The sequence below is a fragment of the Limnospira sp. PMC 289.06 genome (assembly GCF_032350395.1).
GTDB lineage: Bacteria > Cyanobacteriota > Cyanobacteriia > Cyanobacteriales > Microcoleaceae > Limnospira > Limnospira platensis.
Window position 1 is genome coordinate 1 of the sequence record NZ_JARPLC010000032.1, and the last position, 43865, is coordinate 43865.

At 41.1% G+C, this 43865-nt stretch carries 31 protein-coding genes; 14 read left to right on the forward strand and 17 right to left on the reverse strand.

The features are described from left to right. Positions 1-221 precede the first annotated feature (221 nt). Positions 222-2699: a serine/threonine-protein kinase gene (locus tag P5674_RS09340; RefSeq protein ID WP_006618523.1), complete on the reverse strand. Its 2478-nt coding sequence runs from the start codon at positions 2697-2699 to the stop codon at positions 222-224. A gap of 171 nt (positions 2700-2870) precedes the next feature. On the opposite strand from P5674_RS09340, the gene P5674_RS09345 reads away from it, so the two are divergent. The 3 genes from P5674_RS09345 (at position 2871) to P5674_RS09355 (ending at position 5436) form a co-directional block, all read left to right on the forward strand. Beyond that, a complete protein-coding gene (locus P5674_RS09345) occupies positions 2871-3305 on the forward strand; it encodes a hypothetical protein (protein WP_006618524.1) in 435 nt (144 codons plus the stop codon). A 179-nt stretch (positions 3306-3484) separates the two neighbouring features. Then, complete coding sequence (locus tag P5674_RS09350; protein ID WP_353912492.1) at positions 3485-5065, forward strand: hypothetical protein; 1581 nt, start codon at positions 3485-3487, stop codon at positions 5063-5065. Positions 5066-5085: 20 nt separating this feature from the next. Next, complete coding sequence (locus tag P5674_RS09355; protein ID WP_006618526.1) at positions 5086-5436, forward strand: DMT family transporter; 351 nt, start codon at positions 5086-5088, stop codon at positions 5434-5436. 77 nt (positions 5437-5513) lie between these two features. Here the strand turns inward: P5674_RS09355 and serS are convergent, their stop codons facing one another. Then, on the reverse strand, positions 5514-6809 hold the full coding sequence (gene serS / locus P5674_RS09360; protein WP_006618527.1) for a serine--tRNA ligase: 1296 nt from the start codon (positions 6807-6809) through the stop codon (positions 5514-5516). A gap of 388 nt (positions 6810-7197) precedes the next feature. Here serS and P5674_RS09365 point away from each other — a divergent pair, with 388 nt between their 5' ends. From P5674_RS09365 to P5674_RS09395, 7 genes are all read left to right on the forward strand, one after another. Next, positions 7198-8511: an ABC transporter substrate-binding protein gene (locus tag P5674_RS09365; RefSeq protein ID WP_315669954.1), complete on the forward strand. Its 1314-nt coding sequence runs from the start codon at positions 7198-7200 to the stop codon at positions 8509-8511. Positions 8512-8521: 10 nt separating this feature from the next. After that, a complete protein-coding gene (locus P5674_RS09370) occupies positions 8522-9439 on the forward strand; it encodes a carbohydrate ABC transporter permease (protein ID WP_006619463.1) in 918 nt (305 codons plus the stop codon). Between the two features lie 3 nt (positions 9440-9442). Then, positions 9443-10315 (forward strand): carbohydrate ABC transporter permease, encoded by an 873-nt coding sequence (locus tag P5674_RS09375; protein WP_006619464.1) that lies wholly within the window; start codon positions 9443-9445, stop codon positions 10313-10315. A 36-nt stretch (positions 10316-10351) separates the two neighbouring features. Continuing rightward, complete coding sequence (locus P5674_RS09380) at positions 10352-11416, forward strand: ABC transporter ATP-binding protein (RefSeq protein WP_006619465.1); 1065 nt, start codon at positions 10352-10354, stop codon at positions 11414-11416. Positions 11417-11522: 106 nt separating this feature from the next. Next, on the forward strand, positions 11523-11726 hold the full coding sequence (locus P5674_RS09385; protein WP_006619466.1) for a DUF751 family protein: 204 nt from the start codon (positions 11523-11525) through the stop codon (positions 11724-11726). A 90-nt stretch (positions 11727-11816) separates the two neighbouring features. Continuing rightward, positions 11817-15608 (forward strand): response regulator, encoded by a 3792-nt coding sequence (locus P5674_RS09390; RefSeq protein ID WP_006619467.1) that lies wholly within the window; start codon positions 11817-11819, stop codon positions 15606-15608. Between the two features lie 23 nt (positions 15609-15631). Continuing rightward, positions 15632-16816, forward strand: coding sequence for a hybrid sensor histidine kinase/response regulator (locus P5674_RS09395; RefSeq protein WP_006619468.1), 1185 nt, complete (start codon positions 15632-15634; stop codon positions 16814-16816). Positions 16817-16862: 46 nt separating this feature from the next. Here the strand turns inward: P5674_RS09395 and P5674_RS09400 are convergent, their stop codons facing one another. Beyond that, positions 16863-18623 carry a serine/threonine protein kinase gene (locus P5674_RS09400; protein ID WP_006619469.1) on the reverse strand — a complete coding sequence of 587 codons (1761 nt, stop codon included), beginning with the start codon at positions 18621-18623 and terminating at the stop codon, positions 16863-16865. Between the two features lie 75 nt (positions 18624-18698). After that, entirely contained in the window at positions 18699-22013 is a 3315-nt protein-coding gene (locus tag P5674_RS09405) for a tetratricopeptide repeat protein (RefSeq protein WP_006619470.1), read from the reverse strand. 270 nt (positions 22014-22283) lie between these two features. Here P5674_RS09405 and rpiA point away from each other — a divergent pair, with 270 nt between their 5' ends. Both rpiA and P5674_RS09415 read left to right on the forward strand, forming a co-directional pair. Beyond that, the gene (gene rpiA / locus P5674_RS09410) at positions 22284-22997 is read left to right on the forward strand and encodes a ribose-5-phosphate isomerase RpiA (RefSeq protein WP_006619471.1); all 714 of its coding nucleotides are present in this window, start codon (positions 22284-22286) and stop codon (positions 22995-22997) included. A 75-nt stretch (positions 22998-23072) separates the two neighbouring features. After that, a complete protein-coding gene (locus P5674_RS09415) occupies positions 23073-24254 on the forward strand; it encodes an aldo/keto reductase (RefSeq protein ID WP_006619472.1) in 1182 nt (393 codons plus the stop codon). Between the two features lie 30 nt (positions 24255-24284). On the opposite strand, the gene P5674_RS09420 is transcribed toward P5674_RS09415, so the two are convergent. Genes P5674_RS09420 through P5674_RS09470 form a run of 11 tightly spaced genes read right to left on the reverse strand, consistent with a single transcriptional unit; the run spans position 24285 to position 37596 of the window. Further along, the gene (locus tag P5674_RS09420; protein ID WP_006619473.1) at positions 24285-25706 is read right to left on the reverse strand and encodes a hypothetical protein; all 1422 of its coding nucleotides are present in this window, start codon (positions 25704-25706) and stop codon (positions 24285-24287) included. Between the two features lie 15 nt (positions 25707-25721). Beyond that, on the reverse strand, positions 25722-26888 hold the full coding sequence (locus P5674_RS09425) for a glycosyltransferase (RefSeq protein ID WP_006619474.1): 1167 nt from the start codon (positions 26886-26888) through the stop codon (positions 25722-25724). A 58-nt stretch (positions 26889-26946) separates the two neighbouring features. Beyond that, on the reverse strand, positions 26947-28101 hold the full coding sequence (locus tag P5674_RS09430) for a glycosyltransferase (protein WP_006619475.1): 1155 nt from the start codon (positions 28099-28101) through the stop codon (positions 26947-26949). A 2-nt stretch (positions 28102-28103) separates the two neighbouring features. Continuing rightward, entirely contained in the window at positions 28104-29075 is a 972-nt protein-coding gene (locus P5674_RS09435; RefSeq protein WP_006619476.1) for a glycosyltransferase family 2 protein, read from the reverse strand. A gap of 35 nt (positions 29076-29110) precedes the next feature. Beyond that, the gene (locus P5674_RS09440) at positions 29111-30346 is read right to left on the reverse strand and encodes a glycosyltransferase (RefSeq protein WP_006619477.1); all 1236 of its coding nucleotides are present in this window, start codon (positions 30344-30346) and stop codon (positions 29111-29113) included. Positions 30347-30361: 15 nt separating this feature from the next. After that, positions 30362-31498, reverse strand: coding sequence for a glycosyltransferase family 4 protein (locus P5674_RS09445; RefSeq protein WP_006619478.1), 1137 nt, complete (start codon positions 31496-31498; stop codon positions 30362-30364). Between the two features lie 13 nt (positions 31499-31511). Further along, positions 31512-32474: a lysylphosphatidylglycerol synthase transmembrane domain-containing protein gene (locus P5674_RS09450; RefSeq protein WP_006619479.1), complete on the reverse strand. Its 963-nt coding sequence runs from the start codon at positions 32472-32474 to the stop codon at positions 31512-31514. A 24-nt stretch (positions 32475-32498) separates the two neighbouring features. Continuing rightward, positions 32499-33455 (reverse strand): glycosyltransferase family 2 protein, encoded by a 957-nt coding sequence (locus P5674_RS09455; protein ID WP_006619480.1) that lies wholly within the window; start codon positions 33453-33455, stop codon positions 32499-32501. An 11-nt stretch (positions 33456-33466) separates the two neighbouring features. Continuing rightward, entirely contained in the window at positions 33467-35410 is a 1944-nt protein-coding gene (locus P5674_RS09460; protein ID WP_315669955.1) for a glycosyltransferase family 39 protein, read from the reverse strand. A 36-nt stretch (positions 35411-35446) separates the two neighbouring features. Further along, positions 35447-36682 (reverse strand): glycosyltransferase family 4 protein, encoded by a 1236-nt coding sequence (locus tag P5674_RS09465; protein WP_286171636.1) that lies wholly within the window; start codon positions 36680-36682, stop codon positions 35447-35449. Between the two features lie 20 nt (positions 36683-36702). After that, on the reverse strand, positions 36703-37596 hold the full coding sequence (locus P5674_RS09470; protein ID WP_035737543.1) for a class I SAM-dependent methyltransferase: 894 nt from the start codon (positions 37594-37596) through the stop codon (positions 36703-36705). Positions 37597-37936: 340 nt separating this feature from the next. On the opposite strand from P5674_RS09470, the gene P5674_RS09475 reads away from it, so the two are divergent. Beyond that, complete coding sequence (locus P5674_RS09475; RefSeq protein ID WP_014275430.1) at positions 37937-39052, forward strand: glycosyltransferase; 1116 nt, start codon at positions 37937-37939, stop codon at positions 39050-39052. 31 nt (positions 39053-39083) lie between these two features. Here P5674_RS09475 and P5674_RS09480 read toward each other — a convergent pair whose 3' ends face one another. Together P5674_RS09480 and P5674_RS09485 are read right to left on the reverse strand one after the other, a co-directional pair. Further along, positions 39084-40316: a glycosyltransferase family 4 protein gene (locus P5674_RS09480; RefSeq protein WP_006619635.1), complete on the reverse strand. Its 1233-nt coding sequence runs from the start codon at positions 40314-40316 to the stop codon at positions 39084-39086. Between the two features lie 17 nt (positions 40317-40333). Continuing rightward, positions 40334-42136, reverse strand: coding sequence for an ABC transporter ATP-binding protein (locus tag P5674_RS09485; protein WP_014275429.1), 1803 nt, complete (start codon positions 42134-42136; stop codon positions 40334-40336). A gap of 416 nt (positions 42137-42552) precedes the next feature. Between P5674_RS09485 and P5674_RS09490 the strand changes: the two genes are divergently transcribed. After that, the coding region (locus P5674_RS09490) for a DUF4347 domain-containing protein (RefSeq protein WP_315669956.1) at positions 42553-43865 on the forward strand (1313 nt) is incomplete at its 3' end.

Consider the following 43865-nt stretch of genomic DNA (forward strand, 5'->3'; position numbering starts at 1 on the left):
GCGGTTATTTCGGGTATTGCAACCCTATTTCATGCCTGAACGTCTCGCACTTTTTTATAGACTTATACCAAAAAGTCTGGCAGCCTAAAATTTCTTCAATGCTTGGGTTTCGGGCAACAACTTCAGATGGTGCTGGGTACTGGATACCCCTAGGGGTAATGGTCTGTGGTTGCCATCCCCTACAGCTAAAATCCTGATGGTGAACCCCCCATAACGCCAGATTATCGCTGCCAGACTACAACCATTCCATCCTGGGTGCCTCCGATTAAGGTGGCGGAATTAATACCAAAAACTAGAGAATTAACTACAGCTTGAGGGTTAGTTAAAGTATTAAGTAATTCCCCAGTTTCTAAGTCCCATATTTTGACGGTTCTATCGCGACTACTACTAGCAATTTGTGTGCCATCAGGACTGACAGCTACGGCAATAACTGCGCCTCTATGACCTGTTAGGGTTCTCGCTTCTTCTGCTGTTATTAGGTTCCAGATTTTGATATTGTTATCTGTACCACCACTGACAATTTGCAGACCATCAGGGGTAATCGCAAGCGATCGCACTTCTCCGGTATGTCCTGGAAATCTATGGCGTAACTGATCTATCTGCCAATCAATAATGTGAATATTGCCATCCCCTGAACCAGTAACCAACCAACGGCCATTGGGGGTAAATGCTACGGAATAAACAATGGTTGAATGCTGATTATTGTTATATAAAATTAACCCAGTTCTCCGATTCCAAACTCGCACATTACCATCAGCACTTCCGGTGGCGATCGCTCTATTATCAGGGCTAATTTGTAGAGCTTCAATGGGAGATGCTCCCACTAATGGAGGATACCATTCAATGGTTTCCAGATTCCATTCTATCACCTGAGATAGTTGAGTCCCGGCTGCTAATGATAAGCCATCATTACTAAAATCTACGGAGAGAATAGCTGATGAATTGCCTACAAAATTTTGCAGCACTTCCCCGGTTTCTATATGCCAAAGTCTGGTGGTGTTATCTCGGCTACCACTAGCAATTATCCTACCATCAGGACTGACGGCAACGGACTGGACGGCGGCTGTATGAATGGGGAATGTGTTAACTTTTGCTTGTTTCCAGCTAATCACATCTTGACATTGGCTGAGTAACTCCTGGGCGACAGCATACTGAGGTGAAGACTCTGGAAAGGTTTGGGCAGCGGTAATACAATCTTGATAGTTATTGGCGGCTAATAATGACTGAATATAGTTAATTTTTTCGGTATCAAGTTGTTCTTTAATATCGGCTTGTGCTCGGGATTGTATCCAGTTATTATATTGATATAATCCCCAACCTAAACCGATAATAGCTATGATAATTCCACTAATGACCAATCCCCAACGCCAGGACAGAAGACGATCGTGATCGGGATTTAATTGGCTTAAAATCTGATTTAACCAAGATTCCGGTAAAATTTGAGCCTCTATCAAAGCTACATGATCATCAGAAAGACCTAATAACTGCTGAAGTCGCCTTAATTCTTCTCTGGTTTCTCTGGTTAACGGGTATTGTAAAATATTGGCTTCAATGATAGCCATATCCTGATCAGAAATTCCCAACATTTTTTGCAGTCGGTCTAATTCTGCTCTGGTTTTCTTGGCTAATGGATATTGCTGTATAATGGCTTCGGTCAGGGCTTGTTGATAGCGATCGCCTTTCTGGTGATCTCGACGGTAAGGATTAAGAATCTCGTCTTCCATGGCTTTGGCTTGGGGTTCGGAGATTTGTAAACTCACTCGTAGCTCTTCTAAAATTTGGCGACCTACTACTGATATTTCCCCTTCATAATTGCAGATGCGCTTAACTTCTTCTCGGTATCTTTCGAGTTTATTCGCATCAGTTTGAGAAGGATTACTGAGATTATTAATATCTGCCAAAACTGCCTCGCTTGACTGATATCTTTCTCGGTAGTCTGGTTTAACCATGCGATCGATAATCTCGGCAAACTCAGGACTAACAATGGCTAAATCTCGCCAGAATAATTCCCCAGCATTGGTCGGATAATTTTCTCGAATTTTTCGTAATTCATAAGCTGCCATTCCAGTTAATGCTTGAATAGCAATCATTCCCAGGGCATAAATATCGCTATTCAAGCGAGGATTACACTCGAATTGCTCGATGGGCATATATTCTAAAGTGCCAATTCTCGCCGTAGGAGGATTATTATTTTGGTTAAAACCAATTTCTTTAACCGCCCCAAAATCTAATAACATAATTTTTTGATCTGCATCCCGCCTCAGCAGATTACTAGGTTTAATATCCCGGTGAATTACTCCTTGATCATGAACAAAATTAAGAATTTCTAGAACTTCTGAGACGATGGCAATTACCGAATTTTCTGATAAAGGTTGACCGGGTAAAATTTCCTGGGCTAGGGACTGTCCATTTATATAGGATTCGACCAGATAAAATTCCTGGTTTTGTTCAAAATAAGCCAGCAGTTGGGGGATTTGGTCGTGGTGGGATAACTTTTCTAGAACCTCGGCTTCCTGTTGAAAGCGACGGTAAGTATTCTTAAATAATTGGGGATCTTCTACCAAAAATCGTAGATGCTTGACAAAGCATATAGGTTCCCCAGGGCGACGGGTATCTTTGGCTAGATAGGTACTCCCAAATTCCCCCGACCTGATTATCTCTAGGATCTGATACCGTCCATCTAAAAGTTGGTCAATCATCTGATGTCCTACCAGTGCTAAATTGCATATCATACCGCAAATTTGATCATTTGAGGTTGATGCAGTATAAAATAGATTGACAGATAGTGGTCAAGAAATGGATCTGATGATTAGGGGTTCTGTCCCTAATGGCGATCGCTTGTTGGGTAAGTTTTGCAGAAAAAAATAACCATGAATATTCACCGATTTTGGCTAATTATGCTAGGAATTTTGGTAGGGGTATCCCCTGGGTCTTTAACCGTGATGCCAACACCTATGGCGCGCGCTCAAACTACCCGCCGAGAATTACAACTTAGTCAAACTGGTAGTGGAATTTATTCGGTTAATAGTCGCTTTCAAGAATCTATTACCGCCGCCTCTATTAATGTTGATAGCAGTGGTAATGCTGAACTAACCTTTTGGGATAGTAGGGAAAATCCAGTCAAGTTAACGGGTAATATAGCCCGCGAAACGGCTTCTGGTTTGGAGATGAAAATTACTGGGGCGACAATTCCCGGAGTTATGGGAACTGCCAATATTCGCTATAATTCCCACAATGAGATTAGTTCTATTTTTGTGGCTGGAACTATCGAAGGACAGCGATTTTCTATTAATTTTAGTCAGTAGAATTGGCTGGAACTATTAATATCTTAATAGCTGGCTATCGGGGTAATTTACCGTCAAATTTTATGGGTATACTGACCATTAATTTGATTTTAAAATAAAGTTCTAATTGGTTTTAAACAAAGATGATAAAATCCCAAAAGCAGACGGATTCCTGGTTAAAATGGCACGCAATCACTTTAATTTCTGGCTGGATTTTAACAGCGATCGCCTATGGAAACATCATCAACTCTTTTTTCTTATCCGATGATTTTAACTGGATTTATCAAATTAAAACCAAAGGTGCATTTGGTGTCTGGACAACCCCACCAGATGTATTTTTTCGTCCCCTAATTTCCCTAACTCTATTTGCTGATTATCAACTCTGGGAACTGAACCCCCTTGGTTATCACCTCACCAACTTATTTTTCCATGGCTTAAATGCTTTTCTGGTTTATGCAATGTCTCGGCTGTTGTTTAGGGGTGCAGATATAGCCGGAAAATTAATTAATATTTTCTCCCTAGTCTCCGGCTTTATTTTCATTATTCTTCATAGTCATGTTGAAGCTGTTACCTGGATATCAGCCAGATCCGATCTCGTCGCTACTTGCTTTGGCTTGGCGGCATTTTGTGGTTATCTTAAATATAAAGAAACCGACAATAACCGATTATTTTTTATATCATATATCCTATTTTTTCTGGGTTTACTATCCAAAGAATCAGTCATTATTTACCCAGGATTAGTATTTTTATATGAATTATATAATTACCTGAATAAAAACTATTACATTAATTTATTAGAAATACTATATTTACCGCTAATGTATGCCTCAGTTTTGCCAATTTATTTGGGGCTAAGATACTTGGGAATTAGACAATTTTTAGGAGGCTACGGAAGCGGGGTTCACACCAACTTTAATCTTGACATTATCCAGCGAGGTTTGGCTTCTAGCCTCAGAATTATCATTCCCCCACTTCCTAATATTCCAGAAGAAAACTGGGTGATATTTTTTGCCATATTTATGACCATTATTTGTACTTTTGTGGTCGTCTGTTTGTGCCAACAAGGGGTTTATATATTAATTGCAAAATTAGCACTTCTTTTGTTAGGATTATTTGGAACTTCTTTATTGCCTGTGATTAATATTCGCATTTCCTTGTCCCATACAGAAGGAGAAAGACTCCTATATTTACCATCAGCATTTTTGGTGATTTTATTGGTATTAGTTATTGGTGTTTCTCTGGCTAGATTTCGTGTACTTTTAGCAATTCAATTTCTGATGATATCAATCATTTTATCTTATTATTTGTATAGTTTTAATCAAAACTGGAATTTAGCGGGACAGATAGCTAAACAGATAATTGAAAGCATTGATCAGGAAATCCAAGGACGCAGAATGTTTTTAATTAATATACCAGACAACTTAAATGGAGTCTATATTTATCGCAATGGCTTATATGCTGCTGGCCAACTTTTTGCAGAGTCAGAAATTGAATTACTCAACAATGCCACATTTAATAATTTGATTAATCCCTCTAATTCTTTAAATGTAGACCGCATTGGCGATCGAGAATACTGGGTTAAACTATTATCACCAGGTACTTATTTTATGAATGTGCATATTCCCTTTGACCAAAGATTAGAAACCCAAAACTTTATAATTTCTGATGTGGATTTTCAGACTATGCAATCTTTTCGCATTCAAATCAAAGACAGGATTCAACCTGGGGAAGTAGGTTATTACTCTGGCGGCAGAGTCATTAACACTAAATGGCTAGAATAAATTAAGTTAAATGGTATCCTATGAATTTTTATTTAAGTGGTTGGGGATTTTTGATTTTGGCAGCAATTAATAACTGTGTCGGTAGTTTGCTGTTAAAAAAATCGCGACTGGTAGCTACCGATCCAAGTTTGTTAACTCTGTTGCTTTCTCCTTGGTTTATTGGTGGCATTATGGTCTATGGGGTTAATGTGATTTTATTTGCTAAAGCCTTAGATCAACTTCCGGTTTCTACTGCTTATCCAATTTTTGCCGGAATTAGCTTTACTTTAATTGCGATCGCCGGAAATTTACTATTTGGTGAAAGATTTGATTTTAATCAGTGGATCGGACTTTCCCTAATTTTTACTGGTATCATTATTATGTCCCGCTGAAAATCGTTGATTTTTACCTTGGGGTTAAGCCTAAGCAAAACCCCACTGTTTTTTTAAGTTAACATACCAGCCACATTTTACAAAACCTCTCGCCCCAAATAAGGCTGCAAAACCTCGGGAACCTTAACGCTTCCGTCCGGCTGCTGATAGTTTTCTAAAACGGCCGCCATAGTTCGTCCAACCGCCAAACCAGAACCATTTAAAGCATGAACAAACTCAGTTTTCTTTTTCTTTTTCTTAGGGTCGCCTTTCGCTTCCCGGAAGCGAATATTGGCACGTCTGGCTTGGAAATCTTTAACATTAGAACAACTCGAAATTTCTCGGTAAGTTCCTGCTGAAGGTAGCCATACTTCCAAATCATAACATTTAGCCGCCGCAAATCCCAAATCTCCGGTACACAATTCTATAACGCGATAGGGTAATTTTAAAGCCTGTAAAATTCCTTCAGCATCTGCTACCAGTTTTTCATGTTCTAACTCCGAAGTATCTGGGTGTACTAATTTCACCAATTCCACTTTATTAAACTGATGCAGTCTAATTAGACCTCTGGTATCCTTTCCATAGCTTCCCGCCTCCCGCCGAAAACATGGAGTAAATGAACAGTGATAAATAGGGAGTTGTTCACCTTCTAAAATTTCATCACGATATAGGTTAACTACCGGTACTTCTGAAGTAGGAATTAACCATAAATCATCATCAGCACATTTAAAACTCTCTTCCGCAAATTTAGGTAATTGACCTGTAGCAGTTAAAGATATACTATTAACTAGCAGGGGTGGTATCACTTCTAAATAGCCGTTAGCTGTGTGAGTATCCAGCATAAATTGAACTAATGCGCGCTCTAATGCCGCCCCAGCACCCACTAAGCTAACAAAACGACTTTGGGCAATCTTTACCCCTCGTTCAAAGTTGAGAATTCCTAGCTTTTCTCCGATTTCCCAATGGGGTAAAATATCCGTATTTGGGAGTTTATATTCATCTCCCCAGCGGCGTACTTCCACATTTTCGGCTTCGCTTTTTCCCTCTGGGGTGGTGTCACTAGGAAGGTTTGGTAACGGAAGTAATAGGCTAGTAATTTGTGATTCTAGGTCTTTTTCTTGGGGTTCTAAGTCACTTAACTGGGACTTTATTTGCTGTCCTTCTTCCCTCAATGCTTGAATTTCTGGCCCTTTGGGGTCGGTTCCCGATTTGATTTTTTCTCCTACAAGTTTACCGATCTCGTTGCTGCGGGTTTCTAGTTGAATGCGTTGCTGTTCAAGTTCCCTCCGTTTTTCATCTAATTCTAAGATGGCTTCTAGGTCATAGTTTCCCCGACGGTTGAGGCGTTGTTGAATCTCTTGTGGATTTTCCCGAATCAGTTTAATGTCTAACACTGGTCTTTCCTAAATTATCAAGGTCTGATCAATTAACCTTCCGAAGATTTTACTAGGGTCGCGTCTATAAGTCAATGTAATTGTTATGCTAGGGGGTTGGTCAGCGATCGCTCCACGATAATTAATGGATAAAAATAGTTTTTAATTGGTTGATACTATCCTACTGAAAAGATGAATACAATCAATACTGTGTCAGATTATACGGAAATTTGAAGATCAGCACCTGAAAAATATATATTAAGTAATCTAAAGTTGCCTTGCCATAATTCCCCCAAATTTGTATAATCATAAGCAAAATATAGCCCTGACCTGATTTGATACTAGGGTTGATCAGGTCTCTCTTAGGACATAGGTATTGTTTCCGGTTGTCAATTGGGAAAATTTAATAATGTTACAGGAACACAGAGTTAATGTCAAAACTAAGACCCGCTTATTTAATCTAAGAGCTTCCAGATTTTGGCGAAATTTAGGATTAGCGATCGCCAGTTTATTAGCGGTATTGTGCGTTATTGTTCCCGTTTTTAGCCAACAACCCGTAACCGTGAGGGTGTTAGTCCAAGCCTTGGAAGCAGCCCAATGGCAACCCCTGGTTAAAGACTTTAATGAAAACCACGAAAATATCCGCTTAGAAGTCATCAGCGGACCCAATAACACCAATTTAGTTGAAGACCTCTACACCTCCGCTTTTTTACTCGGAGATTCTCCCTACGATCTCGCTTATATGGATATCGTTTGGGTGCAAAAGTTCGCAGCCGCTGGGTGGTTATATGATTTATCTAATCGGGTGACTCCAGGACAGTTACAGGCTTATTTAGAAGGAGATATTGAAGGGGGACGCTATCAAGATAAACTTTATCGAATGCCCTTCCGTACAGACGGAGGAATGCTCTATTATCGGACTGATTTATTAGCCGAAATTGGCGCAGAACCTCCCGACACCTTCGAGGAATTAATAGACATATCCCAAAGGCTACAAGAACAAGATTTAGCCCAATGGGGTTATTTGTGGCAAGGTAGACAATACGAAGGTTTATCGGCTATGTTTACCGAAATTTTAGAAGGTTCTGGAGGATTTTGGATCGACCCAGAGACCAAAGAAGTAGGATTAGATAAACCGGAAGCGATCGCCGCTGTGCAATTTCTCCGAGATACCATTACCAAAAACATTTCTCCCCCCGGAGTGACCACCTACGCCGAAGAAGAAACTCGCCGCCTATTTGAAAGTGGTAATACTGCCTTTTTAAGAAACTGGCCTTATGTTTATTCCCTCGCCTCCAACTCAGACATAGCCGGAAATTTTGCCATTAAACCAATGGTACACGCCCCAGGTAAAAATAGTGGTGCTTGTTTAGGAGGTTGGGGATTTGGCATTTCCTCTACTTCTCCTCATAAAGATGAAGCCTGGACGGTGATCAACTTCTTTAATCAACCCGAAGTTCAGCGCAAATACTTTTTAGAAACTGGTTATGTACCCTCCAGAATCTCCCTATTTAATGACCCAAAATTAGTCGAGAAGTTTAGCTATCTTCCCAACTTATTACAAGTAGTACAGAACCCAGTTTTAAGGCCTCCGATCGCTCAATATGCCCAGGCTTCTGATATTTTGCAAAGGTATCTAAGCGCCGCCCTAACCGGAAGCAGAACCCCAGAAAAAGCCATGGAAGCCGCCGCCAATGAAACCCGCGCCCTGTTGAATCGATAACTGATTAATCATGAATGAAAGAATTAACAATCAGATGGAACGCCAAGAGAAACTCACCGGATGGATCTTAATAGCACCAGCTTTGCTAATTCTTGGCTTTGTGTTTATTTATCCCATAGGTCGGGCATTTTGGTTGAGTTTATTTACCAATAATTTAGGCACTCAATTAGAACCAATTTTTTCAGGATTAGCCAACTATCAGCGCCTAATTGGAGATGGTCGCTTTTGGCAAACCATGTGGAATACTAGCGTTTTTACCATCATCTCTATTTTCTTAGAATTGGTGATTGGTATGGGCATCGCCTTAGTATTAAATCAAGCATTTTTTGGGCGAGGTTTTGTCCGCACATCTTCCCTAATTCCTTGGGCGTTACCCACAGCCGTCATGGGGTTAGCCTGGGCGTGGATTTTTAACGATCAGTATGGGGTAGTTAATGATATTCTTACCCGCTTAGGATTCATTGATAGCCAGATTACTTGGCTAGGCGATCCCACCCGCGCTATGTCAGCTATGATTATCGCTGATGTGTGGAAAACCACCCCTTTTATTGCCATTATTCTCCTAGCTGGTTTGCAGTCTATTTCTAGTGATTTATATGAAGCCCATGCCATTGATGGCGCTAACCAGTGGCAGAGTTTTTGGCAAATTACTATCCCCCTAGTGATGCCCCAAATTATCATTGCTTTACTGTTTCGGTTTGCCCAAGCATTTGGTATTTTTGACTTGGTGCAAGTCATGACTGGCGGGGGACCCGGTGGGGCTACAGAAACCGTGTCTATTTATATCTATGCTACGGTGCGCCGATATCTGGATTTTGGCTATGGTGCATCCTTAGTTGTAGTCACCTTTTTACTGCTGATTTTAGCTGTGGCGATCGCTGCCTTTTTCCTATCAAGAACTCGCGTAAATGTTATGGGAGGTAAATAATCAATGACCGTTGCTAATCAATCCTCAGAAACTGATAAAACAAGCCCAATAAACTGGGGTCGAATTTTACTGTGGATAGGTGTTATTCTCACCATCATATTTTGTCTAGCGCCCGTATTATGGCAGTTGCTAACTTCTTTAAAAACCAATGAATCTATTTCCACCATTCCCAATGTTTATTTTCCCAGTTTGGATCAACTCACCTTTCAACACTATCAAAGTTTAGGCTGGCACTTTCTGCGCTATGTGTTTAATAGTGCTTTAGTTTCCCTAACTTCAACCCTTCTATGTTTAGGAGTTGGAGCCCCCGCCGCCTACACCCTAACTAGATTAAAAATACCGGGAGAAAATGTCATCCTCGGCTTTGTCCTAATTATCAGTTTGTTTCCCTATGTTCTCCTATTTTTAGGGTTGCTGGAAATTGTCAAATTTATGGGATTAGGTAACAACTACATCGCCCTAATTATCCCCTACACTGCCATTAATTTACCCCTGACAATTTTGGTCTTGAGAAGTTTTTTCCAACAACTACCCAAAGACCTAGAAGACTCCGCCAAAATTGACGGATATGGAACCGTTGGGATGCTGTTACAGATAGTTGTACCCATGACCATACCTGCTTTAGTAACCACCGGAATTCTCACCTTTATTTTCGCCTGGAATGAGTTTATTTTCGCCCTCACCTTTATCACCCGCGAAGAAATGTATACCATTCCGGTAGCCGTTGCACAAATTGGAGGTGCATCTATTTTTGAAATCCCCTATGGTCCTATTGCTGCTGCTACCGTAACCGGAACTATTCCCCTAGTTATTTTAGTGTTAATGTTCCAACGTCGTATTGTTCAAGGAATCACAGCCGGCGCTGTCAAAGGCTAAAATCACCTCAATAAATGTTCTGTAATTATCGAAATCATGGCTAAATTAGAACTAAAAAACCTGCGTAAACACTTCGATCATAATGTCATCCCAGTTAAAGATGTAAGTGTCAATGTCAATGATGGGGAGTTTCTCACTCTTCTGGGTCCCTCTGGTTGTGGGAAATCAACCCTATTAAGGATGATTGCTGGGTTAGATCAACCTACCCAGGGTCAGGTGATTTTAGGGGGAGAAGATTTAACCAATATTCCCCCTGGTAAACGCAATATGGCGATGGTATTTCAGAGTTATGCGTTATATCCTCACATGACCGTTTCTGAAAATATTTCAACCTCTTTGAAATTGCGGAAAGTTGATAGTATAGAGATAGAAAAACGGGTTAATGATGTATCGAACCGTTTGGGAATTCAACATCTCTTAGAGCGTAAACCTGGGCAACTTTCTGGGGGTCAGCGTCAGCGGGTGGCTTTAGCCAGAGCGCTAGTCCGTAACCCTGATGTTTTTCTGTTAGATGAACCCCTGAGTAATTTAGATGCACTGTTGCGGGAACAAGTCCGCGCCGACCTGAAACAGTTATTTGAATCTCAGCAAAAACCTGTGGTTTATGTCACCCATGACCAAACAGAAGCCATGACTCTTTCTAGTAAAATTGCGGTGCTTTATGATGGATATTTGCAGCAGTTAGCCTCTCCTAGTGAGATTTATATGCAGCCTGCTAATCGGTTTGTAGCGGGATTTGTGGGCAGTCCCCAAATGAATTTATTAACCTTAGACTGTCAGGAAAATCAGGCGATTTTAGGAGAGTTTAGTTTAACTTTACCCTATTTACCAACTTCCCCAAAAGCTGTGGTTTTTGGGATTCGTCCAGAGGATGTATCTTTAGGAGAGGAAGCCGATGGCGATATAGTTGAAGGACAGGTCTATTTAATGGAAGATTTGGGTAAAGAAAAACTTTTGAGTGTCCGCATTAACGGCTCTGAACAAACTCTGCGGGCGGTGATTCCGGCTGACCAACTTTGGGAAAGTGAGCAGGTAAAATTAAGCCTATCGCGAAAACAGATGCACTGGTTTGATCTCGAATCAGGCGATCGCCTAAATTAACTCAATTGTTGAGTACATCCCTAGGGGCAACTAGCAACAGTTGCCCAGTTAATTAATTATAATGGTATACTGATGTCACTCCCTAGCCATTGAATTAGATTAACCTATGCAAGACTTTTTTCAGAATGTATCCCGCTATCCCCGCTACCTGATTACGTTTACTCTGGGGATTTTCTATTTCCTGTTTGAACGTCTCAAACCTCTTTTAAACCGTCCTGTGACAGCGATCGCCCTGTTAAGTTTACTAATAAGTGTATTCTCATTTACCTACTTTACCCTCCAAGGAATGTTAGGTTTAAATGCACTTTAGGCCAAAACCTGATAGTTTATAGATAGGGAAGTTGGGACTAAAATCAGATCTCAACTTCCCCTATTAGATCATATCATCACTCACCTAGCTATGATGCGTCTCCCCAAAATGTGGTCTATCCGTCGTCGCTTAATCACCGGGATATCCTCTAAAATATCGCTGCGGGGACTGTTAGTTATACCTTTCGTAGTCCAAATTTTTGCAACTGTTGGTATCGTAGGATATCTGTCTTTCAGAAACGGACAGAAAGCGGTTGATTATCTAGCTTACAGGTTGATTGTTGAAATTGTAAATCGCATTGAAGAAAATATAACTCACTACTTAGAAATTCCTTTTATAGTAGGTCGGGATATTCAAGATGCCGTAGCTTTGGGATTACTAGATGTTGAAGATTTATCAGGATGGGAATTGTATTTCTGGAGAAAAGCTAACTTTTTTGAATCCATTGATATTATTTCTCTTGGTAATAAGCAGGGAGAATATCGCTCAACTTCCCGCACTAAAGATGGTCAATTACAAATAGGAATTGCTGGCGCATATACCAACTTTGATTTGTATCGCTACAATAGCTTGGAGGCAATTAATAGACAACCACCAGATTATATTGATCCCGATTATGATCCTCGTTTACGACCCTGGTATCGGGTGGCGATCGGCACTGATCAACCTGTTTGGAGCCAAATTTATACCCGGTTTGAACCTCCCCCAATTCTGCAAATTAGTGCTAGTAAAATTATTTCTTCTTCCCCTGATTCCACGGAAGCTGATGGAGTCATGAGTATTGTGATCAGTCTGTCTTATATTGGTCAAGTTTTGAATAGTTTAGATATTGGAGAAACGGGAAAGGCATTTATTATTGATCATGAAGGTTTATTAGTAGCAAGTTCTACCTCAGAACCCCTGTTTAAACAGGAAGAAGATCGCATCATTAGACAGGCTGCTTTAGTTAGTACCAACCCTTTAATTCAAGAAATTAGTCAATATTTAAAAGATGAATTTGATAGATTTGATCGCATCGATAATTCTTATTTTAGAAAAATCCCATTTAATGGTGAAACTCAATATATAAAACTGCTACCTTTTCGGGATGAACGAGGTTTAAGATGGTTGATTGTGGTGGTGATTCCCGAAGCTGATTTTATGCACAATATCCAAAATAATACCCGCCTTACCATGGGATTATCTGTAATTGCTTTAGCAGTAGCGATCGCCATAGGATGGATAACCGGAGAGTGGATTACTCGCCCCATTATCGATTTAGCCAAAGCTGCTAACGCCCTATCTAGGGGCGACTGGAATCAGAAAGTCGGAAATAGTTGCACTCAAGAACTTCGCACCCTCGCCAGATCTTTTAAACAAATGCGGGGACAATTAAAACTTTCCTATAGTCAACTTCAGGAATACTCCTATAGGTTAGAACAAAAAGTGGCAGAGCGTACTCAACAACTGGAACAAAAAGTTAAAATTGCCGAAGCCGCAGTGCGAGAACGTAAAGCCGCAGAAGCTGCACTTAGGGAGTCAGAACAAAAATTTTCGACAGCCTTTCATGCAGCCCCTAACCCCATTACAATCAGTCGTCTTGATGATGGTATTCACCTAGAAGTTAATGAAAGTTTTTGCTTAGTCACCGGCTACAATTCCGAAGAAATTATCAATCGCACCCTGGACGAACTCAACCTCTGGGTATATTCTGAGCAACGGTCAGAGATGTTAGGTATTATAGCCAAAAATCGTCAAGTTCGCAACTTTGAACTAGAATTCAGAACTAAAAATGGTGAGATTAGAAGCGGATTAATTTCGGCAGATATCATTAATTTGAACAGCCAAGAATGTCTACTTACTAGCAGTAATGATATCACCGATCGCCGCCGAGCAGAAGAAGCTCTCCGCCGCCAATTTGAGAGAGAAAGACTGCTGCGACAAATCACGGAGGAACTAAGATCTAGTTTGGATTCCCAGCAAATTTTTCAAACTGCCGCCAACCGTATTGGTCAAACCTTCGCGGTCGATCGCTGTACAATTTACACTTATTTATCTAGCCCCACACCCCAAATTAAAGCCGTTGCGGAATATTTAAAATGTGAGTATCCCCCGATTTTAAATCAGCAATATTCCCTAGAAAATTATCCCTATATTGACAGGATTCTCAGTCAGGATGTCGCCATCATTACCGAAGATATTAACAGGGATAACAACCTACAAGGAGCCCTAGAGTTTTGCCAGCAATTTGAAATCAAATCTCTTTTAGCTATTCGCACATCCTATCACAGCGAACCCAACGGCGCAATTTATCTAAGTCAATGTAGCAACAGTCGCACCTGGACAGATGAAGAAATCGATCTTTTAGAATCAGTAGCTGCTAAAATGGGAATAGCCCTCGCCCAAGCCAATTTATTAGAACGAGAAAAACAACAAAGGCTGAAACTAGCTACCCAAAATATTGCCCTAGAAGAAGCCAGACGCGCTGCCGATGCTGCCAACCGTGCCAAAAGTACATTTTTAGCCAATATGAGCCATGAATTAAGAACCCCCCTTAATGCGATTCTGGGGTTTAGTCAATTGATGGCTGATAACCCCATATTTGCTGAAGGTTCCCAGGAATTAGCAATTATTAATCGCAGTGGTGAACACCTCCTAGAACTGATTAATGATATTCTGGATTTATCCAAAATTGAAGCGGGAAAAATCACTTTCGAAATTCATCCTTTTGACCTGCATCGCCTTCTGGAAACCTTGGAGGAAATGTTTAAATTAAAAGCTGCCAATCAAGATATTATCTTAACTATTAATCGCCCCATATATTTACCTCGATATGTGTTAGGTGATGAGAAAAAGCTGCGACAAGTTTTAATCAATTTACTCGCTAATGCTATTAAATTCACCATAGCGGGGGAAGTTACATTATACACTAAGACTCTACCAACACCTAAAGATGCTGAGACAGATTCTAATACTGTACTGATGCAGTTTATGGTTGAAGATACAGGGCCAGGAATATCGAGTGAGGAAATCAATGCTTTATTTGATGCTTTTGTGCAAACAGAAACCGGGCGTTATTCTCAGGAAGGAACCGGGTTAGGGTTGCCAATTAGTCGAAAATTTGTGAAGTTAATGGGAGGAGATATTACAGTTGATAGCACTAGGGGTGTGGGGAGTAAATTTAGTTTTGAGATTCCGTTAGATTTAGCTACAGCCCAGCCCCTGACTATTACTCCTCTGTCTAGCCGGAAAATTGCGATTGAATCTGATGGTCAAAATTACCGAATTTTAGTAGTAGATGAAGTTCCAGAAAACCGACTATTGGTAGCTAGAATTATAGAACCTTTAGGATTTCAGGTTTTGGAAGCAGAAAATGGTCGGGAGGCGATCGCCACTTGGGAAACTCACAAACCGCAACTAATTTGGATGGATATGCGGATGCCAATTATGGATGGCTATGAGGCGACGCGCCAAATTCGATCGCGTCCCTGTGGTGATCAAGTTAAAATAATTGCTCTCACCGCCAGCGCCCTAAGTGAACAGGAAGTAGATATTATAGATGCTGGCTGTGATGATATCTTACGCAAACCTTTTCAGAATCCCGATTTACTGGAAAAAATGGCAATTCATTTAGGTCTGCGCTACCGTTATCTGATGGAAGCTAACCCCCCTAGCGCTGCTTCTCAATCACTGCGCCCCCTTACACCGCAAGCCTTAATGGTGATGCCTTTCGATTGGCTAAAACGGCTTCATAAGGCGGCTATTTCTGGGGATGATGCGGAGGTATTCCAATTAATTACTCAAATTCCCGAATCAGAAACGGAATTGGTGGCCACTCTCACGGAGTTGGTAAATAATTTTCGATTAGATACAATAAATGATGTTACTCAAACTTTGATTTGAGTTGTATTATAGGGATTTCCAATATGAATCGCGATATTAGTTCGGAATTTCAACCTGATATTTTGATTGTTGATGATATTCCAGAGAACCTGCGCCTCCTGTCGCAAATGTTACTAGAACAGGGCTATAAAGTCCGTAAAGCTATCAATGGTCAGCGGGCGCTACAGGCGGTAGAAGCGGAAACACCTGATTTGATTTTACTGGATATTATGATGCCAGAATTAGACGGTTATCAGGTGGCTAAATATTTAAAGGATGACCCGACAACTAGAGAGATTCCTATTATTTTTCTGAGTGCGTTGAGTGATACGATGGATAAGGTATTAGCTTTTGATTTGGGAGGGGTAGATTATATTACTAAACCCTTTCATGTGCAGGAAGTCTTAGCGAGGGTGAGAACCCAGCTAACTATTAGTCAACAAAAACAGCAATTAATCACCCAAAATCATGAATTAGAGCGAGAAATTACGGAGCGCCAAAATATAGAATCGGCACTGCGGATTTATATTCATGCCATGTCCCATGATTTACGAAATCCGGTTACTGGAATGTTAATGGTGCTGCAAAATCTCCTGAAAAAAATACCAGAAAATTATGAAGAATTACCTGTAGCCCCATCAATTTTAAAGCGCATGGCTAACAGTTGCACGCGCCAATTGGCTTTGATTAATTCCCTTGTGCAAACCAGCGATATAGAATTAAAAGGTATTCATCTTAATTGTCAATCGTTAAATTTGCGTCAATTTACTAACAGATTATCTCTAGAATTAGAGCTAATTTTACAAAAGGAACAAGCGGAAATAAACAATCAGATACCGGAGAATTTACCGGCTGTTCAAGCTGACCCTAATCAGCTATGGAGAGTTTTTGATAATCTGTTATATAATGCGATTAAATATAATCCTCCGGGTATTATTATCACTCTGTCAGCGGAGTTAATTACAGAATTTATCTCCCTAAAAAATACCGAGGTTAAGTTAATCCGATGCACTGTAAAAGACAATGGTAATGGTATGAGTGAACAGGAATTAGATGGGATTTTTGATTTATATAAACGGGGGCGAACTGTGGGTAATATTCAAGGGTTAGGTTTGGGTTTATATTTGTGTCGGCAAATTATCAACGCCCACGGTGGTAAAATAGGTGCGATCGCCACTCCGAAGGAAGGAGCAACATTCTGGTTTACTTTACCTATATTTGATGAGTAACTAGACATATAAACACTGCTATCAACAGCGGGATTATTGCTGATATTTATTTCCATCCTAGAAGGCGTAAAATCGGGATAATTACATAGTGAATTACTGCCAAAGATAAAGCAATGGTGCAGCCCAATAAACCGACAAAAGTAATACCAGACCAGAACTGTAACCACTCTGGTATCAGGCCAACTTGGGGAAATTGTAGTAATAGATCAATTTGCCGAATCTCCAAGTTAGCTAAACCCCAAAAAATGGCGCTGGTGGTGCTGGCGGAAACGATCGCATAAACCGAGCGATGGCTTTTCCAACCCAATCCCCACGTTAAAATAAGGGTAGTAATTCCTATACAAAACCATCTCGCCATAGCCAAATTGCCCAACCCTGGCACTGAGGAGATGGTACTGATAATGCGCCACAGTAACCCCCCCGTTAAATATCCTAATACACCCATCCCGGCCGCCCATTTATAGCGACGGCGTTGATTAAAACCTGCGCCATCGGTCAAGCCCAAACCTGTGCCTAAACCAGCTAAACTTAACACTATAATTTCCGCGCCCAAATTATTAGATAGATGACGGAAAAACAGGTGTAAAGAAGGCTTGAGTAAATCCCCTAATATTTGACCGAAGGGAGACTGATAGGCTAAAATAAACCCTAACCCTGCCCCCACCATGCCTCCTGAACTAGCCAGCCCGATTTGCCAAAGGGTTTGAGTGGTAGCCTGAGATATAGCCAGGACGCTCCGCCCAACCAATTGTAATCCCGTCCAGATAATGCGATCGACTTCAATCAATGCAGTTTTGATCACATCGAGACACAGTTGAGGAAATGACATCATTCGGCGGGGATGCTTTTTCATTCTGGCGATGCGGAATAGATCGGTTTGAATATCATCAGCATTTTGGGGGCGGTTATTTAGATCATTCTCGACCATACAATCAAGTAATTCCGCCAAGGCTGGAGTGATTGCCACCCGATGCCATTGCAATTTTCCGGTCATGGGGTCTTCAAGTTCGGCGGGAAACACACCCGTTAACAGGTGGATACAGGTTCGCCCCAAAGCATAAAAATCGGCAGCCGGAGTTATGGCGGCTCCAACTATTTGTTCCGGGGGACTATAACCGGGAGAAACTAGGCGGGTATGGCTTCTGGGGGTAGTTTCTCGATCGCTATGGACTAAAGCCCCAATTTGTTTCGCGCCGCCAAAGTCAATCATCACCAAGGGACTATCGGCAAGGTGGTTGTAGTCGAGGGTTTGTGGGTGGGGTAAACGCAACATCAGGTTAGACGGTTTCAGGTCTCGGTGTACAATTCCGCGTTTGTGTAACTCCCGCAAAATATCCAAAGCCTGATGCAGCCACAGCATGACCAACTCTTCAGGACAGCCTTGGGGATATTCGGCGAGAACTTCCTCCAAGGTAGGGCCGTTAATTTTTTCCATGACTAAGCAGGGAAATTCTAACGGTTTACGGTTGCGTCTTCGTAGGAAAAAATAGCCGTCTGGGACTACCCGTGGGACTCCCGAATGGTGTAGGGATGCCAAAACTCTGGCTTCTTGTTCAAATAATTCTAGGGCTTTGGGGTCGGGTTGCACGAGGACTTTCAGGACTTTTTCGGATTTGGTTTTCAAGTCCCAAATGGTGTACAGCCGGGAAAATCCCCCACTTCCTAGACTATCTAAGGGAATATAGCGATCGTTGAGTTGCAATGGCGCACCGCAACTTTGACAAAACCTATTACCCCAAGGCTGGCCGTGGGGTTTAGGGCATTTGGGGTTAATACAGTGAACAGTAGATGAAACGGGATGTTCCACGATAGCGACCTTAGTGGTCCAACTCAACAGTTAATTGTGCTATCGTCCATGATAACGTTTCTGGGCGAGATGTTCCTAATTAGTGACGTGCCTTAATTGTTCAAAAGTTCGATACATTTGAGCGGCTAACTGTTTAGGATTCCACAAGGGGGCGAGGGTGTCTGGTTGTTTAACTCTGGCTAAATGGCTACTAATTTGCTGTCTTAATGGGGCATTGTGACCAAATTCAATCCCTAGTTGGGTGTATTCTTCCCAACTCCAAGCTACACCTATATCTAGGTTAACTGCTTTTAGGAAAGCATAACCCATCCGCGATAAATACTGTCTGCCTGACCTGGTGACTACGGGTAATTCTGACCATAATGCCTCTAGGTTATGGGTTCCTCCATTGTAGGGGTAGGAATCTAACATGACATCCGCAACTTTATAAATCGCCCGGTGTTCTTCTTCGGTTTGGGTGAGTCCTAAGAAGATTAAACGATTTAGATCAACCCCTACTTCTTGGCAGGCTTGGTTATACATTTCTCGCAGGAGTTGGGCATCGCCTTGACCTTTCCGAATTAATACACTATTGGGAACCGATCGCAGAATATTAACCTGGGCTTTAATCATCTCCCCATTGGTTTTTCGCCCCGGCGCAACGCATAGATAAGCTACTGCATTCGGGGGGATATTTAACTGTTGTCTTACCATGTTTCTATCTACGGGACGGGTGGGAAGTCCGGCTATGGCTACGGCGGTATCTGGTAGCCTAACTAGGCGTTCGAGATAATGTTTTTCTATTCCTGGTGGGTGACTATGTTGGTCACAAATTAGATAGTGATTACGGGTGAGATAGGGGGCATCAAATCCTAACCAAGTTACACAAACTGGGGCGGGGGATTTATGCAAAACTTGCACGTTTACTGGAATGGTTACTGAGTCGAGATCAACTAATACATCAATGCGATCGCTTCGGATTTGTTGACTTAATTCTTCTGGGGATGCAAAACCATTAGGATAGGATTTCGGCCAATAACATTTAGCCACGGTTTGTTCATATCTGGCTGTTACCTCGTCGGGGTGCAGTATCCCACTAATATATAAATTAATATGGGGGGTAATTGCGGACATTTCTTTGATGACTCCTTCCGCACACCAACCCACGGAATGGCGGCGAAAATGCTTGGAAAGAAAACCGATTTTTAAAGGTGAACGCGGTTCGGCATAAATCGACGGGGGAGTGGCTATGGGTTCTTGGTAATAATATTGACAAATTAGACGATAAAAGTGGGCGTTTCCTTCTAAGTTATCCCGGAGGTGAGGAACTGTAAATAAAATGATTTCATAAATTAGCCTAATTTCAATCTGGGTCAGGGTTTCTATGCTATTATTACAGATTTTTATCAATTCTTCTAGTTTGGCTAATGCCTGTTCACAAGCCCCTGATTGAGTATAGGAAAAAATATAGGCGATCGCACATAGGACTGGTAGAGTTTTACCGCAGTTTTCCCAGTAGCGATCGGCTACTTTTCGGGCTTTTCCTAAATTGGTGGAATGGCTGAGAAGATCACATAGTTGTTGATAGGCTTCGGCAAAATCTGGTTTAAGCTCCAGGGCTTTTTCTAGGTTGGCTACGGCTTCTTTGGGTTCCTTTTGTTTTTGAATGTGGGCGAGGCGACAGTAAACTTCTGCCCATTCTGGTTTTAATTGTAGGGTTTTTTGATAGTTGGCGATCGCCTCTGGTAGTTGTCCAATGGTTGCCTGCATATTAGCTAAATTAGCATAGGCATCGGGAAAATTGGGTTTCAGCTCAATGACTTTTTGATAGTGATTAATGGCATCTTGGTGGCGGCGCATTTTGGTAAAAATACGGGCGGTGTGTAGATACATTTCTGGCATTTTGGGGTTGAGAGAAATGGCTTTTTGTAACTGTTCTAAAGCCTCTTCTAATCGGTCTTGCTGCACCCGTAAACAGCCGATATTAGCATAGGGTTCCGCCCAATTGGGTTTCCGGGAAATTGCCCGTTGATAACTGGCGATCGCCTGTTCGTATTCACCCCGCCGCGCCAGAATATTGCCAAACTCAAAGTTAAATTCGGCTTCTACTAAATCGGGTTTTAATTCTAAGGCGATTTTCCAGGAATTAATGGCGGCTTCTGTATTTCCTAATTGTTGATAAACTCTCCCTAAATTCCAATGTACCGCCGCCAAGTCCGGTTTAATCTCAATGGACTTTTGATAAGCGGCGATCGCTTCGTTTACCTGCCCATTTTGCAGATACATCGTCGCTAGATTAGCATGAACTTCCGCAAAATTAGGATTAATTTCTAAGGCTTGATTATAGGCGCGAATTGCTGAGGATATTTTGCCTTGAAAATGTAAGGCATTACCTAGGACTACATAGACTAATAAAAAATTAGGATCGAGTTTTAATATTTCCTGACAGGTGGCAACAGTTTCCTCTAATTTGCCTTGAGATAAATATAATTCTGCTTGTTTTTGTAAAGATAATACCCTGGGATTTATCGGCTTTTCTGCCACAAATTTCTCATCAGTTTTAATTAATAACTGTTCAGTGGGAGAGGTAACTAAATCCTCTGATTCCTGGGTGTCTTCCTGATAGTGTAATTCCCCTTCTAAGACTTGACCAGAAAAATCTACCCCCTGTTCATCAAAACTGTCGGTGGCATCTTCTATAAAATTCATCGATTCACTGATAGACCCCGAAACTGGAGTTTCTAGCAGAGATTTTAATTCGGCAATTTTGGCGAGAATATCACTATTATTAGCATCAAGTTTTAGGGCGGTTTGATAATTGGCGATCGCCTCATTAATCTGACGATTTTTTGCCAACGCTTCCCCCAGTTTTAAATAAAATTCTGGTCGATTAGGTTGTAGATTAATCGCCCGCTGATAACAGGTAATCGCCCCCGAAATATCCCCTGATTTAATCAGAGCATTTCCTAACATCCAATGAACAATCGCTAAATTAGGAGCAATTTCTAGGCATTTCTGATAACAATTAATCGCCTCATTCCATCTCTCTTGTTGATAATAAATACCTGCCAAATTACTATAAGCTATGCTATAATTAGGCTCGATTTCTAACCCTTGAGTATAAGCCCAAATCGCCAAATCCAGAAAATTACACCTTTGCAGAGCATTACCAACTCGCCCATAGGCCGTAGCCAAATCAGGCTGTAATTCCAAAGCCTTTTCTAAAGCCGAAATAGCCGGATCAATTTCCTGATTATAAATATATGCTTCTGCCAACAGGATATAAACCTCGGCATTATTAAGATCCAGTTCTAAAGCCTTCATATAAGCGTCAATACTAGCCGGATAATCACCCTGACTCAAAAATTGCTGACCTTGACAACAATAAACCTTAATCTGTTCGGAATTCACTAACTTACCTCAAATGCGTGTTTATACAACTAATAATAATCTGTGATAGTATTAGGCAGAATTGGCAACCCTCCAACAGTTACCCAAAGTTATCACTTATTCAAACCAAGGCTATGCTATGATATAATACAACACCAACGCTACTTATCCAACCCTAGGGAATTTTGGTTTTGACTCAAATCTGATGTTTGCCAAGGTACAAAACGCGATAAAGTAAAAATTGTTGATCAAACTACAGTTATCCAAAACTGTCCTTTAGGAGTATTTAGCATGAGTCCAGAACAAGACCCCGTTAAGTTAATGAAGCAACAGGTTGGCAAAGCGGCAGCAGACCGGGTTAAATCCGGTTCCATTGTCGGACTGGGAACGGGGTCAACCACAGCATACACAATTCAATTTTTAGGAGAACGCCTCAAAAGTGGGGAAATCAAAGATATTAAAGGCGTTCCCACCTCATTCCAAGCCTCTGTACTTGCCAAGGAATATGGCATTCCCCTCACCACTTTAGATGAAATTGACCATATTGATATCGCTATTGATGGTGCTGATGAGGTCGATCCTAACAAAAATTTAATCAAAGGTGGTGGTGCCGCTCACACTCGCGAAAAAATTGTAGACTGTTTAGCAGATCAGTTTATTGTAGTTGTAGATGGTTCTAAAATGGTAGATCGTCTGGGTTCTACATTTTTATTACCCGTGGAAGTTATACCAATGGCGATGACTCCGGTAATGGCAGCTATTACTAAACTTGGGGGGAAACCGACCCTGAGAATGGGAGTCAAAAAAGCTGGACCTGTGATTACAGACCAGGGAAATATGGTGATTGATGTCAAATTTGATGCGATCGATAATCCCGCCGAATTAGAAAAAACCCTCAACAATATTCCTGGGGTTTTAGAAAATGGTTTGTTTGTGGGTGTAGCTGATGTTATCCTAGTGGGAGAAATCAAAGACGGTCAACCTATTGTCCGCGAGATTTCATAATCCTAAAAACCGGGGGATAGAAACACAAGCACTGGTTTCTATTTCCCCTAATTGTTGCAATGGAAATAGCCGATGATGCACTATAGACGGTTTGGACGAACTGAACTGCCGATGCCTGTATTATCCTGTGGTGGAATGCGGTATCAATATCAATGGCAAGATGCCTCTCCTGAAAAAATACCCCCCGAAAGTCAGCGGAATTTAGAAGCGGTAATTCGCCGTTCCCTAGAGTCGGGAATTAACCATATTGAAACCGCTAGGGGTTACGGTACATCAGAGATGCAACTGGGTTGGATTTTACCAAAACTACCCCGGGAAAGGCTAATTGTTCAAACCAAAGTTTCCCCGAAACCTGACCCGGCTGAGTTTCGCCGTGACTTTGAAAAATCCCTGAAATATTTACAGTTAGACCATGTAGATTTATTGGGTCTGCATGGGATTAATACCCCGGAACTTTTAGAATATTCGATTCGACCCGGTGGCTGTTTAGAAGTGGCTCAAGAATTACAAAAAGAAGGAAAAGTGAGATTTATTGGCTTTTCCACCCACGCGCCAACGGATGTTATTGTTAATGCGATCGCTACTGATAAATTCGACTATGTTAACCTACACTGGTATTATATCAATCAACTAAATTGGCGCGCTATTGAAGCCGCCACCCGTCATGATATGGGAGTATTTATCATCAGTCCTTCTGATAAAGGTGGGAAATTATATGATCCGCCTCAAAAGTTGGTAGACCTATGTTCTCCCATTAGTCCCATTGTATTTAACAACTTATTTTGTTTATCTCATCCCCAGGTTCATACCCTCAGTTTAGGCGCATCTAAACCTACAGATTTTGATGAACATTTACAGACTCTTGACCTCCTAGACCGTTGGGATGAAATCGTACCCCCCATTTTAGAAAAGCTAGAGAAAACCTCTATAGAAGCCCTAGGGGAAGATTGGTTAAAGACATGGAATCAGGGTTTACCTAACCCAGAAGATACACCCAATAATATTAATATTCCCATCATTCTGTGGTTAAGAAATTTGGCGATCGCATACGATATGATAGAATATGGTAAAATGCGCTATAACTTACTCGGAAATGGTGGTCATTGGTTCCCCGGACAAAACGCCGCCACTATTGACCAAGTAGATTTAAGCCACTGTTTAAAAAATAGTCCCCACGCCGATAAAATCCCCCAATTATTGCGAGAAACCCATCAACTGCTAGGCGGTCAATCAGTCCCCAGACTATCTAAAAGTTAAGTTAATCAGAATCCGGTAATAATTACCCCACTATCCTATTAGCAATAAAGCGCGGAGTAAAACTTTAGGTCTCAGAAGAGTCTTAATAGTTAGTCGTGGCGGTTTAGGGATATAAGTAGATTGACGACTAAAGTGATATTCTTGCCATCGCAAAACCACAATACAAACCAGATAAATCATATAACCTGGTTCCTCCATCTGAGTAAAAATTAACCCAAAAGACAAGGGACATAAAACCAGAAACTTAGAAATATCATCAAAACAGAGTCTACGCCAAACCACAAACCAAATATATAAAAATGATGCCAGTCCCAAAAAACCTACATCTCCCCAAATTCCCGCCCAACCAAACAGGGGAGAAAACATACTCGATTGATCTCCTAACCAACTAGCTCCTGCGGCTCCCCAAATGGCATTAGTAGCTGGGTGTGAAGTAGCCCCAAGGGGTCTTAAAATAAACGCATATTCCCGCAGCATCCAGCCTCCTAGTCTTCCTACAGTGTGACCAGGACCTAAGCCTAGTAAAGGATGAAGGGGAGACTCATAGAAAGTCGGAACAATGCGAAAGGTAGCAGATTTCAGTAAAGTAGCTTCTCCTTCGGGTCCATAAATTTCCGGCCGCATCCAAGTTTGAAAAGCACCCATACCAGGTACATTATGAATCGCCCACCAAAACCCATAAGATAATATCCCAAAAATAATTAAAAACTTAATGGCATCAGCCAGATTTTTAAACTTAGTCAATAGCAGAAATACTCCAGCAATGCCAAACACTAAAACCACCTGTTTAGCATCAGAAATAACCATGTGCCAAAAAGTTGCTAAAATCACCACAGTCCGCAACCATATAGGCAGATTTTTGGCAGCAAAAAAATAGTAAATTCCAAAGGTTAATGATACAGAAGCACCGATGACATGACCGGCACCTTGGGCAATAAAAACACCTTTGATATTGTCTTCTAATCCCTGGCGTAGATGGAGATGCAGAACATACTGTTGCACATAGGCAAATGCTAGATTAGTGAAGGATGCAAAAACAATATAGCCACGCAATTGGTTTAACTTATCTAAAGTAATCGGGACAGTCAGAATAATAACAATAAATAAAAAATGTTCACATAACAACAAGAAATTAACGGCAATATTAATTAAACCTGCGGTATTTAATAAGGCACTTGCTACCGAAATTACCAGAAAGATAAATAGGGCAACTACCATTTCTTTAATGATGGTAATTTGTTGTCGGTCTTTGACTTTGGTTTTCCACAGAGCAAAAGCAAACAGCCATGGCACTATTCCCAGATGCAATAAGTTAACAATTGATGGGAATTTTAAAAGCTGAAGTACCCGGGAAAAAAATGCCGAACTGAAGGCAACTAGAGTCAGGGTAGATAGTTTAATATATCCTTTTTTGGGTTTAGTTAATATTGGCTGATTGTGGTTAATTTTCATGAGTAACTAAATCTACTAGGATTTACTTAAAACTAACTGGTAAATTGATTTAAGTTGCTGATAATTTTGTGGTGCTGTATACTTGGCTTCAAATTCTGCTCGTGCTTCTCGACGCATTTGGGGGAGTTTTTTGGGATGAGAAATTAGGGAGTCAACTTGTTCGGTAAGACTGATAGGATCGCCGGGTTTAAATAGGAGTCCCGTGCGACCATGTTCTACTAATTCGGCGATCGCACCTAAGTTAGAAGCAATGACCGGAGTACCCTTAGCAAAGGCTTCTACAGCCACTCTACCAAAGGTTTCATACCATTTAGAAGGGAAAATTAAAACCATTGCTTCTCCCATCAATTTATACACTTCTGGGAGGGGTCTACGTCCTAACCATTGAATGTGAGGTAATTTCTCAGCAGCGGCTTGGACACGGGGAACTAAAGGACCATCTCCCACAATTTTTAAGGGTACTGGTTGACGGAGATTTTGCCAAGCATCAATCAGCACATCTAAGCCTTTTTCTACAGATAATCTACCTACAAAGAGTGCATATCCCCCTTCCCCGTTGCCAACTCCGGGATCGGGATAGACAAAGTTAGGTTTAACGATTATTTGGTCTTCTGACCACCCGGCTTGAATAAATTTCTGGCGCGCAAATTGGCTGAGGGTAATAAATATATCTACCTGATTTACCCACGTGCGAGCCATACGGTGTAGGGTTAACATGGTTGCAGTTACGCCACTGGCGGCTCGATTTTGTCGGTAACAGGCGTGAATAACTCCGGGATAAGGTACAAATTTACCTAGGCAATCTTCACAAATGCGATCGTCTCTAAAAAATAATCCATTAGGGCAAATTAATCGGTAATTTCGGAGGGTCTGAACTACGGGAACTCCCTCAGATTTAGCCGCATAGTATACCGATGGAGATATCAAGGGGAAAAAGTTTTGAACATGGACAATATCTGTGGGATGAGTTCGTAACTTCTGTTTAACTATTTGGTAGGCTTCTGTAGACCAAATGGTTGTCAAGGCTAAATTGGTTTGATTAAGGGTGGCAACTCGATCATTGCTATCTTGATAAATATCAACTTGATTACCATTTTCTTTGAGCAAATTGGCTTCGGCTTGGGCTGATTCGTCTTCCCCGCCTCGAATTTGATAATTGTTATGAATAGACAAAATACGCATTAAGATTGAGTTTATGGCTCAGTAAATTGCTATAGTTATTATACAGTAAACTTTTTCATTATGCTGGCTCTGTTGCGTTCCCTAATCCTGGCGGCGCTAAAACTGTTGTATAAATTTCTTCTAATCTTCGCGTTTGGCGATCGCGGTTGAAGTTCGCCTCCATGTGTTCTCGGCTTCGCTGACTAAGTTTTTGCCAAAGTTCAGCATCATTGAATAATCGTAATATAGACTCTGCCAACCCCGCCACATCTCCTTCGGGACTCAGAAACCCGGTTTCTCCATCGATGACGGCTTCTGGGATCCCTGCGTGGTAGGTGCTGACCACAGGAAGTCCCATGGCCTGGGCTTCCAGTACCACGTTGGGTAAGCCTTCTGAGTCTCCCTGGGATGCGGTGATGCTGGGAGTTGCCATAATGCGGGCGCGGTTCATCCAATATTTAACAACTTCCGGGGGTTGTAAGCCTAAAAATTGGTAATCTTTGAGGGTATTGGCGGCGGCGGTTTCTAGGGCGGTTCGTAGGGGGCCATCACCAATGATCACTAATTTTAGATCTGGTTGTTGGGATTGTATTTGAGCGATCGCCTTAATTAAATATTTACAGCCTTTTTTTTCGGTTAAACGGCCGACAAATAACACCACAGGTTCCCGAACGATCACCGGATCGGGTGCAAATTTATCGACATCAACCCCATGATAGTGGGAGCGAATCTTTTCAGGCGGAAACCCCTGTTTCACGAGTTGGTTATGGATAAATTTAGACACCGTTAAAAATAGTTTAGCCTCCCTTTTGAGGGTTTCTTGGCGTTGAAAATAAATCCAGTGATTGAGGGAGGTATACTGAGATGATTCTTTATTTACCGTAGCATCTGCGCCCCGGTAGTGAACGATAAGGGGAATTTTTAGCGATCGTACCCACGGCAACACTAACGCCCCACTCAAGCCAAATTGAGCGTGAATGAGAACCGGATCTAATTGTTTAATTTTCCTGTAGATACCCGGAGCAAATCCAATTAATTTAAACACCTGTTCCTGCACCTTACCGAGGGCATTATCTTGATTAATAACCATGGTTCGTTCCGGTGGTAAATACAAGCCATTAACTCGACGACAGCCAACATAGTAAGCAGTATACTTTTGTAATTTTTCAGCCGGATCTCGGATAAACGTTTGAGAGGGGGGAAGTAGGAGGCTATTAAAAATAATGATATTCACAATTATTTCACCAAGCGACTAGACGTTTTCACCATTTCTCTAGTTTGGGGTGAGAGAACCTGACCCCAAATTCTAGGCAATGTATATTGGGGATTTAAAATAGCTGATAATCCCAAATAAAAAGAAGCAGGAATATATTGTTTTTCTCCGACCAGTAATCCCGATCTGCGATAGTAAAACATTGCCAAGGTTTCTAAATATTTGCTCAGACGTTTAAGGATAGGCCAAGCCGCACGTTCTTGGATAAATTCTTCAAATGTCGGCTCTGGTTTTCCTTCTAAACGCGCGACGTGACGAGATCTTACATATCGCATCACTTGGCGTTGAAAAAAGAAGCGTTGCATAGAGCCACTTTGAGAATGAACTCGATAAAGCAAAAGGGGTTCTGGAAGCGAGATAATCGGCCCATACTCAGCCATGCGATCCATCAGTTCCAAATCCTCAGCAGGAAAAAATTCAGCCCGATATCCACCCACTTTGAGTATAATATCTTTTTTAAATAATGCTGTTGGGTGGTTGAGATTAACCACATGGCCTTGCTGACGCATTTGGTAAAATTGTGCTTCAGTTGTCGGACCTAAAGGGGAAACACTTAAAATCTCCCCTCGGGAATTAATATGATGAACTGTGGCTCCTAAACCGACCAATTGAGGCATGGCAGCAATTACCTCCATTTGGCGCTCAAAGCGTTGAGGAAGGGCAATATCGTCAGAATCCATAATCCCAATCCAGGGATATTTAGCAACCTCAATTCCCAAGTTTCTTGCCTGACTTGCACCACCGTGATCTGAATGAATTACCCTAATCCGATCATCTTGTTTCTGGTATCGTTCGATAATTTGAATTGTCTCGTCTTCGGAGCCATCATCGACCATAATTAATTCAAATTCAGTAAAAGTTTGATTGAGAATGCTTACAATTGCAGGATCTAAAAAATTTTCGGCATTATAACAAGCCATGATGACGCTAATCATAGGATTCTCCTAATTTGTAAATCAGATTAATAATATCATTTATATTCGAGCATTTTTTCATAGGTTTGATTCAGTAACTTACCCTTAACTTTCCAGCTATAAAATTCTTGAACTCTCTGCCTTCCTGCAAGCCTATAATCGTCAAAAACAGCAGAATTATTAGCTAAAATTGTCATAGCATTAGCTAAACCATCAATTGCTTGTTGGGGCTGATCAGCCGGTATCTTAAACCCAGTTTTTTCGGTAACAATTAGCCCTGGTCCTCCCCAATCTAGGCAAATAACCGGGCGACCCGCCGCCATTGCTTCTACACAAACTAAGCCCCCAGATTCGTGTAAGCTGGGATGAACTAACGCCAAGCATTCTGATAGTTTTTTTAGGGTTTCCGGTCGAGATAAGTGATTCCAGAATTTCACTTGGTTGGTAATTCCCAAATTTTGAACTAGGGTTTCAAGTCGGCGGCGTTCTGGCCCGTCTCCGACGATCCAATATTCAGCATCTGGAGGGAATTTTGCTTGGGCGAAGGCTTTGAGTCCGAGATGAAACCCTTTCCAGTGTAACAGGCGACCGATACTGATAAATTTAACCCCTTGAGGTTGAGAGTCGCCACACTGGTTGAGTTGAGTGATTTCTAAATCCGATAATCCTAATTGAGATAAAACCTCTACATTTTTCGCCCCTAATTTTCTGAGTCTCTGGGTGGTTTCTGCGGTGGTTCCCCTGGCTAAAATACTGCGTTGGGCAGTGAGTTTAACGAAGGGGTCTAATTCTCCTAAAGTCCTGGCTATATCTCGCATTATTTCATACATAATTCCCCGCCAACCAAAGTCTTTCCAGAAGGCTTTGGGAGCTGATTCTCCACCCCCTACTGGTCCCCATAAAAAAGGAATAGGAAGAAGTGCTAAAAAACTGGGGGTTGAGTGGCGAACATAGGTGACATGATGCACTATGTGAAAATTTATGGTTTCCTGGAGTTTTTTGGCAACTAAATAAGCTGCTATTTGCCATAAATAATAGTGCAGGTAAACTAGCTTTTTTTTGAGATGGAGTGGTCGCAGCCAGGAGGGAGGTTCGCAGTAAATTACCTGTAGTTTAATAATGGGGTTTTGGTTGAGTTGGGCTTCAATGGTTGGGCGGTTATTTTGTCGGGTGAGAACCCAAACATTATGATATTTTGCTACTTCCTGAATAGTATGCCAACCTACCCCCGGTTCTGAACCTTCTCCGGGGCGACAGGCGTAAGCTGAAATTAGAATATTTAAAGGTTCCACGCCTCCTCCTTTGGTTTAGGAATTTGGAAATATAAAAGATGTAACTTGATTGAGAAAATTAGCTGCGGCTTGGGGGGTGTAATTATTCATTAATTTTTGCGATCGCATTCCCATTAACCTAGCTAATTCGGGATTGTGAATAAACCGGGTCATCAATTCTGCTAAATATTCCGGCTGTTGGGGATGAAAACAATAACCGTTTTCTCCATCGGTAATTAATTCCGATGCTCCGGCTAATTCAGAACACAAAATAGGTCGCCCTAAAACCATTGCCTCTAATACTACCATCCCCCAAGTATCCTCCAAAGTGGGTAAGACAAAAATATCAGCTTGGGTGAAATAAGTGGCTAAGTTATTGTATTCTACCCGACCAAACCAACGCACATAATTAGTGAGTTGATTGTGTTGACAAAAGGTTTCTAACTCCTGTCGTTGCTCACCATCACCCACAACCCATAACTGATAATTAGTTTCTCCCTGTTTTTGTAGTATAGCACAGGCTTCTAAAAGATAGCTCAAGCCTTTGCGAGGAATAATTACCCCTACAAATAAAAAGGTTAGCTTTTGAGAATATGTAGATTTTAAATCCCGATCAGGAGTACCCAGGGATTGCACCCATGGCACCTCATAGGGATGAACAAAAACTTGATTTTCTTTGGCATTTAGAATCTCTATTAGATAGTTTTTGCCACCGTGAGAGTTGGTAATACAAGCGTCAGCAGCTTTTACCATACCGCGTCTAATAGCTAGACGTAGGGGGGAGTTACGATAGTCTACACCGGGGGAACTCCCCTCGTAAGCGATGACAACTCGCCAACCTCCTATAGGTTTAAATAAAATGGCTAAAATTGTCCACACGCCAAAGGAGTTAGAAAAAATTAAATCTGGTTTAAACTGGAGTAATCGCTTGACAATATTTAGGGGAAGATAGGTAAAATTATCTCCATAACTATTGGCAGATTTTCTCAGGGAAATAATTTGGCGATCGCCTAAAATTTCCACTCTAAAACTATCCTCTAGTCCCGGTGCGAAACCATGCCAGCGACTGGTAAAAACCGTGGTATCTGGAAATAACTGGCTGTAGCAACTCAGGGAAGGTTGCCAGTAGTAAAAAGCAGATGTAAGCAACCATGCAACGCGGGTATTTTTCATGATAATTACCTAATTAATATTCGGAGATATCGGATTGTTTCATGGTTTTAATCGTTGTTAAATACTGTCCTAAAAATGGTAAACCGCCGATGGCGGGTAGGAAATATCGAGCTGTACACAGTAGACCCAAACCTGCGGCCACAGTGGCATCAAAATAAGGTTCATAGAAGATAACCAGTGCTGCATCCCGAGTTCCGACTCCCGCGAAAGTTAGGGGTAATAAACCCGCTAAAATTGCCAGGGGAGAAAGGGCGAGGCTGGACATAAATGGAGCCCAGGCGTTGAGAGCTAGGATAAAAAACCAGATTTGCAAGAGATGGAGAAACCAGATAAAAATTGAAGTCGCGCTAATTTTCACAAGTTGGCGTTTGTCGCTCCAGAAGTAATTGTGCATTTGAGCCCATGAGATTTGCAGTTTTTTAACTTTTTCTTTAATTTTATTGGGGGCAACTTTGCGAATTATTCGGAAGAATAAATCAGCAAATTTACGGGAGCCTAAAATTGATAATCCCACCAATAAACCGATAGTTACACCAAGGGTCATAGTCCAGAATAGCAGGTCTTTTTGGGGATACAAAAGCAATCCAAATACGCACCATAGCAGCAGGGAGAGTAGGTCGCAGGATTTCTCAAAAACCACCAGGGAAAGGGACAGGGAACCGCTCAAATGCCCCCGTTCTCGCATGAAGTAGGCTTTAGCAATATCCCCCATTTTGGACGGTAAAACCATGTTGAGGACGCTGGCGGCGAGAATGAGGCGGTTGGCTTCTGCAAATCCGAGATAGGTGCTTTTGGGCATAAGTTGTTGTAGTCGCCAAGCGGTAAATAAAGTAATAGGAATTACCATGGCTAAACTCACAGGCATCCAAAAGCGATCGGAATTTAGAAAGATGTCTGCTAATCCTTGCAGGTCAATTTTAGAATAAATAATTGACAGGATAATAATGCTAACGGCAATGGAAATAAATCGCTTCATAGAGACAAATCCTAGGGCTAAAATTTAGTTGTCTTTGTGATGGTCATATTCCATCCTACGCAGGCGCAGTTGAATATCTTCTAGCATTTTTCGATTTACAGCCATTAAATCAGCAATTAAACCAAACATCCACAATTGAAAACCAATTAAAATTAGGATAGCCGCTAAAATTAAACTGGGAGCGCGAGCGCGGGTAGGTTCTCCCACAAATAGCACTAACCAACGGATACATAATATCAGTCCTAAACTCAGGGGAAAACTTCCTATAAAAGTGAATAATCGCAGCGGTCTATAGGTCATGAAAATTCTAAAAATGGTAAAAATTGACCGCTGGATATAGGAAGGAATACTTTTAACTAATCGGGAAGGTCGTAAATAGGAATTAGTACGGATGGGTACGGATGTAATAGCGATACCTTTTTGACCTGCTTGAATAATGCTTTCTAAGGTATAAGTATATTCATTAAAAACATTAAGCTGCATGGCTGCTTGGCGACTGAAAGCTCTAAAACCACTGGGAGCATCGGCTATTTTAGTGCTACTGGCAACTCGCACAACACGACTACCGAGTTTTTGCAGGAACTTTTTAGCAGCAGAAAAGTGTTTAATATTCTGAATTGGTCTGGCTCCAATGACGACTTCTGCATAACCTAATAAAATGGGTTCGATGAGTTTGGGTATATCTTGGGCGCAGTATTGGTTATCAGCATCGGTGTTAACAATAATATCTGCTCCGGCTTTTAATGATGCTTCAATTCCTGCCATAAATGCTTTAGCCAAACCTTGATTATGGTCAAAATTTACCACATAATCAACACCACAGGCTTTGGCAACTTCTACAGTATTATCAATACTACCATCATTAATAATTAGCCATTCTACACAATCGATACCGGGGATTTGGCGGGGAAGTTCCGATAGGGTAAGTCCGATAGTTGGTGCTTCGTTAAAACAGGGTATCTGAATAATTAGCTTGGTCATAATTTGGTTGATTAATTGTGTTTAATAAAAACTGTCACCACCTCTTTTGACCATTGGGGTTGATAAACTTGTTGGTCAATAATGATTTCAGGGTTGTTGATTTCTGCTACACCACTGGCGATAATAGCGCAGGGAGAAAAGTCCTGATGGGGGGATATTTTGGCTTTGATGGCAGATTCATTATTTATCATAATATGTCTAAGTGTGATAGGGCGATCGCTTTTTTGCTTAAACAGTACCCAAAAAGGATATTCCCAGGTGTCACCCCCAAGAATCAATCCGACATCTGTACAGTTTTCAGTTAGGATAAAATCTACTGATTCACTATAGGGTGCTTGCAGTTTTGGTATATTAATAAAATATTGGTCGTTACGGCTAAGAGTCCAAAGATTATTTACCTGATTTTCTGACCAAATCTTACTGTTAAAAACTAGAGGTCTTGATTCATTACAAATTAACCACAATAAGGAAGCAATCATCATAATTATAGCTACTGAATTGGCAATTTTAGGCTTTAATAATTTGTCCATAATTACTCCTATAAATGCTGAGGATAGGACGAAAAGGGGTAAATGTAGACGACTGCGCCAAGGAGACCAAGCAATCAAGGTACAGAACAATAAAAATCCCACTATAATCGACAGCATATAAATGGCTAAATAGTAGCGCTGTGGTTGAGGAAATTTAGGTAATTTGATGACAAATAAAATAGATAATCCCATAAATAATATTATATGAATAGGATTGCCTGCCAAATCTTCATGATTTATTAAGGTATGAATATCGAAATTTTGACCGGGCGGAAAAGTGGTTCTTTGGTCGTTAATATCAACTCCAATTAATTGGTGAACGGCGGCAATACCATTAATTAATAGTAGATTAATATCTCGAGATGAAGTGCTTAGGTGTAGGGCTATATTTCGGATAGTGTTAGAAATTAAAATCGGGATGCTGAAAACCTCTAGTTTGTAGTCTCCAGAGGTTCCTAAAATTGAACCAAATACCTCATAATTTCTCTGAAAATGACCGAAATTAATAGCTAAAGCGATCGCACCAATAACCATAAAGGGTTGCCATACTTTCCAGCCACATTGCTGGAGACTAACTAAGCCAAACCATAATCCGAAGGGAAAAAGATAAAAATAGGCGGTTCCTTTAGTTAATACGGCTAAACCTAAACTTGCACCAATAGCTAAGGGATAGGAAACTCTTTTTTTATCTTGAATAGAAATGAGTGTATAATAGACAAAAGCCACCATCCAAAATGCACCCACATAGTCGGTTTGAGTGCTAGATGCTTGTAAAATACCCATGGGAATTGTGGCACAGAAAACGGCGGCAAATACCTGCGATCGCAGTCCCCCACCCAGTTGTTTAGCAATTAACGATATCCCGATAATACTCCCTACCATACTAACCCATTGAACGAAATTAGCGAGGCGATCGCCACCACTAAGAATTTGCAGATTTGTCACAGCAAAACCCGACCAAAGACCAAGGGATATTTGTCTAGTAATTGAGGTGGGATAGTGATTAACGCTACCATTTTGCATCCAGTGAACTACTCTACTCATGTGATAGGTCATAGAGTCCCAGTTATTAGGGGGTGCGATCGCGGCAGTTAGGCCAATTATGAGGATAATAACTGCGACGCTGGCGATCGCCAATTTGAGAAACACCGAAATATTATCAAATTGCCAATTAACCAACTTAATTTGACTTGTACTCAGAATTTTACCAACCGTAAAACCTAAGATAATATTAACTATAATCCATACCATAAATAATGGCATAAATTTGAGCCACCCAAACATACTAAGTAATTCGGTAATTAATACTACTAAAGTTCCCCAGCCGAGTCCAGTTGATAAAATCCCACTCCGCCAACCTTGTCCGCTTTGACGAAATATCAGAAACAGAAATATAAGTGGAAGTAAAATCAGGATGGCAGACATCTGTTTAACCTCAGCGTTCAGGTGGCGAAATATTAACTATACTTGTTCAAAAATAATCCGGGAAAACTCGGATGCTGAGTTTTGTTTAACCCAATTTTGCATGGGTACAGGATCGCAAATTTCCAGAGGATTAGGAATTTCTAAAAACTTAATTAATCCCTTAGCAATTTCTTGGGGTTGGCTAGAATCAACAGTTAATCCCAGATGATAGCGTCGCACCATTTCTCCCATTAATCCATAATTAGAACATAGTACAGGTTTGTTAGCCGCCGCCGCCAATAAGAGAATACCACTCATCCCCACATGGCGCTGATACGGTGCTAAAACTACATCGGCAATTTGAAAATAAGCCATAACTTCTGACTCCGGCACAAATTGATAATATCTAATAATTTGAATTGGCTTAGTTTGACAAATTTCGGTAATTTGGCTGTCTAGGGAATTAGCAATGCTAGACTCTCCAACCAGGAGAATACACAGTTTCTGACACAAATCTGCTGGTAAACTAGCAATGCTATCAAGTAGCTGATAGATGCCTTTACGTGCTGTTAAAGCACCAAATAACAGAAATACTCGGCGCTGAGAATCAATTTGGAGACTCTTGCGCCAATCATCTATTATAATGGGTTTGAAATTATCCAATTTGACCGGATCAGGAAGGTAGACAGCTTTAGGTTGACTCGGAAACTTAGGAAACTGATTAAGTTGGGGGACGGCGAAAGGATCAAGGCAAAAAATAGTTTGCAGTTGAGGATTAGCCAAAATGCGTTTTAGGGCTATTTTTTCGCGTAACTGTTGCAGGTAATTTTTCCAAGTGCGATCGTAATTAGCTAATTGGTGATAGTGAAAAGTCGGCCGAAAATAAATCCCCGAAAATGTGCAGGGTGATTTTGCCCCCAACGCTAGGGGAATTTGACAGGTATCAAAATACATAATCAGACAATGATCGGGTCTCAAGTTGGTGGCATACTTGCAGAAAATTTCCCACTCTTGAAAATGGCGGCTTAGTCTTTTTAGCCTAGATTTTCGGGAGTTAAGATGTTCTTCTTCGGCTTGGGTAATTGGCACAAAACGGATGTCTTGATGATGATCACCTTGACTCAATTCGACCACATCGTGATGTGCCTCTATAAATCTAGGAGATACAACAATCTCCAAGTTTTTTGGGATTTTGTGGATTTGCCAATATTCAATTAAATGGCGAATATAAGTGGGATGATGACCGCGAATCGAAAGGTCAAATAACATCAATTTTTGTGGATAATTTTTCACGGTGATTTTATCCCCTAGATTTATCGACATCCAATGATAGTCATTCCTCTAAATAAAAGGGGAGTGTTGGCTAATTTTTGTCTAAATTTATAAGGAAAAATGTTTAATAAATATTCTACCAACTTAATCACATTAATTGATATACTATTGATGGGAATTTCTAAGTAAATTTTGCCGTTAGACTTCACCCAAATTATCTTAGAAAAACCTACTTTATTAAAAATATCATACATTTCACTGAGTTTATATTCTTTTAAATGAAAGCCAGTAGCTTGCTGATCAAAGTGGCGAGAAACATCATGGGGGCCTGAATACCAATTAGGTGTGATACAAATATACTTACCATTGGCAGCTAAAGTATTGTAGATATTTTCAAGCTGTTCTAAAGCATCATCAGGATGTAAATGCTCCATTAATTGATGACTATAGGCTAAATCAACTGTATTTTCAGGTACGGGGATACTACAGCCATCGGAAATAAAAATTTCCATATTATCGGGAATATTCGGTAGTTTAGTAATTTCGGTTGATACATCAACTGCATAAACTCGTTTTACCCGTTTAGCGACTTCTAGGGATAAACTACAATCACCAGGACCTATTTCTAAATAGGTGATTTTTGGGTTAAGAAAACGGGCTAATAATTGCAAACGCTGGTTAACAATCCAAGTTTGAATTTCGGGGCTAGATTTCCGGGTAAGTTGAGGATGATGCGGGACTTTTTGGAAGAGTTGATTATATACCTCAGTGTATAAATGCCCATTAATGCGTTCCTCTCTGCTAGAATTCATTAACTGGCGGGCGAGTTCTTGTTCAATTTGATAATGTTCTTGAATTTGCTCCCAGGTGCGGCTATCTCTAGCATCAGTTTTGGGAGTATAAACCTGAGTTTTTTCGCTCTGAGTTTTAGTCATAATTAATCGGTAAATTGAGGTGGTACGAATTAGGTAAAATACGATAAACATTCAACTAAATCTCGGAAATTTAGGTGTTTATATGGAGATTGCTAAGACTCAAACAACCAAACAACGGAGAAATTATAGTTCTCGGCTGAATTATAGTAGGCGCGGTTATCAGAAACAAAATTTTATGTTGATTATGGCACGGTTTTCATGGGAAGTCAGCTATGGACAGTTATTGATAGTTAATATATAATTAGAGTTTAGATAATTAAAACTGATGCAATCATCTTTAACAATCAAATCCATATTAATTATAATAGAATAATCAAAGCATTGTTGGGAATTATTAACTATGGCTCTAGTTCAGCCCGATGTGGCACTTTTCCTTCGTTATATCGGCGGAGGTGGTGCGGAGAGGGTTATGCTAAATCTGGGTCGTGGTTTAATTGCAAAAGGCTTCAAAGTAGACTTAGTTATAGGTAAAGCCTGGGGGCCTCACTTGGCAAAAGTACCACCAGAAATAAGGATAATTGATTTGGGGGCTTCTGGGGTTTGGGGTACTATTTGGGCGCTGAGAAATTATTTGCAGGAATCACAACCAAAGTCGCTACTTTCTGCCCTCCATTATGCTAATGAAATGGCGGTTTGGGCAAAACGTCTAGGGGGAGTTTCCACTCGGGTGGTTGTGTCTGAACATAATACTTTTTCGGAGGCAATACAACATACTACTAAACTTAGAAAAATTTTGCTGCCGTTGTTTGTTCGCTATTTCTACCCCTGGGCGGATGGAATTGTAGCTGTTTCTAAAGGGGCGGCTGAGGACTTAGCTAAAAGTACAGGTTTAAATAGCGATCGCATTCAATATATTTATAACCCAGTTATCACGCCGGAATTACTGCAAAAAGCCCGAGAAACTTTAGATCATCCTTGGTTTCAACCGGGGGAACCTCCGGTAATTTTAGGAGTTGGAAAGCTGGAAGCACAAAAGGATTTTCCTACCTTAATTAAAGCCTTTGCTCAAGTGCGAAAAGTCCGGGAAGTTCGCCTGGGAATTTTAGGTTGGGGACCTGATGGCGATCGCCTCGAAAATCTCATCCAAGATCATGGTTTAGGAGATGATGCTGCTCTCTTAGGATATGCTGATAATCCCTATCCTTATATGGCAAATGCTGCAGTATTTGTGTTGTCTTCTCGCTGGGAAGGTTTACCAACGGTTTTAATTGAAGCTATGGCGGTTGGGACTCCGGTAATTTCCACTAATTGCAAAAGTGGGGCAGCGGAAATTTTAGCAGAGGGTCGATATGGTTCCCTGGTTCCCGTTGGCGATCCTACAGCCATGGCAGAGGCGATTTTAGCCACCCTCGAAGGTAACACCCAGGCTGTAAACACTTCATGGCTAGGACAGTTTAGCCAGGAAATGGCAACCCAAGAATATCTGAAAATTTTAGGACTTGATTCTCCTAATTAATCCTCATTATTAGTTGTAAATTCTCATTAAATTAGGTTATCATCTGATTAAAAAGTGATAAATATTGCTGGGCTTGTCTTTCTAGGGGAAAGACTCTTGCGGCTTTTTCTCTGGCGTTTTCCTGGAGTTTGTGCAGGCGATCGCCATCATTTAATACCCATTTAATCCCCTCGCTTAAATCCTCAATTTCATAGGGTTTGACCAGATAACCATTAACTTGGTGATCGACAATATCCTTGAGTCCAGTAGCATTAAAAGCCACCACCGGAGTACCACAGGCTAAGGCTTCTGAAGCCGTTTGTCCAAAGGATTCTTGCAAGGATGGAACAATCATCACATCGGCGGCAGAATAGACCAAAGCCAAAGCAATATCATCAGAGAAACTGCCGAGATAATTAGCTTTAAAACCTAAATCTACTGGGTTTTCCGGTTCCGCAGATCCAAAAACTACTAATTCAAGCTGATTTTGCCACCCTGACTGACTCAGCTTTTGCAGCGCCGGAAGTAGCAAATTAAAACCCTTTCGAGTGTCAGCAGTGGCGGCGATCGCCCCAAATAAAACCAGTTGTTTATCCTGGGGTAAATTCAGTAAATGTCGGGCGATTTTGGTTTCTATAGGTCGATAAATTTGGGTATCCAGACAGAAAGGAATCACCTCTACTCGTCGCTGTCCAAATAGGGAACTTGAACGCACACAATCCGCCATCCAACTACTAGGAGTTACAATAGTTAAGTTGAGATTTTTCCAGGCTTTAAATTTCCGTTTCCAAACCTGTCGGGATAAATCCCGATCGCGATCACTTTTGAGTTGGGGACATTGACCGCAGGCATTTTGGTAGCGATCGCATCCCTCGCTGTAGTGACAACCTCCAGTAAAGGGCCACATATCTTGGAGAGTCCACACTAAAGGTTTGTTCAATTTAGCCAAAGTTTCAATCTGGATAAAGCCATTACAAACCCAGTGTAAATTTACCACATCTGGGTTAATTTTAGCTACCCTAGCAGCTATGACATCAGGAAACCATTGAGGAGAAAAAAGCAGGCGATCGCGTTTTGGGTAGCGTCTCAGGGGGATACTATTAGCACCAGGACCTAGTTTAGTGATCATACTTTTTTCAGCTATAACAGTGCGATCGCCGCTAAATTTTCCCCGCACCAACATTCGAGATTCAACCCCCAGAGAAATCAAACCTCTATGTACTCTATATGCGGCTCTAGCCGCACCGCCTTCGACATCAGTTGAACTGAGAATTACTGGTTTCATCTGCGTATTTCCATGAGTTATGATTGAATATTTCCTAGGACAATTTCGTTATAAGTACCCGACCTAACAATGCGGCCTTTTTCCATAACATAAAGGCGATCGCAATGTTGTATAGTCGTCAAACGATGAGCAATCATAATCATAGTTTTAATTCCACTCAGAGATTTAATCGACTCAGTAACCAAACTTTCCGTCTCGTTATCTAACGCCGAAGTCGCCTCATCTAACACCAGAATATCCCGTTCATGATAAAGAGCGCGAGCAATACCAATTCGTTGGCGTTGACCCCCAGAAAGGCGCACTCCTCTTTCCCCCACCATGGTATTTATTCCATCGGGAAGTTCTTTGACCAAATCCATCAGTTGAGCCATTTCTAAAGCCTGTTGTAAACGTTTTTGATCAATTAAATCATCAGCCACCCCGAAAGCAATATTTCTCTCAATTGTATCTGCCATTAGAAAAATAGACTGGGGAATATAGCCAATCATATTTTGCCACGATCGCAAATTATTATAAATAGAAATATCATCAATTTTAATATCACCACCTTGGGGTATTAATAACCCCAGCATGATATCAACTAATGTAGTCTTTCCGGCTCCAGACTGACCAATAAAAGCAATCGATTCTCCCTTGTTAATCGACAAAGAAACATCGGAAATTGCTGGCAATTCACAACCAGGATATTGATAAGTAACTCCCTCAAAAATAATCTGATTATTAAAATCATGATGCTGGAATTTATCCGCAGCTAATTGGCTAACCTCTGTAACTACGGTTCGATTTAAACCTTCGCTATTTTTGAGAGTTTCAATTTCTCGCAAATCCTGACTTAATCTTTCTAATACATAGGTCATACTCCGCAATTTACTCATATCTTTACTCAAATTAGAAATAGCTGGTAGTAAACGAATTGATGATAAAGCGAATATACTTAATGCCGGAATTAATCCATCAATATCTTGTCCCAGTAAAATCATAGTTGATGTGATTCCCACTAAAAATACAATTAAAATAGCCTCAACTAATATTCTAGGGACAATTTGAAAAGAAAGTAATAAAGTTCCCGCCTCTATATATTCCCGTGATTGATAACTCAGTTGTTCTTCAAAAAAGTCATAACAGCCAATTACCTTAGTTTCTTTAATACCTCCTAAACTATGATTAACAATACGAATAATCGATTCATCAGCATAACTCACACGCTTTCCCCAGTATTTAATTTTATCCTTAAAAGCATTCAGGATGACAATTAAAGGTACAAACAGAAATATTAAAACAATTACCACTAATTTACTGGTAAGCAATAGCAGTCCACTCAAAGCTATAATAATCATTAAATTAGCAGCAGAATTGAGGATAGGCATTAGAATATCGAGAGCAAAAGACTGGGTATAAATAATTATACATTGAATTACCGAGGCACTATCCTTAGACAAGTGGAAAGTATAAGGTACAGACAGATATTCTTGGATTAATTTTTCACACAATTTCCCACGAACTTTCAGACAAAACCCAAACACATAGGTTTTAATCTGCCAGTTTAAGAAAGATTTGACCGTAAATAAACCAATAATAAATAATCCCAATAATGCTATTCCTTGGGATGCTTCTGTTAAATTTAATCCCGCATATACAGAGGCGACAAATTCACTCTCCTTAACTAAATCGGGATTACTAGCCAGATTTAAAAAAGGTCCTATCATGCCAATTCCAAAGGCTTCCAGCACTGACATTAGGACAAATAAAATCACTAAAATTACTAACTGTTTGGGGGAAGCCGGAAGAATGAAAAAAAACCGATTGATAAAATTCTGCATTTGCGCTCTCTTTTACTCCCAATGCCTTGGATATTTGGAATGCCCAAAATTTACCCGTACCATGATATTTTAGATAATAGCCACCCATTATATTGACTTTACCCTACTATAGCAATAGAAAATATTATGTAAAGTCTGCCACTGTCTGACTAACCACCGGACTATCAAGTTGATAACTGATGTCTCATACTACCCTACAGTCAACCCCAGACGGAAGAACGGGTTAAATCTCAGCCTAGCTTTACAATCAGCACCCTTATTTAAACTTTTAAGTAAAGATTCTGTAAACTACTCCGTATTTTCACGGATATATGACAAAATTTAAAAAATTAAGCCCATCAGTCAGTTGAGACTGGGACTTGAGTGATTCTTCCCGCAGCTTGGCATCAGCTTTTTAGCTTCTTATTAACTAACCGATGATTAACCCCATGGCCACTGATATTAACTCAAGGTCTTTCCCCGTGGAATGGCCATTGTCGGCGTTCAGAGTATCGGAAAGCCTTAACACTGGTCAACAGGTAGTGATAATTGACTCCGGGGTTGAAGATTATCGGGAGTTAATTAGGGGCCTTCGCGCAGTTGTAGATGTCATAATTTTAGACCCCAACAGAGATGGTGTCCTACAGATAGCGGAGACCCTACACCAATATAATACGATCGCACAAATTCACATCATCTGCCACGGCTCACCAGGTTGTCTGAAATTGGGAAATGTGGAACTCACCTCAGAAACCCTTCCCCACTACAGCCAACACCTCGAAACCCTCAACCATAAACTGCACCATAGCTCTATTATCCTCTATAGTTGCCGAGTCGCCGCCGGACCCAGGGGGGAAACCTTCCTCAAACAACTGCATCAACTCACTGGTGCCAATATTAGCGCCTCAACTACCCCCACAGGTAATCACCAATTAGGGGGAGACTGGGATTTTCAGGCCAGCATAGGAAACCCTATCGATACTGATTCGATATTTTCCCAAGTCACAATGGCAACCTACAGCCACACATTAGCCTTTGAGTCCGACGACTTCAACACCAACAGCCTCAATGCCTGGTGGAATTTTATCACTCCCAACAATAACAGTTCCTACCTACTCACCGGAACAGGTACATCAGATGCTTATGTAGAACTATCAGTCCCTGGTGCTACTGATATGTGGAATCGCAACCGTAGCGCCTCCAGACTCATGCAGGCGGCTCAAAACCAAGATTTTGAGTTAGAAATCAAATTTGCCGCCGACCCCGCCTTAAATAAGCAAATGCAGGGGATTTTGGTAGAGCAAGATGATAACAACTGGCTCAGGTTTGATGTCTTTAAAATTAATTCAGATTTAGCCTTATTTGCGGGTTCGACCCGTAACGGTGGTTCCCGGTCTATGATTCGTATGGGGGTACAACCCGGACAAGCCCGACACCTGAAAGTTAACCGCACTGGGGATGTCTGGACTCTCAACTATTCCCCTGATGGTTCAACTTGGACGACAGCCGGGAGTTTTACGGAAGCCTTACAAGTCCAACAGGTGGGGTTATTTGCGGGAAATGCTGACAGTTCATCATCTCCTCAGTTTACCAGCCAGGTGGATTACTTTTTTAATACAGCGGCTCCTATTATTCCAGAAGATGGTCAGGTTGTTACTCCAGAACCAGTTGAAAATCAGCCACCCATAGCCAATGATGATACAGTCAGAGTAGAACCAAGCCAGTCCGTTATCATTGATGTATTGAGCAA

Excerpts from the sequence above, each read along its gene's own strand:
- P5674_RS09340 (WP_006618523.1), bottom strand. The coding sequence starts at position 2,699 with ATGATTGACCAACTTTTAGATGGACGGTATCAGATCCTAGAGATAATC.
- P5674_RS09415 (WP_006619472.1), top strand. The coding sequence starts at position 23,073 with ATGCACTATAGACGGTTTGGACGAACTGAACTGCCGATGCCTGTATTA.
- P5674_RS09460 (WP_315669955.1), bottom strand. The coding sequence starts at position 35,410 with ATGTCTGCCATCCTGATTTTACTTCCACTTATATTTCTGTTTCTGATA.
- P5674_RS09395 (WP_006619468.1), top strand. The coding sequence starts at position 15,632 with ATGAATCGCGATATTAGTTCGGAATTTCAACCTGATATTTTGATTGTT.
- P5674_RS09345 (WP_006618524.1), top strand. The coding sequence starts at position 2,871 with ATGAATATTCACCGATTTTGGCTAATTATGCTAGGAATTTTGGTAGGG.
- P5674_RS09370 (WP_006619463.1), top strand. The coding sequence starts at position 8,522 with ATGAATGAAAGAATTAACAATCAGATGGAACGCCAAGAGAAACTCACC.
- P5674_RS09380 (WP_006619465.1), top strand. The coding sequence starts at position 10,352 with ATGGCTAAATTAGAACTAAAAAACCTGCGTAAACACTTCGATCATAAT.
- P5674_RS09375 (WP_006619464.1), top strand. The coding sequence starts at position 9,443 with ATGACCGTTGCTAATCAATCCTCAGAAACTGATAAAACAAGCCCAATA.
- P5674_RS09470 (WP_035737543.1), bottom strand. The coding sequence starts at position 37,596 with ATGACTAAAACTCAGAGCGAAAAAACTCAGGTTTATACTCCCAAAACT.
- P5674_RS09425 (WP_006619474.1), bottom strand. The coding sequence starts at position 26,888 with ATGCGTATTTTGTCTATTCATAACAATTATCAAATTCGAGGCGGGGAA.
- P5674_RS09365 (WP_315669954.1), top strand. The coding sequence starts at position 7,198 with ATGTTACAGGAACACAGAGTTAATGTCAAAACTAAGACCCGCTTATTT.
- P5674_RS09420 (WP_006619473.1), bottom strand. The coding sequence starts at position 25,706 with ATGAAAATTAACCACAATCAGCCAATATTAACTAAACCCAAAAAAGGA.
- P5674_RS09390 (WP_006619467.1), top strand. The coding sequence starts at position 11,817 with ATGATGCGTCTCCCCAAAATGTGGTCTATCCGTCGTCGCTTAATCACC.
- P5674_RS09480 (WP_006619635.1), bottom strand. The coding sequence starts at position 40,316 with ATGAAACCAGTAATTCTCAGTTCAACTGATGTCGAAGGCGGTGCGGCT.
- P5674_RS09485 (WP_014275429.1), bottom strand. The coding sequence starts at position 42,136 with ATGCAGAATTTTATCAATCGGTTTTTTTTCATTCTTCCGGCTTCCCCC.
- P5674_RS09435 (WP_006619476.1), bottom strand. The coding sequence starts at position 29,075 with ATGATTAGCGTCATCATGGCTTGTTATAATGCCGAAAATTTTTTAGAT.
- P5674_RS09385 (WP_006619466.1), top strand. The coding sequence starts at position 11,523 with ATGCAAGACTTTTTTCAGAATGTATCCCGCTATCCCCGCTACCTGATT.
- P5674_RS09450 (WP_006619479.1), bottom strand. The coding sequence starts at position 32,474 with ATGAAGCGATTTATTTCCATTGCCGTTAGCATTATTATCCTGTCAATT.
- rpiA (WP_006619471.1), top strand. The coding sequence starts at position 22,284 with ATGAGTCCAGAACAAGACCCCGTTAAGTTAATGAAGCAACAGGTTGGC.
- P5674_RS09475 (WP_014275430.1), top strand. The coding sequence starts at position 37,937 with ATGGCTCTAGTTCAGCCCGATGTGGCACTTTTCCTTCGTTATATCGGC.
- P5674_RS09355 (WP_006618526.1), top strand. The coding sequence starts at position 5,086 with ATGAATTTTTATTTAAGTGGTTGGGGATTTTTGATTTTGGCAGCAATT.
- P5674_RS09445 (WP_006619478.1), bottom strand. The coding sequence starts at position 31,498 with ATGAAAAATACCCGCGTTGCATGGTTGCTTACATCTGCTTTTTACTAC.
- P5674_RS09455 (WP_006619480.1), bottom strand. The coding sequence starts at position 33,455 with ATGACCAAGCTAATTATTCAGATACCCTGTTTTAACGAAGCACCAACT.